This is a genomic window from Dactylosporangium sp. NPDC051484 (assembly GCF_040689395.1).
GTDB lineage: Bacteria > Actinomycetota > Actinomycetes > Mycobacteriales > Micromonosporaceae > Dactylosporangium.
This window is the reverse complement of record NZ_JBFAZX010000011.1, coordinates 1-57,671: the sequence shown is the minus strand read 5'-3', so window position 1 is coordinate 57,671 and position 57,671 is coordinate 1. Positions and strand designations below refer to the sequence as shown.

Here is a 57,671-nt window from a genome sequence, read left to right as displayed (position 1 = left end):
CAGGCCAGCGACGTGTACGCCTGGGGTCTGCTCGCGTCCTGGGCGGGCACCGGGCGCATGCCGGTCGGCGAGCACGGCGGCGGTGAGCCGGACCTGACCGGCCTCGACGAGTCCCTGGCGGGGGTGGTGCGCCGGGCGCTGCACGGGGATCCGCAGCGCCGGCCGGCCGCGCGGCAGGTGCTGCTGGCCCTGGTCGGCCAGGACGACCCGGCGGCGGCGCGGGTGGCCGCGACCGTCCGTGCCACCACGGCCACGACGCAGCCGCCTTCGCAGGGCGCCGGCGGGCGGAGGTTCACGCCCGGTTCGGCCGCGATTCCGTCGCCGCCGAACCAGCGCTTCGAGGCGCCCGGTCCGGTCTCCGGGACACGGATCGACCCGTCCGGCGACGGCCGGTCGGTGCCGCTGCCCCATCCATCCTCGCTGTCCCCGGCGTCCCCGCAGCCCGCTCCGCCGCCGTGGCGCCGCCCGCGGCGGGTCGGGCGCGGGGTCGCGGCCGGCGTCGCGCCGGTGGCGCTGCTGGCGTGCCTGCTGGGCGGGCTGCTGCTGGCCGAGTACGCGGGCGGGGGGCAGGCCGGGCGCGCAGCAGCAGCAAGCGCCGCCGTCGCGCTCACCGTCGCCGAAGCCGAGCCCGGTTGCCGCCGACGGCAAGCTGCGTTTTCACCCTCGCGAGCTTCTCGTGCGGCACGAAGCAGCTGGGGGAGTGGCCGCTGGTCAGGAAGCCGAAGGGGGAGAACACCGGCGAGAGCACGGGCCGGCTGTGGAGCGGCAACCAGAAGCTGCGCGACTCCGGCGGCACCGAGTACGGGCCGGACGGGTCAAGTCGGGCCTCGTGGGCGGCGACAGCAGCGCGATCAGGCTGCGCTGACGCTGGGTTCTTGGCACCGCGGACATGGAAGGGAGGCGCGCCGGCGCCGACCGTTGTCTGACGGGAGCGACGGTCGTGCGGTGCACGGACCGGAGTCGGAAATGGAAGCCCGGCGGCCGTGAGAGCGCTCTATGGGAGCGCTTCCGAATGATCCTTCGTGAGGACCGCCGGTGCGGCCGCAATCGCATCGACGGTGGCCCCGAGCCAACACCATGGACAGCCGCTTGGCAAGGGTTGCGACAACGTTAAGTTTCGTTACATCCGTGTTATTGACACCACTGTCCGCGATCCGATTTAGTGTGCCGGAACCGGTTGCGGAACCGGTTCCAGAACACGCTCTCTTGCCAGAAAGCGCTCTCACCGGAAGGATCGCGGCGTGCCGATGACCATCGCCGATGTCGCGGCGCGTGCGGGGGTCAGCAAGACCACCGTCTCGCGGGTGCTCAACGGCAAAGGAGAGGTCGACGAGGCGACCGCGGCACGGGTGCGCAGGGTCATCGACGAGCTGGGCTACGTGCCCAGCGCGCGGGCGGTCAACCTGGCCCGGGGTCACACCCGGGTGATCGGGATGCTTGTGCCGTCGCTGACCTGGCCGTGGATGGGGGACATAGTGCAGGGCGCGGTGGACGTCGTGGAGTCGGAGGGATACGGGTTGCTGCTGTTCACGTGCAACCGCGGCGCCGAGTCCATGCGCCAGTTCTCCGCGCAGGTGTCCGGCAAGGCGTTCGACGGCCTGCTGGCCATCGAGCCCGAGGGGACCCTGGACTACCTGGCCGACCTCTACGCCGGCGGCCTGCCGGTGGTGCTCATCGACGACCGCGGCGACAAGCCGCTCATGCCGTCGGTGGCCACCACCAACCGGGCGGGCGGATCGCTCGCCGCCCGGCACCTGCTCGAGATCGGCCGGCGGCGGCCCCTGGTCATCACCGGCTCCGAGAAGTTCGGCTGCACCCAGGACCGGCTCGGCGGCTTCGCGGACGTGTTCGCGGCGGCCGGCGCGCCGATCGATCCCCGGCTCGTCATCGAGGGGGACTTCACCTACGAATGCGGCAGCCTCGCCGTCCGGCGCGCGCTGGATGAGGGCCTGGAGTTCGACGCCGTGTTCGCGCACAACGACCTGTCCGCCGCCGGCGCCCTGCAGGCGCTGCGGATCGCGGGCCGAGGGGTTCCGCAGGACGTCGCCCTGGTGGGTTTCGACGACATCCTGCACGCGGGGCACACCGAACCGCCCCTGACCACCGTCCGCCAGCCCATGCGCCAGATGGGTGAGATGGCGGCCCGCCGGCTCATCGCGCATTTCGACGGCACGCCGTTGACGGTCGAGCCGAACATCCTGTCCACCACGCTCGTCGTGCGCGGTTCCACCGTGGCGGCGTAGCCCGAGCGCACCACCTGAAGTCACGTCACGCCGCACCACTGGGCGGGACCGGCCGCAAGGGTCCCGTCGCCATACCCCGATTTGTCACTGCCCGCCCCACCTGTCAATCCAGGTCAAAAGGAGACACCCCCGTGTTGACCAGACGCTCAGTACTGCTCGGCATGGCCGGGTTGCTGGCCACGACGACCACCCTGGCCGCGTGCGGCGACTCGCCGAACGAGCAGAACAAGAACAATGGTTCCAAGACCACGGTCCTGACCATCGGCATGCCGAACGGTCCGCTGACCGAGAACGAGAACCCGTTCCTCACCACGTCGGCCGGCGCCAAGGACGGCTACCGCTGGGCGCTGTACGAGCCGCTGATGATGTGGAACCCGGTCAAGCCGGCCGACCCGATGAAGCCGTGGCTGGCGACGGCGGCGAAGTGGAACAAGGACTACACCTCGGTCGTCGTGACCGTCCGCGACAACGCCACCTGGTCCGACGGCCAGAAGGTCACCGCCGAGGACGTCGCGTACACCTACAAGCTGATTCGTGACAACGAGGCGCTCAACGAGCAGGGCGTGCCGATCCTCGACGCCACGGTGAGCGGCGCCGACGTGACCATCACGTTCAAGACCTCGCAGTTCGTCAGCCAGCAGAAGGCGGTCGCGAAGATCCCGATCGTGCCCAAGCACATCTGGGAGAAGATCTCCGACCCGAAGACCGAGGCCAACAAGAACCCGATCGGTTCCGGGCCGTACACGCTGAAGTCCTTCACCCCGCAGACCACGACCCTGGTGGCCCGCGAGAGTGGCTACTGGCAGACGGCGCCGGCGGTCAAGGAGCTGCGCTACACCTCCTACAACGACAACGGCGCGCAGACCACGGCGCTGGCCAACGGCGAGTGCGAGTGGAGCTTCGTCTTCATCCCCAACGTGAAGACGGTCTTCATCGACAAGGACGCGGCCAACCACAAGATCTGGGCGCCGCCGGTGCTGGGCATCCACGGCCTGTACATCAACACCACCAAGGCCCCGTTCAACGACCCGAAGCTGCGCGTCGCGATGGGCATGGTCATCAACCGCGACGACATCTTCACCACCGCCGAGGCCGGCTACTTCCACCCGCTGGTCAAGAGCGTGACGGGCCTGCCCTCGCCCGCCGGTGACGCGTACATCTCCGACGAGTACAAGGGCAAGGACTACAAGATCGACGTCGAGGGTGCCAAGACGCTGCTCGCCAGCGCCGGGTACAAGCTCGAGGGCACCACGCTGAAGGACCCGTCCGGCAAGCCGGTCACCATCACGCTCACCGACCCGGCCGGTTGGTCGGACTACCAGACGTCGCTGGAGATCGTGAAGGCCAACCTGGCCCAGATCGGCATCGCGGCCACGGTCGACAAGGCCAACCAGGACGCGTGGTTCAAGAACGTCGAGGCCGGCCAGTTCGACGCGGCGTTCCGCTGGACCGACGGCGGCTCGACCCCGTACGACATCTACCGCACGGTGATGGACGGCGACCAGCTCAAGCCGATCGGCACCGCGTCGCCGGCCGGTAACTTCGGCCGCTTCGACAGCAAGGAGGCCACGGCCGCGCTGCGTGCCTACGCCAGCGCGACCGACGACGCCGCCCGCAAGACCGCGCTCGCGACCCTGCAGAAGATCTTCGTCGAGGAGGCCCCGATGCTCCCGGTCGGTGCCGACAACATCGGTGGCGCCTACAGCACGAAGAACTGGACGGGCTGGCCGGACGACGCCAACCCGTACACCGCCGGGCAGCCGACCCAGCCCAACTCGCTGGAAGTCATCCTGCACCTCAAGCCGGCCGGCGCCTGACGACCGGATCGCACCGACACCGCTCCCCGGGCGACGCTCGCGCCGCCCGGGGAGCGGTACCCCGTCACGACGCCATTCCCAAGACAGGATCATCGGCATGACGTTGAGCGAGAGCCCGGCGGCGCCGGTCGGCGAGGTGGTGCTGGAGGCCGACGGCCTGACCAAGCACTTCCCCGTCCGGCGGAAGCTGAGCGACATCTTCACCCGCAAACGGGCCGTTGTTCACGCCGTGGACGACGTGTCCTTCACCCTGCGCCGCGGCAGGGTCACCGCCCTGGTCGGCGAGTCCGGCTCCGGCAAATCCACGGTCGCCCGCCTGCTGACGCAGCTGTACCCGCGAACCAGCGGTGACATCCGGCTGCACGGCGAGACCACCCGGGTGCGGGGCGGGCGACGGTTCCGCGAGTACGTCAGCCGGGTGCAGCTCATCTTCCAGGACCCGTTCGGCTCGCTCAACCCCGTGCACACGGTCCGCTACCACCTGACCCGCGCGTTGAAGATCCACGGCAACGCCGGCACGAACGACGAGGAGCTCGAGGTCGCCCTGGCCGGGCTGCTCACCCGGGTGGCGCTCACCCCGCCCGAGCGCTACATCGACAAGTTCCCCCACGAACTGTCCGGCGGCCAGCGCCAGCGCGTCGCGATCGCGCGCGCCCTCGGCGCGGACCCGGAAGCGCTCCTGGCCGACGAGCCGGTGTCGATGCTCGACGTGTCGATCCGCCTCGGCATCCTCAACCTGCTGCGCGACCTCAAGGAGCGGCTCAACCTCGCCATCCTGTACATCACGCACGACATCGCCTCGGCGCGGTACTTCGCCGACGAGACGCTGGTGATGTACGCCGGGCGCATGGTCGAGGGCGGCGACTCCGAGTCGGTCACGCAGAACCCGGCGCACCCGTACACCCGCCTGCTCATCGACTCGGCCCCCGACCCGGACCGCATCGCGGGCATCGCCGAGGCGTCCACGAAGGACCGCGGCAACGGCGAGCCGCCGAGCCTGATCCGGCCCCCGTCCGGCTGCCGGTTCCACCCCCGCTGCCCGCACGCCATGCCGCGCTGCAGCGTCGACCTGCCGCCCCGCCTCGACGTCGGCGGCGAGCCCGGGCACTGGGCGGCCTGCTGGCTCTACGATGCGCAGACCGTCGCCAAGGAGGGCGTCGGCTCCGCCGCCGATCCGTCGATCCCCACGCCGCCGGCCCTGCACGCGCCGGAGGAGGCACGATGAGATTCCTGCTGCAACGCCTGGCGTTCTACCTGTTCACGGCGTGGGCCGCGATCACGATCAACTTCTTCGTCCCACGGATGATCCCCGGCGACCCGATCAGCGCCTTCCTCGCCCGCAACCAGGGCCAGGTGTCCTCCGATTCGATCCAGTCGCTGAAGGTGCTGTTTGGCCTCGACGAGGACCGGAGCCTGTGGGATCAGTACGTCACGTACTGGAAGCAGCTCTTCCACGGCGACCTCGGCCTGTCCTTCACGTTCTTCCCGTCGACGGTCTCCGAGGTGATCGGGCAGAGCCTGCCGTGGACCATCGGGCTGGTCGGCATCACCACCGTGCTGAGCTTCCTGATCGGCACGACGCTCGGCATCGGCGCCGGCTGGCGGCGCGGGACCTGGATCGACGGCCTGCTGCCGGCCACCACGTTCCTGTCCTCAGTGCCGTACTTCTGGCTCGGCCTCGTCGCCATCGCCGTGTTCACCGGCCCGGGCAGCTACTTCCCGTCGTCCGGCGGCTTCACGCCGGGCCTGGTGCCGGCCTGGGACCACTACTTCATCGGCTCGGCGATCAACCACAGCGTGCTGCCCGCGGCCACGATCCTCATCTCGTCGATGAGCGGCTGGATCCTCGGCATGCGCAACATGATGGTCACCGTCTCGGCGGAGGACTACATCACCGTCGCTCACGCCAAGGGCCTGTCGGAGCGGCGGGTCGCGTTCAGCTACGCCGCCCGCAACGCGCTGCTGCCCAACGTGGCGGCGTTCGCCCTGTCGCTGGGCTTCATCGTCGGCGGCACCCTGCTGGTTGAGATCGTGTTCTCGTACCCCGGCGTCGGCTTCCAGCTCTTCCAGGCCGTCGGCGCGCACGACTACCCGCTGATGCAGGGCATCTTCCTGGTCATCACCATCTCGGTGCTGGTGGCCAACCTGCTGGCCGACGTCGCATACCTGCTGCTCGACCCGCGCACCCGAAAGGCTGGTTGAGATGACCGTCACTCCCTCCAGCGTCGAGCAGAGCATCCCCGGACAGGGCTCGACGGCGCAGCCGGAGTCCGCGCCGGGCAAGAAGGCCAAGCGCAAGCGGTTCCAGTTCATCGCCAACGGCAAGGCCGCCACCGGCCTGGTGATCCTCGGCATCTACGTGCTGTTCGCGATCATCGGGCCATGGGTCGCGCCGTACGACCCCGACAAGATCACTCCGGACGCGCTGCAGGCGCCGTCGGCGCAGCATTGGCTCGGCACCTCGCACCTCGGCCAGGACATCTTCAGTCAGATCCTGGCTGGCACCCGCAGCGTGGTGATGGTCGGCGCGGTCGCCGGCATCGTGGCCACGATCCTGTCGGTGCTCGTCGGTGTCAGCGCCGGATACCTCGGCGGCATCGCGGACGAGATCCTGTCGGTGCTGTCCAACGTGTTCCTGGTCATTCCGGGCCTGCTGCTGATCATCATCATCTGCACCTCGCTGCCGCGCGTGAACGACCTCACCGTGGCCCTGGTGATCGGATTGACCAGCTGGTCGTGGGGGTCGCGGGTGCTGCGGGCGCAGACGCTGTCGCTGCGCGGCCGCGACTACGTCGAGGCCGCCCGGGCCACCGGCGAGAAGACCTGGCGGGTCATCTTCTTCGAGATCCTGCCGAACCTGACCGCGATCATCGCGTCCGGCTTCGTCGGTACCGTCATCTTCGCCGTGCTGTCGGAGATCACGCTGGCGTTCATCGGCATCTCGTCGGTGTCGTCGTGGAACTGGGGCACGATCCTGTTCTGGGCGCAGGGCCAGCAGGCCCTCGCACAGGGCGCCTGGTGGTGGTTCGTCCCGGCGGGCCTGGCCATCGCCATCCTGGGCACGGCCCTGAGCCTGGTGAACTTCGGCATCGACGAGTTCGTCAGCCCGCGGCTGCGCACCTCCGGCACCGGCCGGGCCCGCACCGCCAACGGCGACAAGGTCCGGATGAAGGTCGGCTTCACCCCCGTCGTGCGCCCCGCCGAGCCGCCGGCGAAGATCGAGATCAGGGACGGTGCCAACCAATGACGCAGGTCCTCACCCGGCCGCTGCTGGAGATCAAGAACCTCAACGTCGACTACGGCCTCGGCGAGGCGTCCGTGCGGGCGGTCCGTGACGTCAACCTCACCATCCACCGCGGAGAGGTCGTGGGCCTGGCGGGGGAGAGCGGCAGCGGCAAGTCGACGCTGGCCTACGGCATCACCCGGCTGCTGCCGCCGCCCGGCGTCGTCACCGGCGGCACGGTCACCTACCACCCGCCGACCGGCGACCCGTACGACGTGCTCAGCCTCTCCGACGCCGAGCTGCGCAAGTTCCGCTGGGCGGAGACGTCGATCGTGTTCCAGGGCGCGATGAACTCGCTCAACCCGGTGCACAAGATCGACGTGCAGATGATGGACGCGATCCAGGCGCACGAGCCCGGCCTGAGCCGCACCGCCCGCGTGGACCGGGCCAAGGAGCTGCTGCGCCTGGTCGGCATCGCCGAGGACCGTCTCGACGCCTACCCGCACCAGCTCTCCGGCGGCATGCGCCAGCGCGTCATGATCGGCATGGCGCTGGCGCTGGAGCCGCAGCTGGTCATCATGGACGAGCCGACGACCGCGCTGGACGTGGTCATGCAGCGGCAGATCCTCGGCCAGCTCGTCGAGCTGCGCGAGCGGCTGGGCTTCTCGGTGCTGTTCATCACCCACGACCTGTCGCTGCTGGTGGAGTTCAGCGACCGGATCGCGATCATGTACGGCGGGCGCATCGTCGAGGAGGCGCCGTCCGCCGACATCTACCGCGAGCCGCTGCACCCCTACAGTAACGGCCTGCTCCGCTCGTTCCCGGCGCTGCGCGGCGCCCGGCGGGAGCTGGCCGGCATCCCCGGCTCCCCGCCGGACCTGCGCGGCATGCCCAGCGGGTGCGCGTTCCACCCGCGCTGCCCGAAGCGGTTCGAGCCGTGCGACAAGGAGATCCCGGTCCTGGGCAAGCCCGACGACCATGTCGGGCCGGCCCGCTCGGTGGCCTGCTGGCTGCATCCGGTGACCGCCGGATAGCCCGCACCGCCGCACCATCCGACCCAGCCGGTACACGATCCGGCTGACACCACCCAGGAGAACCATGGACACGACCGCGACGCCCCTCGATCGAGCCACTGATCGAGCGAACCCGATCGCCACGCTTCCACCCTCGTTCCGCTGGGGTGTGGCGACCTCGGCCTACCAGATCGAGGGCGCGGTCGACGAGGGCGGGCGGACGCGGTCCATCTGGGACACCTTCTGCGAGGTTCCCGACGCGATCGACAAGGGCGACACCGGCGAGATCGCGTGCGACCACTACCACCGCATGCCGCAGGACGTGGCCCTCATCCGCGACCTGGGTGTCGACCTGTACCGCTTCTCGGTGGCCTGGCCGCGCGTGCAACCGCGCGGCCAGGGCCCGGTCAACCCGGAGGGCATCGGCTTCTACGACCGGCTCACCGACGAACTGCTGGCGGGCGGCGTGGAGCCGTGGGTGACGTTGTACCACTGGGACCTGCCCCAGGAGCTCGAGGACGCCGGCGGCTGGCCCAACCGCGACACTGCCTACCGCTTCGCGGACTACAGCATGCTGGTCTTCGACGCGCTGCAGGACCGGATCAAGACCTGGACCACGCTCAACGAGCCGTGGTGCTCGGCCATGCTCGGCTACGCCTACGGCGCGCACGCCCCGGGCCGGCGCGACTTCGCGGCCAGCATGCGCGCCGTGCACCACCTGCTGCTCGGCCACGGCCTGGCCACCGAGCGGATGCGCGCGGCCAGCCAGGACACCGAAGGGCGAGCCAGGCACGAGTTCGGCATCACCTTGAACATGGGCGTGTCGACGCCGCAGACCGACTCCGCGGCCGACCGTGACGCGGCCCGCCGCGCCGACGCCCTCAGCACCCGCATCTACCTCGACCCGCTGGTGCACGGCCGCTACCCGGCCGACCTCGTCGACGACCTGGCCCGGCAGGGCATCACGCTGCCGGTCGAGGACGGCGACCTCGAGGTCATCAGCACCCCGCTGGAGGTGCTCGGCGTGAACTACTACTTCTCCGAGACCGTCTCCGGCGTCGACGAGGACGGCAACGACACCGACCCCGACGGCCTGCCGGTCACCCGGCCCATCCCGACCGGGCGGCCGATCACCGCGATGGGCTGGGAGATCGTCCCCGAGGGCTTCACCCAGCTGCTGGTGCGCCTGTACAACGACTACGGCCTGCCGATCTACGTCACCGAGAACGGGTCGGCCTTCGACGACGTGCCCGACGAGACCGGCTACGTCGACGACGAGGACCGGGTGGCGTACTTCGACTCGCACATCGGCGCCGTCGCCCTCGCACGCCAGCAGGGCGCCGACATCCGCGGCTACTTCGCCTGGTCGCTGATGGACAACTTCGAGTGGGCGTTCGGCTACGACAAGCGCTTCGGCATCGTCCGCGTCGACTACGACACGCAGGAGCGCACCCCGAAGCGGTCGGCGCACTGGTACCGCGACACGATTCGTTCCCTGCGCGGGTAACTTCATGCGAACATGTGTTCGTGTCGGGTGGCGCGAACATCCTGCACGCTGATCTCGACGCGTTCTACGCCTCGGTCGAGCAGCGTGACGACCCCCGCCTGCGTGGCCGCCCGGTCATCGTGGGCGGGGGCGTCGTGCTGGCCTGCAGCTACGAGGCGAAGCGCCGCGGCGTGCGCACCGCCATGGGCGGCCGGCAGGCCCGTGCTCTGTGCCCGGAGGCGGTCGTGGTGCCGCCGCGCATGTCGGCGTATGCGGCCGCCTCGAAGGCCGTCTTCGAGATCTTCCGCGACACCACCCCCATGGTCGAGGGCCTGTCGATCGACGAGGCTTTCCTGGACGTCGCCGGCCTGTACCGCATCGCCGGCGCCCCGCTGGGCATCGCCGAACGGCTGCGCGATCGGGTCCGCCGGGACGTCGGCCTGGCCATCACCGTGGGCGTGGCCCGCACCAAGTTCCTGGCCAAGGTGGCCAGCGGCGTGGCCAAGCCCGACGGCCTGCTGCTCGTGCCGCCCGCGGACGAGCTGGACTTCCTGCACCGCCTTCCCGTCGAGCGCCTGTGGGGCGTCGGCACCGTGACCGCGGCCAAGCTGCACGCCCACCGGGTGAGCACGGTCGGGCAGGTCGCCCGCCTCGGCGAGGCGGCACTGATCTCGATGCTGGGCGAGGGCCAGGGCCGCCACCTGCACGCGCTGGCACACAACCGGGACCCGCGCCCGGTCGTCGTGGGCCGCCGGCGGCGCTCGATCGGCGCGCAGCGCGCCCTGGGCCGGGGCCCGCACCCGCGGCCGTTGCAGGAGGCGGTCCTCGCCGAGCTCGTCGACCGGGTCTCGCGGCGGATGCGCGCGGCCGGCCGCACGGGCCGCACCGTCGTGCTACGGCTGCGCTTCGCCGACTTCAGCCGGGCGACGCGCTCGCACACCCTGGCGCGGCCGACGTCGCACACGCAGACCCTCCTGGACGCGGTGCGCCGCCTGCACGCCGCCGCAGCCTCGGACATCGCCAACCGGGGTCTGACCCTGGTCGGCGTCGCCGTGGCCAACCTGGAAGACGACGACTCGCCGCAGCTGGAGCTGCCGTTCGACGTGACGTCAGGCGCGGAGCTGGACACCGCGCTGGACCGGGTCCGGGACCGGTTCGGCTCGTCGGCGCTGACCCGGGCGTCCTTGCTGGGCCGCCGCCAGGGCCCGACGGTCCCGCTGCTGCCCGACTGATCGTTCCCGTTGTGTGTCAGGGCCGCCGTGCGGACCGGAGAATGGCCGGATGGACTTTCTGGAGCTTCAGCAGCGCCTCCGGGACCACGGGTTCGACCCCTTCCAGGCGTACGCGGGGCGCTATGGCGCGCTCCGCTCCAGCCGGAGGCCGGACCACGCAACCTCCATCTCCCACGGGGCGTGGAACCTCCTCTTCGCAGGCGATGGCACATACGTGGTCACCGTCCGCGAACTGCATCGACGCCTCTAATGCCTGCTTGGCGACCTGGGGCTGTCGCCCGAGGCATCGCGGGTTAGCCGGCATACCGGTTGCGTCGAAGCCGTCCGACTGATAGCTTCGCGCCGCGATCCGCGCATCAGGCGCGCGATCCCCGAGTGTTCGAAAGAGTGAAGCCTGTGCCCCCCGCGGTCCTTAGCGGCTCCTGCCGCTGACGTCTGCCCTCGCTTCGCCCTCTCTTGCGAGCCCTCGAAAGGGTCTTCTCACCATGGATCTGCGCATTCAGCGCGCCGTTTACGCCAACCTGTGCACCCGTCCGAACGCCGTCGAGTCCGGCCCGTTCGTGCTCGGGTTAGACCACGGGACCGACAGTCCGCACATCAACTACGCGACGCCGGCTCCCGGCGCCGAGATCACCGCGGCCGACGTCGCCGACCTGGTCACGGCCTTCGCCGGTCGGCCGCCGCGGCTGGAGTACGTCACCAGTTGCGCCCCGGGGCTCGAGAAGCTGCTGTTCGACGCCGGATTCGCCGTGGAGGCCCGCAACGAGTACCTCACCTGCACGCCGGCATCGCTCGTCGCGCAGCCTGTTCCGGTGGGCTTCGAGCTGTTCGTCCCGGAGACCGACGGTGAGATCGCCGGCGTGATCGGCGTCCAGAACGAGGCGTTCGGCTCGCCCGGTGACGCAGGCCCCGCGGACATCGACCGGCAGCGCCACGTCAGCCAGCGCGGCGGGGTGTTCGTGGCCGCCCGCACGACCGACGGCCGGTACGCCGGAGGTGGCGGCACGGTCGTGCCCAGCGACGGGATCTGCGAGATTGGCGGCATCGCGGTCGGCGTGGCCCACCGCGGCCGGGGCCTGGCCGGGGCGATCACCGCAGGGATCGCCGGGCGGCTGTTCGAAGCCGGTATCGAGGTGGCCTGGCTGGAGGCCGGTGGCGACGACTCGTGGCGGGTCTACGAGCGGGTCGGCTTCCGGCCGGCCGGGCAGCGCCTCTACATCGCCAAATACTGAGCAGCGGTCGTCCCTGCCGATGTCCCGGTGTCGGCGGGGACGACCGCTGCTCTATGACGAATGAGCGTCACGCCGGCGGTCGGATGAGTTTGGCGGCCACGGCGTCGAGGACCCAGTCCAGACCGGTCGCGAAGGATGCCTCGGCGTCCACGTCCGTTGCGTCGTGCACGGCCTTGGTCAGCGCCGGGAAGCGGCCCGTGGCCAATATTCTCGTCACGTGCGGGCCGGAGGCGCGCTGCCAGTCGCGCTTGGACAGGCCCGTGGCGCGCTCGGCCCGCAGATTTGCGATCTCGCGCCTGATCGCGCCGGTGACATAGGCGCCTACGGTCTCCACGGCGCGCATGACGGTGTCGATGTCGGCGAGGCCGTCGAGGGCGGCCAGCTTGGCCTCGGCCACGGCGAGGCCGTTCGGGCCGAGGGTCGGGCGGCCGCCGAGCAGGTCGGCCAGCCATTCGTGACGGAGAGCGGCCTGCCTGGTGCGGTGGGAGAGGACGCGCAGCGCCTCCCGCCAGTCACCAGGCTGCTTCTCGGGGAAGACCTCGGCGTGGACCTCGTCCACCATGAGGTCGAGCAGGTCGTCCTTGGTGGAGATGTATCCGTACAGCCGCATCGGGCCGGCGTCCAGCCGGGCGGCGACCTTGCGCAACGACACCGCCTCCAGCCCGCCCTCATCGGCCAGCGCGATGGCGGCGGCGATGATCCGCTCCCGGTCGAGCGGCGCCGGGGGTTTCGGCGGCTCCGGCCGGTCCCACACGGTCATGGTCACTCCCTGCTGTTGCAATGCATTGTAAGTGAGAAATACAGTGTCTTGCTATGAGACACCGTATCGCCGTGATCGGGGGCGGCCCTGCGGGCCTTACCTTCGCCCGTGTCCTGCACCGCCACGGCTACCCCGTTGCCGTCCTTGAACGCGATGCCGCGCCCGACGCCCGTCCCCCGGGCGGCACGCTGGACCTGCACGAGGGGCTGGGCCAGCGGGCACTGGACAAGGCGGGGCTGCTGGCGGAGTTCCAGGCGCTGTCTCGTCCCGAGGGGCAGGCCATGCGCATCCTGGACGCTGCCGGGACCGTTCTGCGGGACTGGAGACCCCGTCCGGATGAGCGGGCCAATCCGGAGATCGATCGCGGGCAACTGCGTGACCTGCTGCTCGGCGCTCTCCACGTGCAGTGGGGGCGGGAGGTGACGCAGGTGGTGCCGAGAACCGGGGATGGCGTACTGGTGCATTTCGCGGACGGGCGACAGGAGACGTTCGATCTGGTGGTGGGCGCGGACGGGGCCTGGTCCCGGGTCCGCCCGGCAGTCTCGCCGGTGACGCCGCAGTACACCGGCATCACTTCGGTCGAGACCTCCCTGGATGACGTCGACACCAGCCACCCTGACCTCGCCCGGTTGATCGGCGACGGTTCGGTGGCCGTGTACGGCGTGAACCGATCTCTGGTCGCCCAGCGCAACAGCGGCGGTCACGTCAAGGTGTACGCCAAGTTCCGCGCGCCGCTGGACTGGCACGCGGAGCTGGACCTGGCCGACGTCGAAGCCGCGCGATCGGGTCTTCTGGCTCTGTTCGACGGCTGGGCCGCTCCCGTCCTCGACCTGCTCGGCCACGGCACAGCTTTCGTCCACCGCCCCTTCTACGTCCTGCCCGCATCCCACACCTGGACCCACGTCCGCGGGGTGACGCTCCTGGGCGACGCCGCCCACCTGATGCCACCGCTGGGGGCGGGCGCGAACCTCGCGATGCTGGACGGTGCCGAGCTCGCGGAGTCCATCGCTGCCAACCCGGAAGATCTGGACAACGCCATCCGCACCTTCGAGGAGCGGATGTGGGCACGGGCCGGCAGGTGGGCGAAGATAACGACGGCTGGTCTGGAACGCCTCGTGAGCCCGGACCCCGCCGAAGCCCTCGCCCTCTTCGACCAAGTCCAGCCATCCTGAGCGCCGACGGTCCCGGCGAGCGGCTGACACGCTTGCCGGGATCCGGCCTGGCCCCCGATCGACCTTCAGTCACACGGCCCCCACATGGCGGGACCGCGACCCGACTGACCAGGCTAATCGTTCGCTGGAAACTACAGGGCGACCGTCTTGTCCTAGCATCCTAGGATGCCTTACAGGGTGTGCCTGACGGCACACTTCCTGAACAGAGTTCGGCGCTTCGCGCCGAACTGCACCTACAAGAGCAGCGCCGTCAGGGCGTTTCGTGGAGGGGGAGCAGCACGACGAAACGGGTGTCGCCGGGCTCGGACGTGACGCGGATGTCGCCGTGGTGCTTCTTCACGACGATGCGGTAGCTGATGTCCAGGCCGAGGCCGGTGCCCTCGCCGACGGGCTTGGTGGTGAAGAACGGCTCGAAGATGCGGGGCCGCACGTCGGGCGGGATGCCGGGGCCGGTGTCCGCGATCTCGACGGCGAGGCACCCGCCGGTCGGGTCGAGCGAGGTGGTGATGGTGAGGGTGCCGTTGCCGTGCATGGCGGACACGGCGTTGTCGATGAGGTTGGTCCAGACCTGGTTGAGTTCGGCGGCGTACGCCGGGATGTTCGGCAGGTCGCGGTCGTACTTGGTGATGACGCGGACGCCGCCCGGGATCTTGGCGTTGAGCATGATGAGGGTGGCGTCGAGCAGTTCGTGGACGTCGACGACCTGGAACGGGCCGCGGTCGAGTTGTGAGTACTGCTTGGCGGCGCCGACGAGGCCGGAGATGCGGGCGACGGCGTCGTCGATCTCGCCCATGAGCAGTTCGGTCTCGATGGTGTAGGAGAGCCAGCGGACGGCGGGTTCGAGGTCGAGGTCGCCGATGCAGTCGGCGATGTCCTGCAGCCAGGGGACGTCGACGCCGCCGGCGACGAGGGTGGGTGCGAGGTCCCAGGCTCCGGTGACGTTGTGTTCGTCGAGCCAGTCGCCGATGGCGTCCTCGGCGTCGCTGGTTTCCAGGGCGGAGCGTTTGGGGGCGTTGGTGGCCTTTTTGACGGCGGCTTCCTGGAGTTCGACGAGGCCGTGGAGTTTCTCGCCGTCGAGGCGGCCGTCGGCGATCATGGCGAGCTTGTGGCGCATGCCGGCGACCTTGTCGCGCAGGACGGCGGTGGCGCGTACGGCTGCGGCGGCGGGGTTGTTGAGCTCGTGGGTGAGGCCTGCGGACAGGGAGCCGAGGGCGAGGAGGCGTTCGCGTTCGGCGGTGGCGTTGTTGAAGCTGCGCATGCCGAAGAAGAGGCCTTCGAGCAGGTGTATGGCCATGGGGAACCATTGGCGGATGGTGGGGCCGAACTCGGCGGCGGGCAGTTCGTAGACCTCGGCGTCGGTGATGGCGTGCATGGTGTTGTTGTAGAGCTGGGGTACCTGGTCGCCGAGGTATGCCTGGGTGGCGCCGCCGTAGACGCCGATCTGGTCGGTGCGGGAGACCTCGACGTCGTCGCCGTGGATGTTGCGGCTGAGTGAGACGGTGCCGGAGAGCAGGACGACGAAGCAGGTGGCGGGTTCGCCTTCGACGTAGACGGGTTCGCCGGCGGGGTGGGTGACGGCCCAGCCGCGGGCGGCGAGCCAGCCGAGTTGGTCGTCGTCGAGTTGTTCGAAGAGGAAGAGGTTGCGTAGTTCGTCGGGGGCGAGGCGGCGTCCGGGGGTGGTCATTGTCCCTCCAGGAGGTACCGGTGGACGAGTGAGACGGCCATGGCGCCCTCGCCGACGGCGGAGGCGACGCGTTTGACGGAGTCGGCGCGTACGTCGCCGGCGGCGAAGACGCCGGGGACGCTGGATTCGAGGTGGTAGGGGTCGCGGTTGAGTAGCCAGCCGGGTGGTGGGTTGTCGCCGGTGAGGAGGTCGGGGCCGGTGAGGACGAAGCCTCGGGAGTCGCGTTGGACGGTGCCGTCGAGCCAGTCGGTGCGGGGTTCGGCGCCGATGAAGATGAAGAGCCATGAGGCGTCGACGGTGCGGGTGGGGCCGCCGTCGACGGGGCGTAGTTCGAGTTGTTCGAGGTGTTCGTCGCCGTGGGCGGCGGCGATTTCGGTGCAGGGGTGGATGGTGATGGCGGGGACGGTGGCGATCTGGTCGATGAGGTATTGGGACATGGAGGCGTTGAGGTTGGGGGCGCGGATGATGAGGTGGATGTTGCGGGCGTAGCGGGAGAAGAACATGGCGGCCTGGCCGGCGGAGTTGGCGCCGCCGACGATGTAGACGTCTTGGTCGGCGCAGCTGGGGGCTTCGGTGGCGGCGGAGCCGTAGTAGACGCCGCGGCCGTGGAGGTCGGCGAGGCCGGGTGCGGTGAGGCGGCGGTAGGAGACGCCGGTGGCGAGGATGACGGCGTGGGAGGCGATGGTGGTGCCGTCTTCGAAGTGCAGGATTCGGGTGTTGCCTTGGGCTTCGAGGCGGGTGGCGCGGCAGGCGGTGAGCAGTTCGGCGCCGAATTTGACGGCTTGGCGGCGGGCGCGGTCGGTGAGTTGGGCGCCGGAGACGCCGTCGGGGAAGCCGAGGTAGTTTTCGATGCGGCTGGATTGGCCGGCTTGGCCGCCGGTGGCGCGTTGTTCGAGCAGGACGGTGCGGAGGCCTTCGGAGGCGCCGTAGACGGCGGCGCCGAGGCCGGCGGGGCCGCCGCCGACGACGACGAGGTCGTAGAAGTCGGTGGTGGGGGTGGTGGTGAGGCCGACGTGGGTGGCGAGTTCGGTTTCGGTGGGGTTGACGAGGGTTTTGCCTTCGGTGGTGATGACGAGGGGTAGTTCGTTGGGGGTGAGGCTGGCGGCGGTGAGGAGGCGTTGGCCTTCGGCGTCGTCGGTGGTGTACCAGCGGTAGGAGACCATGTTGCGGGCGAGGAAGTCGCGGACTGCGAATGATGGTGCGGACCAGCGGTGTCCGACGATCTTGACGTCGGCGGTAGGGCGGTCGGGGGCGGCTTTCCAGGCCTCGAGCATGGCGTCGATGACGGGGTAGAGCTTCTCCTCTGGTGGGTGCCAGGGTTTGAGGAGGTAGTGGTCGAGGTCGACGATGTTGATGGCCTGGATGGCGGCGTCGGTGTCGGCGTATGCGGTGAGCAGGACGCGGCGGGCGCGGGGGAAGAGGTCCATGGCGGCCTCGAGGAATTGCAGGCCGTTGACGCCGGGCATGCGGTAGTCGGCGAGGAGGACGGCGACCTGTTCACCGCGGAGTTTGAGTTCCTTGAGGGTGTCGAGGGCTTCTTGGCCGGAGTCGGCGCGGATGATGCGGTAGTCCTCGCCGTATTGTCTGCGCAGGTCGCGGGAGACGGCGCGGGAGACGGCGGGGTCGTCGTCGACGGTCAAGATCGCTGGCTTGGCCATGCGGTCAATCCAACCACGGGTTTTGCCGTGCGACGAACGTCTTGTGTGGTCTGGGAGGCGGGCCGCGGGAGGGGCTGGTGCGGGCTACGGTGGTGGCGTGAGCAATGGTTGTGACCATCTGGAAATGATCAATGAGGTTGCGCCGTCGGCGGATGGTTGTGAGGACTGTCTGGCGGTGGGTGGCCGGTGGGTGCATCTGCGGTTGTGTCTGACGTGTGGGCATGTGGGGTGTTGCGACTCGTCGCCAGCGAAGCATGCGACGGCGCATTTCCATGGTGCGGGGCATCCGTTGGTGCAGTCGTTCGAGCCGGGTGAGGACTGGGTGTGGTGTTACGCCGATGAGGCGTTGCTGCGGGTGTCTGGTCTGCCGGAGCGCGCCCACGGTTAGTGGTGTGTCAGGTGAGTGGCAGTTCGACTTCGAGGCTGCCGTTGACCTGGAGTTTTCTGCGGGCTCGTTCGTAGAAGGTGGTGTAGCCGAGGCGCACCACCTTTGCGGCGGCGGGGGCGGCGGAGACGGTGAGGGTGTCGCCGGGGTTGAGTTCGCCGAGGACTTGGCCGTCGACTTCGACGACGAGGCGGCCGCTGGAGGGCAGCAGTTCGAGGTCGAGGTCGTCGTTGGGTGACAGGACGAGGGCGCGGTTGAAGGCGGAGTGGGCGGCGGCGGGGACGACGAGGATGCCTTCGACGGTGGGGGAGACGATGGGGCCGCCGGCGGAGAAGCTGTAGGCGGTGGAGCCGGTGGACGTGGCGACGATGAGGGCGTCGGCTGCGTACCGGACGAATGGGTAGCCCTGCATGGAGATGGCGACGGCGGCGAGGCCGTGGCCGGGGGTGCGGACGAGGGCGATGTCGTTGAAGGCGGTGACGCTGGTGCCGTCGGGCAGTTGGGTGCGCACGGCCATGCGGGGTTCGACGGTGTAGCGGTTGGCGTCGATGGCGGTGAGGGCTTGGGGGAGTTCTTCGACGCTGATTTCGGCGAGGAATCCGAGGCGGCCGAGGTTGACGCCGAGGACGGGGGTGGGTTTGCCGGACAGCAGGCGCATGCTGCGCAGCATGGTGCCGTCGCCGCCGAGGCTGACGACGAGGGAGGCGCGGCCGACGAGCTCGTCGGCGTTGACGGCGACGGCGCTGCAGTCGATGCGGTCGACCTCGTCGGGCAGGCCGAGGACGGTGGCTTCGTGTGTCCTGGCCCAGTCGATGATGGCGTCGATGGCCGGTTTGGAGTCGCGGCGCGGGTGCAGGACCAGCCCGACGGTGTGCACCATCCCCATTGGCGCAAGTCTACGGGGTGTATGCGGCCTGGCGTTGGGGGGCGGGTGCCGGTGGGTGTGGGGGTCGTGGGGCTGCGGCGTGCAGGACGCAGGCGGCGGCGATGAGGGCGACGGCTGGTAGCGCGCCGAGCCATGGCGCGGTGTCGAGCAGGAGGGCAGCGCTGGCGGCGCCGATCGGCATCGCGATGAGCGGGGGTCCGTCGGTGGCGAGGCGGGCGCGGCCTTTGGCGACGCGGCTGAGGGTGCCGGTGAGGTGGGTGGTGTCGGCGTCGCGTTGGGCGGCGGCCTGCAGGCCGGTGGCGAGGGTGGCGAGGGCGAGGAGCGGGAGTTGGGCGAGGCCGTGGGGGTCGTGGTGGGCGAAGGCCCAGCCGCCGCAGAGGGTGCACATGGCGGCGAGCGCGGCGACGAGGCAGCGGGCGGGTGGCATGCGGCGGGCGAGGGTGACGGTGGTGGTGTAGACGGCGACGGCGAGGGCGGCGTGGGTGGTGGGTCCGGTGATGTCGGTGATGTGGTGGGGGTCGGTGGTGGCGGCGACACCGATGAGGACGAGGTTGCCGGTGACGACGCTGGCGAAGATGCCGCCGAGGTACAGCAGGGCGAGGCCGTCGACGTAGCCCGCGGCGAGGGCGAGGATCCATCCGGTGCGGCGCACGCTGGTCCTTTCCCCGTGGGTGGCGGCTCATCCTCACCTACCCCGGATGAGGATGGCGGTCTGCGGGCAGGTTCGGTGCGAGCTTGCCGTTGCGTTCTGGTCCAGGCTCAGGCGCTGCGGCTGGCCGGTTTGCTGACGTCACCGATCCGCCCGAGCGCGTCGACGGCGAGTGTGGCTACCGCACCCAGCACCGCGACCAGCACCGCGGCGCGTGGTGAGCCGTGCTCGACGACGGCTCCGGCGGCGGCGGTGCCCAGTGCGGTGCCGGCCATCGTCGCCGTGCTCGTCCACATCCGGGCCTCGGTCGCGGTCCCGGCGGGCGCGGCGCGCTCCGTCACCTCGTACGCGACCGCGTTCAGCGGGGCCAGCGGTGCACCCGCCGCCGCGAACAACACGGCCAGCCACCACAATCCGACCGGCAGTAACAGCGGTGCCAGCGCGACGCACATGACCGTCGCGAGCACCGTCGGTCGCAGCCTCAGCGCCCCGCTGCCGATCAGGCTTCCGATGGCGAACCCGCCGAGCAGCACCCCGGCGAACCCGGCCCGCCCCTGCCCAGCGGCGAACCCGGCCGCCGCGACCTGTACGGCCCCGATCGTCACCCCGAGCGCGGTGCGCGACACGACCAGCGTCCGGATGGCGCCGGAGCGCAGCGCCCCGAGCACATCCCGCGACCCGGCCGCCCGTGCCTGCGCCGCTGCCCGTGTCCCCGCCCGTGCCGTGCCTCGCGGCGCGGTGTCCGATGCGGTTCCCGGCAGCGCTGTCACCGGCGACGCCGCTGCCGGTGGCGCCGCTGCTGGCTGGGGCGTCGCGGTTGGTGACGGCGGCGCGGCCGGGCGGTGTTGCGCGGCGGTGCGGGCGGGCGGTAGCAGCGCGAACACGGTCGTGGCCGCCCCGGCGATGAGGGCGGTGAGCACCAGGCCGAGTGCTGGTCGGCCGAGGGCCGCGACGAGACCGGCGATCAGGGGTCCGGCGATGAAGCCGATTTCCAGCAGTGCGCTTTCGAAGCGGTACGACGCGCGACGGTCCCGTTCGTCGTCCAGGATCGCGACCCAGATCCCGCGCATCCAGGCGGCTACCGGTGGCCGGGCCGCGCCGGCCAGCACCGCGACGGCGGTGACCATGCCGAGCGGGGCGTGCGGCAGGCCGGCGATCGCCAGCAGTGCTCCGGCGTGGATGGTGGCCGTGCCGAGCAGTACCCGGGTGGCGCCGAGCCGGTCGACGAGCCGCCCGGTGAGGGGTGCGCCGCATGCGGTACCGACGGCGAAGCACCCCGCGACGAGGCCCGCCGCCGCGAACGAGCCCCGGGTCGCCTCGGCGAACAACACCAGGGCGAGGGCCACGGCCCCACCGGCGAGGCGGACGAGCAGGTTCGTCGCCGCCAGGCCGGCCGCGTACGGCTTGCGCAGGATGTTGAACACCCGGGAGTTGTACGCCCAGCCGCCGGGCGCCCACCACCGCTTTTCGCCACTCGGCGGTCCCGGGCCTGGGCGCCGGCATTTCGATGCCATCTGCCGGGTGGCAACGCCACCCCGGCCGGCGGGACGATGGTTGCCGGTGTTTTTCTGGGTGGGCGGCGCCAGCGGTCTCCGGACCCGACGGGCTGGCAGTGGGTCCTTTGCAGCGCTGGTGTCTTCCGGTGCCGGCCGGCACCGGAAGGCCGTGGCTGGCCGTTGGCTGGCGGCCCGGATCCGCTTCGGTCTCGTTCACGCTCCGCGACAGCCGGGATCCGTTCGGTCAAAGTCCAGGCGGGTCGCGTGAACCCCCGGGCCGGCCGCGTTTCGCGTGGTGATCGCGGCTCACGCCATTACTGGCCGAATTACGGAATTATGGTTAACGGGATTGTGGCTGTTTGATAATCCGCATCCAGGCGTTGATCGCCTTGGGTGTGCGGCTCACGTACAACTGTTCCATACGCACCTCGGCGCCGCCGGGGTGGTCGAACAGGCGGGTGCCGTCGCCGAGCAGGACCGGGGCGATCATGGCCAGGACCTCGTCGAGTTCGCCGGCATCGAGGCATTGGCGGGCGATGTCGGCGCCGAGGACGTTGACGTAGCGGTCGCCGGCGGCGGCCCTCGCCTCGCGCAGGGCTGTCGGGACGTCGGGCACGAACGTGATGCCGTTCGCGTTGGGGCGGGGACGGTGCGTGACGATTAACCGGCCAGGACGCGGCGCGTTCTCGGCTGCGTGGCCGGCGCGTCACTCGTCGGTCAAGGCGGCTTCCCCGACGAGACGGCGTAGCCGGTCGTTGGCCTGTTCAAGTGCGTTGATCGTGATCTCGCGTTGCTGCGCGGTCATGTCGCCCATTGCCTGTTCGGCGAGTTCTGCCCACGCGCGTTCGATGCTGGGGACCAGCTTGTGGCCGGTGTCTGTGACCACGATGCGTACCTGGCGGCGATCCGTGGCGACCGGTTCGCGTCGGAACCACCCGCCACTCTCCAGCCGGGCCAGGCTGCGAGTCGCGGTCGGTGGCTCGACTCCCAGCCGTTCCGCCAATGCCGAGACCGTCATACCCTCGCGTTCTTGGGCGAGGTGCCACAGCAGGACGTCCTGCCCAGGGTGCAGCCCGAGTGCTGCGAGCTTGCGCGACTTCGCGGCACGGTAGAGCATGCTCATCTTGTTCAGCGCACGGTTGACGCGCAGCACCTCGCTCGCTTCCACGCACCGCATCCTATCTTCTGTATAGTCGGCTAATAGCTAGCCGGCTAATCATGGGGGAGCATGATGGACCTTGGACTTGACGGTCGAGTGGTGCTGGTCACCGGCGCATCCGGTGACATCGGTGGCGCCATCACCAGGGCATTCGCTCAGGAAGGTGCGCTGGTTGCGGCGGGCTGGCACCGCGACGAGGGGCGGGCACACGCCGTGATCGACTCGATAACCCAACAAGGCGGGAAGGGGATGACGGTCCGGATCGACCAGCGCGACCGCGAGTCGCCAACGGCGGCGATCCGCCAGGTCGAACGCGAACTCGGCAACGTCGCGGTCCTGGTCGCGAATGCTGTTGCCTGGCCGAGCAGGACGTCCGAGACATGGGACACGCTGGCCGACGCCCTCGCGGCGAACACAATCGGGACGCTGGCTGTGATCGACGCGGTCCTTCCCGGCATGAGGAACGCCGGCTGGGGACGGCTGGTGCTGATCTCGTCAGACGTCGTCGATCAGCCGATACCCGCAGCCGTCGCCTACCCCGCTGCCAAGGGCGCGCTCGAGACGGCCGCGAAGGTGCTGGCCGCCCGGGAAGCTCAGCACGGCATTCTCACCAACGTCGTGAGGCCCGGCTTCACCCTGACGGAGCGGGCGCTGACCACGCCCGGGTTGGGACAAAAGGTCGTCGATGCCGAGGCCGCGAAGACGCCGACGCGTTGCATATGCACGCCGCAGGACGTTGCTTCCGCAGTGGCCTATCTCGGCTCGGCCGCGAACGGGCACGTCAACGGCGAAGTCCTCTCCGTGGCGGGCGGACGGCACCTGACACGTTAGACAACGTAATCCCTGACCAGCAGTCATGACGCGCGATGCCGAAGGCGCGGCGATCGAGGCCTTCGGCGTCGGGACGCGGTGGCGACGCCGCACATGAGCACGCCCCCGGGCCGCGGCCCGGGGGCGTGATTACGTGGTGGCGGTCAGTAGCGGTAGTGCTCCGGCTTGTACGGGCCGGCGACGTCGACGCCGATGTACTCGGCCTGCTCCTTCGTCAGCTCCGTCAGGCGTACACCCAATGCCTCGAGATGCAGGGTGGCGACCTTCTCGTCGAGGTGCTTCGGCAGCCGGTACACCTGCCTGGTGTACGACTCGGGCTTCGTGAACAGCTCGATCTGGGCGATCGTCTGGTTGGTGAAGGAGTTGGACATGACGAAGCTCGGGTGGCCGGTGGCGTTGCCGAGGTTGAGCAGACGGCCCTCGGACAGGACGATGATCGACCGACCGTCGGGGAACGTCCATTCGTGGACCTGCGGCTTGACCTCGGACTTCGTCACGCCGGGCAGTTTGGCCAGGCCGGCCATGTCGATCTCGTTGTCGAAGTGGCCGACATTGCCGACGATCGCGTTGTGCTTCATCTGGGCCAGCTGAGCGGCGCTGATGATGTCCTTGTTGCCAGTCGTGGTGATGAAGACGTCACCGGTGGTGATGACGTCGTCGAGGCGTACGACGGGCAGGCCGTGCATCGCGGCCTGCAGCGCGCAGATCGGGTCGATCTCGGTGACGACGACGCGGGCGCCCATGCCGCGCAGCGCCTCCGCGGCGCCCTTGCCGACGTCGCCGTAGCCGCACACGACGGCGAGCTTCCCGGCGAGCATGACGTCGGTGGCCCGGTTCAGGCCGTCGAGCAGCGAGTGCCGGATGCCGTACGTGTTGTCGAACTTCGACTTCGTCACGGAGTCGTTGACGTTGATCGCCGGGAACAGCAGTTCGCCGGCGTCGGCGAGCTTGTAGAGCCGCTTCACGCCGTTGGTGGTCTCCTCGGTGACGCCCTGCACGCCGGCGGCGATGCGGGTGAAGCGCTGCGGGTCCCGGGCCAGGCTCGCGGCGAGGGTCTCCAGGATGATGCGGTACTCCGTGTCGTCGTCCGCGCCGGCCTGCGGCACCGTGCCGCGGGCCTCGAACTCGACGCCCTTGTGCACGAGGAGGGTCGCGTCGCCGCCGTCGTCGACGATCATGTTCGGGCCGAGGATCTCGCCGTTGTCGCCGGGGAACTGGAACAGCTGGTCGGTGCACCACCAGTACTCCTGCAGCGTCTCACCCTTCCAGGCGAACACCGGGGTGCCGGCGGGCTGTTCGACGGTGCCGTGCGGGCCGACGACGACCGCGGCCGCGGCCTCGTCCTGTGTGGAGAAGATGTTGCACGACACCCATCGCACCTGGGCGCCGAGCGCGACGAGGGTCTCGATGAGCACGGCGGTCTGCACCGTCATGTGCAGGCTCCCGGCGATACGGGCGCCGCGCAGCGGCTGGGTTGCGGCGTACTCACGGCGGGTGGCCATCAAGCCCGGCATCTCGTGCTCGGCGAGGCGGATCTGGGTGCGGCCGGCCGCGGCGAGGGACAGGTCTGCGACGGCGAACTCAACGCCGCCCAGTCGCTGCAGATACGGGTGGCCGTCCACGATGTGCGCTGGAGCAGTCGTGGTGGGGTCGTTGGACCGGTTTTCGGACATACCTGAGGTCACCTCCCGGTGACAGGAGGCGCCCTTGCGTCAAGGGAGTCAGCAGTGGCCGAGCGTGGCGGATCCCGGATGGCGATGGTGGTGCGTGGCGATTGCCCGGATCCGTCGCAGCGCCTCTCGGCCCTGACCGCGGCGCCGTCGCGCCGCTGGTTGTGAAACTACCGGCCGGCGCGGCGCTCTGGCAACCCGTGATCGCTGTCCGTGAATGTGTGGTATGCGCCACGGAGCAGGTCGGTGACGTCGAAACGGCCGGCGGTGAGCGGGAGCGGATCGAGCTGCTCGAGGATCGCGTCGCCGCGGTGGACGGACCCGGGGACGGCGGGGTCGGGGGCGCCCAGCCGGGGGCCGGACTGCCAGAAGCTGCCGAATCCGCTGGTTCCGGGCTTGGCTGAGCGCGGTGCCGGGTGCGCCGGGCCGGCGACGTGCCCCAGGGCGGACACGCGGTGGGCGCGCAGCGACTCCAGCAGCTCGTCGCGGCCGCGGCCACGCCAGGCGAGGATGCCGAACGGGTCGGCGTCGAACTCCTCGGCCAGGGCGTAGCAGGCCGCGGTCAGGTGCCGGCACGGCTTCTGCCAGCCGGGACAGGAGCAGTCCAGGACGATCTCGGACAGGCTCTGCGGGAACAGCGACAGTCCGAACCCGGCCAGGATCGTGTCGAGGTCGTCGGGCAGGTGCCCGGCCAGGAGCTTCGCGGCGTGGATCGCCTCACCGGCCAGGGCGCGCTCGACACGGGCCCAGTCGGCGGCGGTGAACGCCTTGACGCCGATTCGCGCACGGTACGTCTCGCCGTCGTCGTCCACGACGAGCGCCGTCACGATACTGGTCGAGATCGTCACGGAGCGTACCTGCCCGGAGCGGGCGTAGCGGCGGCCCTGAGAAAATGTCGTACCCATCCGCAACGATTCCAGCATGACGATGAACTGGTGGGACCAGCTGCGCTCAGCCATCCTCGACCGCCTCCGGGGACAGCGTCACAAGGTCGAGCAGGTCGTCGGTCGACAGGCCGGTGAGCCAGCCCTCCCCGCTGCCGACCGCGACCCCGGCGAGGTCGCGCTTGCCCGCCATGATGTGCTCGACCCGCTCCTCGATCGTGCCGATACACACGAACGTGTGGACCTGCACGTCACGGCGCTGGCCGATGCGGAAAGCCCGGTCGGTGGCCTGCGCCTCCGCGGCGGGGTTCCACCACCGGTCCACGTGCACGACATGGTTCGCGGCGGTGAGGTTCAGGCCGGTGCCGCCCGCCTTCAGCGACACCAGCAGCACCCCCGGGCCGTCGCCACCCTGGAACCGTTCGACCATCCGGTCGCGGGCTCCTTTCGCGGTGCCGCCGTGCAGAAACTCCACACCCGTGCCGAGCCGGTCGGCCAGGTGCGGCACGAGCATGTGGCCGAACCGGGCGAACTGCGTGAACACCAGCGCCCGGTCGCCGGCCGCCAGCGCCGCGGCCAGGATCTCCTCCAGCCGGGCGAGCTTGCCGGAGCGGCCCGGCAGCGGGGTGCCGTCGCCCATCAGGTGCGCCGGATGGTTGCACACCTGCTTGAGCTTCGTCATCGCCGACAGCACCAGACCCTTGCGCTGCGGCCCGGCCCGGCCCTCCCGCAGCTTCACGAACAGTTCGTCGACCACGGCCCGGTAGAGCGTCGCCTGCTCCAGCGTCAGGTTGCACCACTGCCGCCGCTCGAGCTTCTCCGGCAGGTCGGTGATCACCGCCCGATCCGTCTTCACCCGCCGCAGCAGGAACGGGCGCGTCACCCGGCGCAGCCGCCGCGCCGCGTCGGCGTCGCCCCACCGCTCGATCGGCACCGAGTAGCGGGCCCGGAAGATGCTCGCCTCGCCCAGCAGGCCCGGGTTGAGGAAGTCCGCGATCGACCACAGCTCGGTGAGCCGGTTCTCCACCGGGGTGCCGGTCAGCGCGACCCGGTGCCGGGCGGGCAGCCGCCGCATCGCCCGCGCGGTGACCCCGGTCGCGTTCTTCACCTGCTGCGCCTCGTCGAGCACCACCCGGTCCCAGGCGATCGCGGCCAGGACGTCCACGTCGCGGGTCGCCACCTGATAGGTGGTGAGGACCAGGTCGGCGCCGGCCAGCTCGGTCAGACCGGCCTCGGATGGACTGGACGGGTCGGACGAGCCGGTCCGGCCCGGGCGGGCGCTGCCGTGATGGACGCGCACCGTCAGGCCCGGCGTGAACCGCTCGATCTCCCGGCGCCAGTTGCCCAGCACCGACAGCGGGCACACGATCAGCGTCGGCGGCCGCGGCCCCTGCCCACGCAGATGCGCCTCCAATGCCAGCACCTGCACCGTCTTGCCCAGCCCCATGTCGTCGGCGAGCAGCGCACCGACGCCGAGGGAGTCCAGGAACGCCAGCCACGACAGGCCGCGCCGCTGGTAGGGGCGCAGCCGCGCGGCCAGCGCCGGCGGCTCGTCGAGCAACTCCAGGCGCTCCACGGCGCGGCCGGTCAGCAGGTCGGCGAGCCAACCCGCACCGTCCACGCCGGTCACCGGCAACGGCAGGTCCCCGTCCGGGACCAGCCGGGTCAGGCGCATCGCCTCGCCCGCGGTCATCTCACCGCGACCGCCGCGGCGCAGGAACGCCAGCCCCGCCCGCAGCCGCTCCCGGTCCAGATGCACCCAGCGGCCCCGCAGCCGCACCAGTGGCACCTTCGCCCGGGACAGCTCGGCCAGGTCGGCCTCGCTGAGGAACTCGTCGCCGATCGCCAGCCCCCACCGGTAGGCGACGATCGCGTCCCGGTTCGCGGTCGTGTCACGCAGCACAGGCGCAGCCGGCTGCCGGCTACGGACCGTCAGCGTCAGGCCCAGCTCCTGGCGGCGCTGCCACTGGGCCGGCAGCAGCACCCCGAAGCCGGCGTCGTGCAGCAGCGTCGCGTAGGTCAGGAAACGGTATGCGCCGGTGGTGTCCAGCCGCAGCGACACCGGCCGCGGCACCCGCAACGCGTCGTCGAGGTCCGGCCACAGGCGGCTCGCCCGGCCGAGGTCCGCCAGCAGCACGTCCTGCGGGTAGTCCACCCACCGAAACAGCGGCGACGCCGCGTCGTGCCACACGTCTTCGGCCGGCACGAGCAACCCCGGCTCATCGGCGGGCTGCAGCAGGAACTCCACCAGCCACACACCGTCGTCCTGCGCCGCCCCGTCAGCCGCCCCGTCGTCGGGGTCATCGACGTAGGTGAGGCGGAAACAGGTACGCACGGGCGCGGGCCGCCCGCTGCCCGACCACCGCTCGACGACCTCGCGCAGGCGCGCCACCTCGGGCCCTTCGAGGATCGCCACCGAGGACCCGCCGCCAGCGGCTTCCGCGCCGGCCCACGTTCCCGCCGCACCGAAAGCCTCCGCCACACCGAGGGCTTCAGCTGCCGCGAGGGATTGCGGCACAGCGGACACTGCGGCCGCAGCGGAGGCGGCTGCGGCCGGACTCGCCGCCGGGGGTGACGTCACGCTGCTGCCGGCCGGCTCCTGCGGCGCGCGATGGGAAGCGGCGCCCGGTCCGGGGGCACCGGAAGGGGCCTCGTCGGCGCGATCCCCGATCCGGCCCGGGCCGGCCCGCTCCGGGGCAGGGCGGGCTCCGGGAGCGGTCGTCGCCGCAGCCGTGCGGAGGCGGGCGTCGGGGGCGGTGAGGGCCGCGAGCCAGGCGCGTACGACCGTGTCGTGGCGGACCTGGCCGTCCGTGAGCAGGGGGCGGTTACGCAGGCGGGCCCGGGCCAGGGCGTCGACCGTCACGTCGAGGGCGGTCCGGGTCGCTGCGTCGGCCGGCCACGCAGCCGCCGCGCGGGCCACGCCGGGCATGGCGCGGCAGAGGGCCTCGAACGTCGCGGCGTCGGCCCCCCACAGCGCCGGCCGCCAACGGGCCGCCGGGCCGGCGACGGGCCGTGAGTGCTCGGCGCCGGGGGCGGACAGGTCCGCAGCGCCGCGGACTGTGGACCCATCGCCGGCCGGAGCATCGCTCTCCGCCGCTGTCGGCGTGAACTCGGTGGTGAGCGTGGGCAGGACGCGGCCGCGGTCGACCAGGCTCGCGGCGAAGGAAGCCACGTCGGCCAGGTATCCGATCGACGAGCCGGGGCGCAGGTCCGGGGTGCTCGTCAGGAGAGCCTCCGGGTCGGTTCCGGGGGGCAGTACGACGATCGGGACCGTCCAGGTCGTCTGGCGACGGGTGGCCGGCTGTGCCCGCGAGCGGGTCGTCGGCAGGTGCTCGGTGAGCTCCGGGGACGCGACCGGGCGGGTGGGCGTCGACGGTAGGAGCAGGTCGGCGGTCGTGACGGTGCCGGGCAACGGAGGAAGTACGGCGAACGGGTGCGGGGCGGGGACGTCCCGGTGGGAACGGCGCGGTGCGGGGAGCGCTTCACCGTCGACGATCTGCGCGGCCGGCTCGTCGGCGTTGTCCGCGGTAGGAGTCACAGACGCCGCAGGTGCGGCCGGAGTGGGCGACGTGACAGGAGTGGTGGAAGCGGGGACGCGCTGGAGGATCGGGGCATCGGTGGTCTCGGCCCAGCAGGCCAGCCTTCCGTCCGGGGCCACCAGGCCGTGCACGACGATCACCGGTCCGACCCTACTGTGCCGGAGGCGCCAGCCACGCATGCCGGCCCGGGCCGGCCGTACCCGAACGGAGAACAGCCGACCGGAGAACAGCGGGCACCTGAACGGGGAAACACAGAGCCCGGCCGGGAGGGAGCAGGGGTCAGCGCCACACGGGCGGGGTGCCGGTGTCGAGCAGCTTCCAGTCGCCGTTGTCGTACAGGACGTTGTCGTAGTAGTAGACCGTCGCCGGTAGGAGGTCGGGCGTGGTGAAGGCGGCCCTCGCGGCCTCGTGCAGCACCCGGTTCGGCACGCCCCAGGCGTCGTGGGCCAAGGTCGCGAGGTAGGACAGGGCGTGGTGGCCCATGAAGCTGTCGTACGTCAGGCTGAACACCTCGTCGGCGGCCAGTGCGACGTCGCGGGGGATGACGTTCGCCGGGGGCAGGCCGCCCGGCAGGGACGCGGCCGCGCGCAGCGAGCTGTCGACATAGATCGCGCAGTCCCGGTACAACACCGTTGTCTGGTTTGCCGCCAGGTCGAAGGCGAACAGGGTGTTCTGGCCGTGCGTCTCCAGGGGGCAGCCCGTCGCGCGGGCGGTCTCGCACCACAGGCGGACCATCGGCACGATGACGCGGCTGGCCACGAACTCGACCGGGTCCTCGCCGAACGCCGCGACCAGCTGCTCCAGCAGTGTCGGGTCGTCGGGGGCGTGCAGGTCCCGGCCGTAGAGGGCGAACAGCGGCACCGTCACCGACGGGGCCGGGCGCAGCGGGCGCGCCGAACGGATCAGGAACCCCCACGCGTCCTCGCCCAGGCCGGGGTCGAACCAGCCGCCGCCGACCTCCGGCAGGACCGGCAGGCCGGCCCGGACCAGGTCGTCGGACACCCACAGCTGCAGCTCGATCACCGGGCGGCGCAGCCGGCGGGTGAACCGCGACAGGCGCCGCGGGTAGTGCAGCTTCACGAAGTGCGGCTCGACCGGGCGGCCGGCCACGGCGGTGACGAAGACCGTGCGGGCGTTCGCCGACGGCACCACCGTCAGCGACGGGCCGGGGGCGCACCGCGACAGCTCGCCGGCGCCGAGGAGGTCGGGGCTGTCCAGGGTGTTCGGGTGTACGGGCAGCAGAATGCCGTCGTCGCCGGTGTACAGCTCGTGCAGGCCGGACGGGATCGCGGCGCGGCGGTAGGCGCCGAGCCCGGCCGGGACGCGGAACGTCGGGAGCTCGAACGTCGCCGTTCCCCGCTGCGGGTGGTACTCCTCGGCAATGTCCAGGTCCGCGGCGTAGGGGCTGTACGTGCGGGTCCCGACCCCGAGATACCGTTCCGCGTACTGCCACAACGCGATCGGGTCGCGGGCGTCGATGAGGCGCATCGCGGGAAGCCTACTGCGCGTACCGGCCCGACCTGAACGGAGAGCCGTGTCACCTGTCCCACGTGTCGTGCGCGCGGCGTTGCGCGGGCCGCGGCCCGCCTACATCTACGACCTGCCGACGGTGCGGGCCCGCATCGCGCAGCTGCGCGCGGCACTGCCGGAGGGCGCCCTGGTCGCGTACGCGATGAAGGCCAACGGGCACCCGGCGGTGGTCCGGGCCGCGCTGGAGGCAGGTGACGGCCTCGAGGTCGCCTCCGGCGGGGAGCTCGCCGCGGCGGTGGCGGCCGGGTCGGGGTTCACGCTGTTCAGCGGGCCCGCCAAGACCGACGACGACCTGCGCGCCGCTGTCGCGGCCGGGGCCGTGATCAACGTGGAGAGCCCGCACGAGCTGCGCCGGCTCGCCGCCGTGGCCGGACCGGCCCGGATCTGCCTGCGGGTCAACCGGGCCCACGCGGCACTGCCGGGTTCGCACCGCATGTCGGGGGCGCCGACCCAGTTCGGGATGGCCGAGGAGCACCTCGCGGCGGCCGCCGCGCTGGCCCGCCGCGACGGGCACGAGCTGCTCGGCTTCCACCTGCACGCGGTGTCGAACAACCTCGACGCCGCCGCGCACGCCGCGTTCATCCGCGACTGCGTCACGTGGTCCCGGCAGGCGGCGCGGGACCTCGGCGTCGACGGGCCGCTGATCAACGCCGGGGGAGGGTTCGGCGTCGACGTCACCGGCGCCGCCGCGTTCGACCTCGACGCGCTCGCCGCCGGGCTGCGCGACCTCACGCTCGATCGTGGGGCGCGGCTGGTCGTCGAGCCCGGGCGGTACGTCGCGGCGCCGGCCGGCTGGTACGCCGCCGAGGTCGTCGACGTCAAACGCAGCCACGGGCGGTGGTTCGCCGTGGTCCGCGGCGGCACCCACCACTTCCGGCTGCCGGCGTCGTGGGGCTACAGCCACCCGTTCACGGTCCTGCCCGTCGAGGACTGGCCGTACGCGTTCGAACGGCCCGGCGTGACCGGCGCGCCGGTCACGGTCGCGGGGGAGCAGTGCAACCCCCGCGACGTGCTGGCCGCCGGCGTGCCGGTCGAGCGGATCCGGGCCGGGGACGTGGTGCTGCTGGCGGGCACCGGCGCGTACGGCTGGGAGGTCGCCCACCACGACTTCCTGCGCCTGGCCCACCCGGCCTTCACGATCCTGGACGAGTCCCCGGAGCAGCTGCCGGCCTGAACGCCGAGCGCACCGCCCGCAGCGCCTGGCGGCGGGCGTCGCCGATGAGCGTGTCGATGTACAGCACGCCGTCGAGGTGGTCGGTCTCGTGCTGCAGCGCCCGGGCGAGCAGGCCCGTGCCGGTCACCGTGACCGGCTCGCCGTGCTCGTCGAAGCCCTCGGCGGTGACCCGCATCGCCCGCGGCGTCGGGAACGCCAGGCCCGGGATCGACAGGCAGCCCTCGTCGCCGTCCTGCTGCCCGGACCGGGCGGTGATCCGCGGGTTGACCAGGTAGCCGAGCGCCTTGTTCGCACCGTAGGAGAACACCCGGGCGCCGATGCCGATCTGCGGCGCGGCGACCCCGGCCCGGCCCGGCTCGCCGGTCAGCGTGTCGAGCAGGTCACGGACCAGCGCCCGCAGCTCGGCATCGAATGAGGTCACCGTCTCGGCGGGGGTCCGCAGCACCGGGTCGCCGAGCACGCGGATGGGTCGAATCGTCACGGTCCGACAGTACGCGGGCGCTCAGCGCTGGATCGGGTTCGGCACCCGGCACCAGCGGTCCGCGAGCGGGTCGGCGGCCAGCCGCATCGCCGCCGTCGCCTTCAACGGCCACTCGGGCCCGAACAGCGCCGCCGCGTCGGCCGGGCCGACCGAGGCGCGGGCGGCGGCGGCGACCAGGTCCCACAGCCGCTCGTCGCCCAGCGCGGCGACCAGGCTGTACAGCACGGTCGTGAACGCCGCCGCGAACAACTTGGTGCGCAGCGCCTCCTCGTCGCCGGTCGGCAGGGCCCCGATCAGCGGCGGCATCTGGAACCCGGCCCGGCGCAGCCGGCCCTCGTGCACGTGGATGCCGCCCAGGTCGCGGTAGTGCAGCCGCACCGGGCGGCCCTCGGCGATCTCGACGAGGGTGTTCTGCCCGTGCGCCTCCAGCGCCACCCCGAGCGCGAGCAGCCGCAGCAGCGGCGGCACCATCAGGTCGACCAGCTGCGCGAAGAACCCGGGCGTGAGCAGGTCCGGCCGCTGCGGCAGCAGGGCGAGGGGCACCACGGTCGCGCCGGCCGGGGGCGCCTGCCGCCAGAGCGCGCCGAGCGCCCGCTGCGGCTCGCCGGCCGCGTCCAGCACCGTGGCGGCGGACAGTTCCCGCAGCACGTGGATTCCGGGTGTACGCCGGGAAAGCTCCGCCACCAGCTGTGAGGCCAGCGGCCCGTTGTGCACCGCCGGGGCGGACAGGGTCCGCACCGCGCTGGTCATCTGCACCTCGACGGCCGTCTTGAGGTGCAGACCCGCCCAGTGCGTGCCGATCGGCGCCACGGTGCGCAGCGACATCAGCGGCCGGGCCGGCACGTCCACGCCGGTGTCGCGGACCAGGCCCGAGGCGAGGGCCCGGGGCAGCTGCCACGGGTGCACCGGCAGCCGCGGCGGCACCGGCCGGCCCGACGTGCGCCACCGGGCCGGGTCCACGTCGACGAGGCGCAGCGCCACGGTCGGGTGGTGCTCCGGCGCGTACGCCAGCACGTCGAGGGTGCTCATCCCGATCCTGGTACGGCAGCACGGGTGCAGCGGATGGCCGTCCACGATGGACTGTTCGGCGTCGGCGAGCGTGCTACCGGGGCCGGGCTGGGCGGTCATCGCCAGGGCCAGGTTCGCCACCGAGTTGTCCAGCTCCCGGACCAGCTGCGGGCCCAGGCCGAGCGCGGCGGCGAGGGCGCCGGGGTCGTCGTGCGTGACGCCGTCGGCGACGACCCGGGTGACGGGCGGGCCGAACAGCGGCGGCGGCGCGCCGCCCAGCCGGCCGGCGGCGACGACGTCCTCGCGCCACAGGGCGCCCCACAGGCGGGTCAGGACGGCCGTTCTGGCCCGCGGTAGCGCTGCGGAGAAATCGGCGACGAGGTCGCGGCGGTGCGCCCGCAGCGCGCGCAGGGTCTCGTCCACGTCGGGTGCGTCCACCCGCCGAGTCTAGGTGCGCCGCGGCGCGGCCGGTCGAGGGGCCGCGGCCACCACGTGCTGACGTGCCGGTGAGTGGGGAGCGTCGGCACGCCGACGACCGGCGCGCCCCACTCCACCAGTCTGCGCCCGGGCGGGGCCGGCCACGGTCCCGTTTTCGGGTGGGAACATCGTCCGGCAGGACGTTTTCCGGGACGGGTGCGTCACCCGCGCCGCACGTCCTGCTACCGGCCCGCGATACAGGCCACGGCCTCGATCTCCACCAGCTGCCCCGGGTAGCCAAGCACGGCCACGCCGAGCAGCGTGGCGGGCGGGCGGTGCGCGCCGAGCCGGTCCCGGTAGAGGTCCCAGGCCACGCCGAGGTCGCCGCGGTCGCTGCTGGCGACGTAGATGGTGGTCTTCACGACGTCGCCGAGGGCCGCGCCGGCCCCGCTGAGCGCCGCCTCGAGGTTGTCCAAGGTGCGTACCGTCTGCGCGGCCAGGTCGCCGGGGGCGACGACGGCGCCGTGCTCGTCGAGGGGGCAGGCGCCGGCGGTCCACACGTGCCCGGCGGCGGTGGCGGTGTAGTCGTACTCCACGGTGTCGGTGAGCATGCGGGCAGCCTAGTCAGGCTTGGCGCTGCTCCCGGTAGGTTTTCCAGCGGCCCAGCATGGCCGGCATCTCCGCCATGAAGAAGTCGAAGAACTCCGCGGTCTCCGCCACCCGCCGCCCGGCCGGGGTGTCCTGGCCGAGGGCCTGCGCCCCGGTCCAGAACAGCGCGGACCAGCGCTGCAGCAGCTGCTCCCGGGAGAACATCGCCTCATACCAGACGTTGTCGTGAACGGTGTACACGTCGCGGCGGGTGCCGGGTTCGCGCTCCCGGGCGACGAGACCGACCTGCTGCAGGTACCGCACCGCGCCGGAGATGGCGGCGGGGGAGGCCTGCGCCGTCTCGGCGAGCTCGGCGGCGGTGCAGCGGCCACTGTCGGCGGTGAGCAGGGCGGCGAACGTCCGCGCCGCCATCCGGGGCACGCCGGCTTCGGTGAACGCCGAGGCGAAACGCTCGATGAAGGTGTTCACGCCGGCGGGGTCTCGCTGTGTCATGGATCTTACTTTAGCGACTTTTGAACTTTCACAACTTTCTGAAATCAGCGTATGTTGTGAAGCATGACTCCTGCCATCGAGGTGTCCGGCCTGATCAAACGGTTCGGCCGCACCACCGCCCTCGACGGGCTCAACCTCAACGTCGCCGCAGGCGAGGTGCACGGCTTTCTCGGCCCGAACGGCGCCGGCAAATCCACCACCATCCGGACCCTCCTCGGACTGCTGCGCCCCGACGGCGGCACCGCCCGCCTCCTGGGCGGCGACCCCTGGCGCGACGCCGCCACCCTCCACCGCCGCCTCGCCTACGTCCCCGGCGACGTCACCCTCTGGCCCGGCCTGACCGGGGGAGAGGTCATCGACCTGCTCGCCCGCCTCCGCGGCGGCATCGACCCCAAACGCCGCGCCGACCTGCTCGAACGCTTCGACCTCGACCCGCGCAAGAAGGCCCGCACCTACTCCAAGGGCAACCGGCAGAAGGTCGCCCTCATCGCCGCGCTCGCCTCCGTCGTCGAACTGCTCATCCTCGACGAACCCACGTCCGGCCTCGACCCCCTCATGGAAGAGGTCTTCCGCGACTGCATCGCCGAGGAGCGCCGCAACGGCCGCACCGTGCTGCTGTCCAGCCACATCCTGTCCGAGGTCGAAGTCCTCTGCGACCGCGTGTCCATCATCCGCAACGGCACCACCGTCGAGACCGGCACCCTCGAGTCACTGCGCCACCTCACCCGCACCGCCATCACCGCCGTCGTCCACCAGCCACCCGCGCTCGACGGCCTGGCCGGCATCCACGACCTCGTCATCGACGGCGACCGCGTCACCGCCCAGGTCGACAACGCCGCCCTCGGCCAGATGATGTCCGCCCTGTCCGCCGCCGGCATCCGAGCACTGCAGTCCCAGCCCCCGACCCTCGAAGAACTCTTCCTGAGGCACTACGCATGAACGGCACACTCGCCCTGCTCAGACTCGCCCTGCGCCTCGACCGGGTCCGCCTGCCCATCTGGCTGGCCGCCCTCACCCTCTGCGCGGCCGGGTCCGCGTCCTCCTTCGCCTCCGCCTATCCCACCGCCGCCGACCGCGCCGGCCTGCTCAGCGCCGCCAACGCCAACCCCACCTTCGCCGCCCTCTACGGCCACGCCCACAGCGCCGACATCGGCGCCCTCACCGCCTGGCGGCTCACCACCTTCTACGGCGTCATCGCCGGACTCATGACCGTCTTCCTCGTCATCCGCCACACCCGCACCGACGAGGAGGCCGGCCGCCTCGAAATGCTGCGCGCCACCGTCGTGGGCCGCCACGCCGCCCTCGCCGCCGCCCTGCTCGAGGCCCTGATCGCCAACACCGCCCTCGCCGTACTCGTCGGCCTCACCATGCCCGCACCGCACCCCGGCGGCCTCGCCCTCGGCGCCGCCTTCGCCGGCACCGGCCTCACCGCCGGCGCCGTCGCCGCCCTCGCCGCCCAGCTCACCGAGTCCCCACGCACCGCCACCGGCATCGCCGGCGCCTACCTCGGCGCCGCGTACGGCACCCGCGCCGTCGCCGACGCCGCCGGCATCGACTGGCTGCGCTGGGTCTCGCCGATCGGCTGGGCACAGCAGGTCCGCCCATACGCGGGGGACCGGTGGTGGATCCTCGCCCTCTTCGCCGCGCTCGTCGCCGTCCTGGCCGCGGCCACGTGGGCCCTCGCCGCCCGCCGCGACGTCGGCGCCGGCCTGCTCGCCGCCCGCCCCGGCCGCGCCGAGGGCCGCCTCACCGGCCCCTTCGCCCTGGCCTGGCGACTGCAGCGCGGCACCCTCATCGCCTGGCTCATCGGCTTCGCCACCGCCGGCCTCGGCATCGGCGTCGCCGCCAGCAGCGTCGCCGACTTCGTCGACGGCCCCGACAGCACCGCCGGCCAGCTCGTGGCCCGCCTCGGCGGCACCGGCGGCCTCGTCGACGCCTACCTCGCCACCAGCCTCAGCCTGTGCGCCATGGTCGCCGGCCTCTACACCGTCACCGCCGTCCTGCGGCTGCGCGGCGAGGAGACCGCCCTGCACGCCGAGCCCGTCCTGGCCACCGGCGTCACCCGCCGCGCCTGGATGGCCGCCCACCTCGCCATCGCGTTCGCCGGCACCGCCGCGCTGCTGCTCGTCCTCGGCGCCGGCGCCGGCCTCGCGCACGGCGGGCTGCCACGCGTCCTCGCCGCGACCGCCGCGCTCATCCCGGCCGCCTGGGTCGTCGGCGGCATCGCCGCGGCGCTGTTCGGGCTACTGCCACGCGCCGCCACGGCGGCGTCGGCGGCCGTGGGCGCGTTCCTGCTCATCGCGTTCCTCGGCCCGATCCTCAAGGCGCCCGGATGGGTGCAGGACCTGTCGCCGTACACGCACACGCCACACCTGCCGGGCCCCGCACCGGCCGGTGGCCTCGTCACCCCGCTGACCTGGCTGACCGTCACCGCCGCGGCCCTCACCACCGCCGGCCTGATCGGCTTCCGCCGCCGCGACATCGGCTGACCCCGGACCTGCACTAGTTGACATAATGTGCATTATCGAACAACTGCCGGGAGCCGCCCTTCTGAGCGGCTCCCGGCAGTCTGTCCCCCTGCCAATGAACCCGATGAACTGAGTAGCAGCTCTCTGTACGCACGGGGAGTATTGCGCGCATGACACAGAACGCGACGTCGATGGCGCGGGGATGCATCTTCTGCGCCATCGTGGCCCGGCAGGCCGAGGCCAGTGTGGTGTACGAGGACGAGACCGTCGTGGCCTTCATGGACCTGAACCCCGTCACACCCGGCCATCTTCTCGTCGTGTCACGCGAGCACGCGGTGGGCCTCGAAGACCTCGATGGAGCCACTAGCGCTCACATTTGGTCGGTCGGTCATGACATGGCACGAGCCTTGCGACGCTCAAGCATGCGCTGCGAGGGAATCAACGTCCTCCTTTGCGACGGGGAAGTCGCCTTCCAGACGGTCTTCCACTTCCACCTTCACGTCATCCCTCGCTACGCAGGAGACGGCTGGACCCTCAAGGCCGAGTCGCCGGAACGCGAGAGGTCGCTCCTCGACAGCGACGCGCAAGCGATCAAAGACGCTATCGCGCCGAGATGAGGTCGCCTCGCGGCTTTATACGGAACCACGGTTCAACTGGGATCCACACACACGTCCTCTCCGGGCATTCCACGGCGCCAAACCTTACGGGCCAGTGCCCTGCGTGACGAGAGAACCGGGACCGGCGACCGCGCCGGGCGGGTGAAGATGATCCCTTGCGTTGCGACTTGCCTCGGGTTGATTGGCAACGGACACCGGCAGGCCGGCGTCTCTGCTTGCCAATGCGCAACCCCAGCCACAGCCGATCGGCTCCACGGTGCCCGATGCGCGTTTCTCCGCGACGGTACTGCCGGTGCTCGACGCCTGTTACGGGACCGGGCAGCATCTGGCGGTGCACTGCCGGTTCGGGATCGGCCGCTCGGCTACGGTCGCCGCGGCGGTGCGCGGGGTGCCGGTCCCGGACATCGACGCGCAGCGGCGCTGGGTGGAGCAACTCGTCACGTAGAGTCCCAAATCGGGCCTGTTCGGGCCCTATGCATGCAGGTCGGCGCGAATGTTCACCTGGCTGAGTGATGCGAGGCTATGTGATGCGGCGTATGCGGCCGCTAACCTGTGCGTATGCGTGAGGCGCGCAAGGAACGGGTCACGGTGACGATGCCCGCCGATGACGCCGCGGCGGTGCGGCGGTTCGTGGACGCGGGTGGTGCGGAGTCGGTGTCGGCCTATGTCGCCGAGGCGGTGCGCGGCCGGCTGGCCCGGGACCGGGCGCTGCTGACGCTGAACGAGCTGTATACGCAGCGCGGGGTACAGCTGGATCCGGAGCACCACGCGTGGGCGCGCGAGGTGCTGGGGGTGGCGCCCGCGAGCGGGCCGGTGTCGTGAGCGCGGTCGGGGGACGGATCCTGGACAGCTCGGCCATTCTCGGGTTCGTGGCCGGCAAGCCGTACAGTTCGGCGATCGTGTGGCACGCGGTGGACCGAGGGGTGGTCCTTGCCGTACCGGCGGCGGCCCTGGCCGAGGCGTGGGCGCAGACGTCGCCGAAGGACTACGACGTGCTGAAGGTGCTGCTGAGTCTGCCGGTGGTGGTCGTGGACGACCTGACGGCGGCGGACGCGGTGGACAGCGGGGCGCTGTTTGCCGGTGGGGGCGGTCCGTCGCTGGTCGCGGCGGCGCACGTGGTACGCCGGGCGCAGGCGCGGCCGGGCTGGGCGATCGTCACGGACCGGGCGGATATGCTGCGAATCCTCGACCCGCAGGCAGAGATCGACGAACTACCCTGACCCACGTACGGTGTGTCGCACTCGGAAAATGTCATAGGCGGCTGGTATGACTGTTCCGACACATGTTCGAATGATGGGTGGGAGGGTGCGATGGTTGCCGCGCAGACCGCGGCCGAGGGCTTGTCGACGGTGGATCTGGAGCAGATCCGGGACACCCTCGCGGCCGGCCGGAAACCGAAGGTCGTGTTCACCGAGCAGGCCGGGCAGATCGCCGGGCAGCTGGGCCAGGTCGTCGCACTGACCGACCCGGAGCTGTCCGACGAGTGGGTCGTGGTCCGGTTCGGCCGCGACGAGCTGCCCTTCTCCCCCGCCGACCTGGCGATCGCGCCGAAGGCTCCACCGGCCAAGCGCGCCCCCGCCGTTCCCGCACCTCGTGAGGAGAGCCCCGTGCCAGCCCCTTCCGTGACCGCCGACACCGCGACCAGCGACTCCCCTGCCAAGCCCGACTCCCCCACCGCCGCCGCGGCGCCCAGCGCACCGCCGGCGGCCGCCGAGCCGGCCGCGAAGCCCGCGCCCGCGGCGCCCAAGGACGCGCCCGCCGCCGACACGGAGGCGAGGACGTCGGGTGGCAAGCCGGCGGCGAAGAAGGCCGCCCCGAAGGCGAAGGTCCCGGTGGGCCTGACGGTCACCCTGGCCTACGCCGACGGCGAATGGACGGTGGCGGCCAACCAGGGCGCGAAGGCCCTCGCCAAGCCGTATGTCATCAAGGCCGGCGAGGCCCTGAAGATGGTCGCGATGCTCGACGTGCCGGGCGTGCACGAGGCGGTCGAGGAGATCGTCGCCGCGGCCCGCGCCGAGGCCGAGACCCAGGCGGAGCGCCTTCGCGCCGAACTGGCCGAGATCGAGGCGAGGCTGGCGGAGCTACGCGAGGCCGAGTAGCGAGGCCGGCCGGCGGGACCGCGGAGCCGCGGAGCCGATCAGGTCGCCGGCCGCCCCGAGGTCACACCAGGGCGGCCGGCGACGAGCAACGGCGATGTGCCGCAGGTGAACACCAGCCGTCGGGACGGTTGCGCCGTGGGGCGGCGGCGTTACCGTTCCAAGGTCGGCTTTCCCTGAGCCGTCCGGATCGGCACACCCGGTGTGCCGGCCGAAACGACATGGCGCTGCACGGCGGGCACCAGGGATTCGTCAGCCCGGCGGCGCCACCCGAGGTGCAGAAACGGACAGGCGGCACGTGAGCGACGGGGAGCCAGGCATCGGGCGGCAGGCCGACGATACGACGACCACCGAGGCCGGATCTCCGGTGCCGCCCCGGCCGCGGGCGCCCCTCGACGCCGACCCGGCTTCCATCGTGCCCTCGGGTGCTGGCTCCTTCTCCCCCGGCGCGCCGCCGAGAACGCCGTCCAGCGCGACGCCAGGAGAGCCGTCCGGTGCGACGCCCGGAGTGCCAGCCGGTCCAGCGCTGGCAGAGCCGTCCAGCGCGGCGCCGGGAGGGTCGCCCCGGGCGGGGTCGGCCGAGTCCGCTGGTACAGGACTGCGGCAGTCCCCCGCCGCGGATGCCGCCGAGTCCGACGGGGCCGCAACGGCAGTGTCAGCCGGCGCAGACGCGGCGGTGGTGGCATGGCGAGTGCCGCGCACGTGGCGGGTGCTGCTCTGGCTCGCGCGGGTCGTCATCATGCCCGTCGCCCGGCTGCGGGTCACCGGGGACGTGCCGGAGGAGCTTCGCGGCGGGCCGGTCATCCTCGCCGTCAACCACATCGGGCCGTTCGATCCGGTCGCGATGACGGCGGCGTGCCGGGTGGCCCGGCTCGCGCCGCGGTTGATGGCGACCGGTGGGCTGTTCCGGGCGCCGGTGGTCGGGCCGGTGATGCGGGCGGCTGGGCACATCCGGGTCAACCGGCGGCAGGCCGACGTGGCCGCGGCCGTCGACGACGTGGCGGCGGCGCTGTCGGGCGGGGCGCATGTGCTCGGCTATCCGGAGGGGCGCATCACGCTCGACCCGGGGATGTGGCCGGAGCGGGGCAAGACGGGGCTGGCCCGGGTGGCGCTCGCGACCGGGGCTCCGGTCGTCGCGGTCGCGCAATGGGGTGCGCATGAGGTCGCGGCGTGGGGCGGGTTCGGGCCGACGGTGCGCACGCTGTGCCGGGCGCTGGTGCGCCGGCCCGTGGTGCGGGTGCACTTCGGGGCGCCGGTCGACCTGTCCGGGATCGACCCGGCGGCGGCTGGGGCGGCGCAGCGGGCCACGGACCGGATCATCGACGCGATCACGGCCGAGTTGCGGGCGTTGCGGGCCGATGAGCCTCGGCTGCCGCGGTACATCGACCCGGTCCGGCCGCTGAGCGTGCAGCGCCGCCACCGTCCCGCCGCCTGAGCGACGTCAGGAACGCGGGTCAAGGCTCCCGCGGCGCGTCGGGCTTTGGTCTGAGCCGGTGAACCGGATCATGAGGCGTCGACGGTGCGGGTGGGGCCGCCGTTGACGGGGCGCAACCGGGGGCCGCTGAGCGTGCGGCGCCGCCACCGTCGGCGCGGGAGCGCGGATCAGGCGCCGTCGCGGCGCATGCGCAGGTAGGCCAGGACCGCCTCGCGGGTGGTGCGCACGCCCAGGACCTCGCGGGCCTCGGCGATGCGGCGGTTCGCGGTGCGCAGCGACAGGAACTCCGCCGCCGCGGCGGCGGCGATGGTCTCGCCGCCGGCGAGGCGTTCGAGCAGGGCGCGCTGCTCCGGGGCCAAGACCGGGCCGCCGGCGTCCTCGGCGGGGTCGGTGTCGAGGTCGGCGTCGGGGTCGGTGGTGACGGGGCCGATGCGGCCCAGGTCGGCCAGCAGGGCGCGGCCGATGTCGCCGGCGGCGTCGCTGATGGCGACGATGCCGGCGCCGCGGGCGGCGGCCAGCAGGGCCAGTTCGGCGGTGTCGGCGTCGGTGACCCGGCCGAACAGGGCGAGTCTGGCCTCCGAGACGTCCCAGGCCTGGTCGGTGAGGGCGAAGCCTTCCCGGGTCGTCCAGCCGGCCCGGGCGAGCCTGCGCAGCACCGCGGTGGCATCCGCGCCGGTCGCCACGACGTACCGCGGTGCGAGTGCCGGATCTCCCGCCATCAGCGGCCCATCGGTAAAGACATGCGCCCACCATGCGATGAAGGTGCCGTCCGGCACAAGAGTACGCGACTACTCATCCAAGCTCCTCGATGGCTAACGCGGCGGCCTCGGTGCGGGTCCGGGCGCCGAGCTTGCGCATGCCGGAGCGGATGTGCGTCTCCACCGTCTCCCGGGAGATGCCCAGCTGGCCGGCGATGCGCCGGGTCGGCTCGCCGTTGGCGACCAGCCGCAGCACGTCGCGTTCGCGGTCGGTGAGCTCGTCGCCGGCGCGCCGGCCGCGGGTGTCGCGGCGGATCGAGTGCCGGCGCAGCGCCCGGCGGGCCCGGCCGAGCAGCACGATCAGGCCGGCCTCCTCGGCGAGCTGCTCGGCCTGCAGCAACGGCGGCACCGCCAGCTGCGCGCCGTCCTCGAGCAGGCCCTGGGCGAGCAGGCAGCGGACCTCCTCACGGCGGGCGAGCTCGCGCCAGGCGGCGGCGGCCTCGGCGAAGCGGTCGGGGGCCTTCCACGCCTCGAGGGTGGCCCGGACCGGCGCGAGGGGCATACCGGCGAGACCCTCGGCGCCGGCGGAGGCCCCGGTCTCGACGGAGCCGGCGGAGTCCTCGAGCCCGGAGGCGGCGACCCCGGCGTCGTAGGCGGCCCAGCGGGCGGTGATGCGGCGCAGCCCGTCGACGAGTGGCGAGGAGGCCGCGGTGTCGAGGTCGAGGTCGCGGGCCGGGTCGTACGCCTGGTCGGGGCGCCCGTCGAGCCAGGCCGCCTCGCGGGTCACCCAGTCCAGGACCGGGCCGGCGGACGCGGGCCGGTTCTGCAGTGCCTCCAGGCGGGCGCGGGCCGGGGCGAGCAGCCCGCCGTCGGCCTCGGCGAGGCTGGCGGCGGCCACGGCGTAGCCGCGGGCCAGGGCGGGCAGGGTCCGGTCGGCGAGGTCGCCGGCCCGACGCACGACCTCGTCGATTTCCTCGCCGCGCAGCGCGTCACACCACAGCTGGGCGGCCAGGAACCGGGTCTGCCAGCTGTAGGCGAGGTCGCCGGCGCAGGCGGCGGCGGCCGCGGCGGCGGCCTGGGCGGCCTCGGCGAGGCGGGCGTCGGCGGTGAGGGTCTCCACGAGCAGCCACGCCGACCAGCGGGCGGCGAGCGCGTCGCCGGCCTGGCCGGCGGCGGAGGCGGCGGAGGCCAGGCCGTACTCCCAGTTGGGCTGGCGGGTGCCGGCCCGCACGGCGGCGATCGCGGCGCGCAGCCCGGGGTGGGCGGGCGCGTCGCCGTGGACGTTGAGCAGGTCCTCGGCGCGGGCCAGCGCCCCGCCGGGGTCGGTGGTGAGCATGGACAGCAGCCGGATACGGTCCCGGCCGCCGACGATCTCGGCCGGGGCGCCGTCGGGCACGGCGGCGACCGCGGCCGCGGCGGCGACCGGGCTGCCCTGTTGCAGCAGGGCCTCGCCGCGCAGCACGGCGCCGACCGGGTCGGTGGTGGCCGGGTCGATGACGCGCAGGCAGGAGCCGGGCCGGCCGGCGGCCAGGGCGGCGCGGGCGGCGGCGACGCGGACCTCGGGCTCGGCCTCGACGCCGGGCAGGTCGCAGGCCAGCAGCAGCAGCTCGGCGCGGTCGCCGGAGGACTCGGCGGCCGCGGCGGCGCTCACCGCGACCCGGTAGGCCTCCGCCGCGGCGCCGGCCGCGGCGAGGTGCCGGGCGGCCTCGCGGGGCGGCACAAGGGTGGCGAGGCGGCGGTGCAGGGCGGCGCGCTCGGCGGCGTCGAGCAGGCCGGCGGCGACCTCGGCGGTATACGGGGACACGGGCGCGGCGATGCCCTCGGCGAGCTCGACGAGGCCGGTCTCGACCAGCTCGGTGAGGCCCTCGCCGAGCACGGTCGCGGTGACCGGCCGGCCGAGCAGGCCCAGTGCGGCCATGGCGGTGCGGGCCGGGCGGGTCAGGTCGGCCAGGGCGCCGGCGACGGTGTAGGCCAGGCCCTTGTCGAGGCCGTCTCCGCCGTCGCGGGGCGTGCCGCCCTGGGCGACGTGCTTGGCCAGGGCGGTCACCGCGAGGGGCACCCCACCGGCGCGTCGGACCAGGTCGGCCACGACGGCGGTGGAGGCCGACGGGGCCAGCTGCCGCACCAGCGCGGCGGCGGCGTCGGGAGGCATCGGCGGCATCGACAGCCATGCGCCAGACGTGGCGGCCGCGGCGCGCAGCGCGCGTTCGGCGTCGCCCGGAAGGCGGTGCGGTGTCCGCAATGTGACAACTATCCGACAGTGCTCGGCGATCGCCGGGAGGGCGGCCATCGTGAGCGGGTCCGCCCACTGGAGGTCATCGACGAGCAGCAGCCCGTGACGGACACGGGAGCGGACGGCCTCGGCGAGCAGCGGCGCCTCGTGTGACGGCAGTCGCACCCGCACCGCGCGCGACAGCGGCAGGGCCGGCACACCGCGCAGCATCGCCAGGGCGCCGCCGCTGAACACCGGGCCCCGGAAGGACTCCCCGAGGCGCTTGAGCACGCTCGTGCGGCCCGTCCCCGGCGCGCCGGCGATGACTACCAGACCGGGGTTACGCAGGGCGTCCACCGCCATGGCGACCAGTTCGGCGGGCGGCCACGTCGCGGCAGGAACGCTCGCCCGGCCGACCACCGCCGACCCGGCCGCCGAGGCGGCGGGTTCATCAGTCGGTGCCTCAGGCACGGGGCGCCTCCATTCCTGGCACGAACATGGGATCCTGCGCGCGCAGGATATTCGTAATGTGTGTGCCGTACGTGCGGGACATGACGGTACTGATCGCACCCAGGAGCGAATAATGAGCGTGGTCCACCCCTTGGACACCCGAGGGTACGTCGGCATTGTGGCTGAACACACCGGCCTCGCGCAGTCGGTGATCAGTCTGTGCGCGACGTCGAAGCGGAGCTGACCCCGTGGCTCCAGGACCGCTGAGCTCCCGTGTGGCCGACCTGTGCGCCGAGGTCGGCAACCGGCTCGGAGGCGCCGCCCAGGCCCAGGTCGTCGACGTGCGGCGGCGGCTCGGCGAGCCGCTGCGGGTCGCGATCGCCGGGCGGCTCAAGTCCGGCAAGTCGACCCTCGTCAACGCGCTCATCGGGCGGCGGGTCGCGCCGACCGAGGTCGGCGAGTGCACGCGCATCGTCACCCAGTTCCGCTACGGCACGTCCGACCGCGTCGACGTGGTCAAGCGCAACGGCGCCCGGGTCAGCCTCCCGCTGGACGAGGCCGGCATGATCCCGCAGCGGCTCGGCGTCGCCCGCCACGAGGTCGCCTACGTCGACGTGACGCTCACCAGTGACCACCTGCGCGACCTGACCGTCGTGGACACCCCCGGCCTGTCCAGCGCCAACACGTCCGTGTCCGACCAGGCGCGGCGGTTCCTGTTCTCCGAGGCGCCGATTGACGACGACCTCGACTCCGACTCCGCCGGGGCGCTGTCCGGCGCCGAGGCCATCATCTACGTGTTCACCCAGTCGGTGCGCGAGGACGACGTGCAGGCCCTGGAGGCGTTCCGGTCGATCTCGGCCCGGCTGTCCAGCAACCCGATCAACTCCCTCGGCCTGTTCAACAAGGTGGACAAGCTCGCCGGCGGCGGGCAGGACCCGTGGCCGATCGTCGCGCCGCTGGCCACCGACCAGTCCAAGGTGCTGCGCCGGGTCGTCTCCGACGTCGTGCCGGTCGTCGGGCTGCTGGCCGAGACCACCGAGGCCGGGCGGCTCACCGCCGCCGACTGCGAGGCGCTGCGCCAGCTCGCCGCCCTGCCGCAGGGTGAGCGGACCGTGCTGCTGGCCTCCGTCGACCTGTTCACCAGCCGCGAGTGCACGGTGACCCGCGAGTCGCGGGAGCGGCTGCTGCGGCTGCTGGACCTCTACGGGATCAGCTTCGCCATCGCCCAGCTGGTCGCCAAGCCGACCCTGGCCACCGGCGAGCTGGTCCGGACGCTGTTCCAGGCCTCCGGGTTCCCGCGGCTGCGCCAGACCCTCGACCACGCGTTCCGGTGGCGCACCGACGCCATCAAGGCCGGGTGGGCGCTGTCGAGCCTGGAGAAGATCGCCAGCCACGCCGAGCGGCCCCACGACCGGGAGCTGCTGCGCGACGCGATCGAACGGGTGCTGCAGCAGCCCGAGTCGCACCGGCTGCGGCTGCTGGAGGTCGCGCAGCTGGTCACCACCGGCGCGGTCGACCTGCCCGACCAGATGGAGGGCGAGCTGACCCGCCTGGCGCTGTCCAACGACCCCGGCTGGATCCTCAACCTGCCGGCCTCCGACCGAGACCAGATGGTCCGCGCCGCGCTGGACGCCGCGACCCGCTGGCGGGCCTACGCCGTGGCCGGCGCCAGCCCCTCGCAGTCGCGGGTCGCCCTCGTCGCCCACCGTGGTTTCTACCTGCTGTCCCAGCGCATCCGCGGCGGGGGGCAGAGCCATGCCCGTTAGCAAGCCCGTCAACAGCCCAGCCAGTAGCCGAGGCCCCCACCCCCAGGAGCCGAAGATGTCCTCCAACAGCCTGCGCCTCGTCGCGGTCGCCGTCGCGCTGATCATCGCGGTGATCACCGGCGCGGCGACCGGCCTGATCGGCGGCGATCCGGACTGCCCGGGTGCGACGGTCACCGCGCCGCCCGCGACGAACGCGGCCACCGGCCCGGCCAAGAGCGGCGGCACGCCCGACCAGCCGGACAACCCGAACACCCAGGCCCAGACGGTCGAGACGCAGCCGTGCCTGGCCCGCGAGTCGTTCGGGATCAAGCCGGCGCTCGTCGGGTTCGTCGGCACCCTGCTCGCCGGCGCGGCCCTGCTGCTGCTGTTGCTGCTGGCCTCCCGCGGCTCCGGCGCCGCCACCGCCCCGGTGTCCGCGCCGCCCGGCCGTGGCGGCCAGGCCGACGCCGACCGCCGGGCGCTGGTCCAGGCCTCCATCTACGTGCGGGACCGGGTCACCAGCAAGGCCCTCGGCGACCGGCTCGGCGCCGCGCTGCAGGAGGCCGGCGTCACCATCCTCGAACCGACCGGGGTGCGCTTCGACCCGGCACACCACGAGGCCGGCGGCACCACCCCGACCAACGACCCGAGCCTCAGCGGGCAGATCTCCGGCGTGGAGGTCCCCGGCTACGTCGACCGCGACGGGCGGGTCCTGCGGGCCCCGATCGTGACCGTGTTCCAGGCTGCCCGCAACGCCGGCGGGGCCACCGGCGCCCACCCGATCGTCCACACAACCCAGCAGCCGCGCAGAGAGCAGCCACGATGACCTCGACCTCCAACGCACCCGCCGGGCCGCAGGCGCAGAAGCCCGCCGACCCTACGGCCGCCCTGGGCAAGCTACTCAAGGCCGGCGTCGAGGGCAGCCTCGCCTACCTGCGCAAGATCGACCCGGACGCGGCCGCCGACATCGACACCGAGCGGCGCCGCGAGGTCCAGCGGCCCCGCATCGTCGTGGTCGGCGAGACCAAGCGCGGCAAGAGCTCGCTGACCAACATGCTCATGGGCGTGCCCAACCTGTCCCCGGTCGACGCGGCCGTGGCCACCGCCTCCTACCTGGAGTTCCAGCACAACCCGCAGCACGGCGCCCGCGCCTACATCCCCGGCCGCGAGGACCCCGTCCCGCTCGGCCTGGGCGACCTGCGCGACTGGGGCACCGTGCTGGGCCGGCTGCCCGACGGGATGCGGCCGCCGCGGCGCATCGAGGTGCAGCACTCCGCGCCGCTGCTGCAGTACCTCACGCTCATCGACACGCCCGGCACCGGCGGGCTGGACTCGATGCACGCCGAGGTCGCCATGGACGCGGTGGAGAAGGCGACCGCGCTGCTGTTCGTCGTCGACTCGTCCTCGCCGTTCGCCAAGCCGGAGATGAACTTCCTCATCGAGGCCAGCAAGAGGGTCAACTTCGTGCTGTTCGCGCTGACGAAGGTCGACGCGTACCCCGGCTGGCGCACCATCCTCGCCGACAACAAGGGCCAGCTGCAGACCCACGCGCCCCGGTTCGCCTCGGCGCCGTGGTTCCCGGTCTCAGCCCGGCTGGCGGAGCTGGCGATGCAGATGCCCAAGGAGGCCTCCGGCGAACTGATCCGCGAGTCGCGCATCGCCGAGCTGCAGCACGCGCTCATCAACCTGGCCAGCAAGGGCCACCTGCTGGCGCAGGCCAACGTGCTGCGTTCGGTGCGCTCCGAGTACATCCGCGTCGACCAGGAGCTCGGCGACCGGATGAAGGCCACCGACCCCGACCCGGCCGACGCGGAGCGGGCCAAGGAGGAACGCGCCCAGGTCGCCACCCGCAAGCGCACCGAGTCGCGGCAGTGGTCCCTGGCGCTGTCCACCGAGACCCAGCGGGCCCGGGTCGAGGCCACCACGCGGCTGCGTAACTACATCACGCAGCTGCAGGAACAGTTCATGGAGAAGATCGACAAGGGCGGCCGCGGCGACATCCAGGAGCTGCCCGCCGAGCTGGACAAGGCGCTGTACGCGCTGAGTGTCCGGCTGTCGCACGACCTCGAGTTCCGCTTCCGCAAGGTGGGCGAGCGGGTCCTGGCCCAGGTGTTCCACCCCAACGAGCTGCAGCACGTGCTGCGCGGGCTCAACGCCAGACTGCGCCACGCCCTGGGCACCAAGCCGCGCCGCGAGCAGTCCGGTGAAGGCGCCATGGTCGTCATGTCCTCGGCCGGTATGGCGATGATGGCCGCCCGCGTGCCCGGCATGCTCGGCGGCGCCAGCGCGCTCGGCGCGGTCGGCCTGGCCGGCGCGGGGCTCGTCCTGCCCGTCGTCGGTGTCGGCCTCGGCCTCGCCGCCGGCGCCTACATGATCTTCAAGCGGAAGAGCATGGCGGACAAGGCCCAGGCCCGCGCCTGGCTGCGGGAGGTCCTCGGCGAGGCCCGCGCCGCGCTGTCCGACGAGATCATGCACCGGTTCACCGACCTGCAGTACGCGCTGACGCTCGCCCTCGACGAGGCGATCGAGCGGCGCCTCAAGCAGCTCGACGCGCACATCGCGAACATCGACAAGTCGTTGGCCGAGGACAAGGCCGAACGCGCCAAGCGCAAGGCCGCGTTGAACACCGAACGAGAGGGCCTGCGCGCCCGCATCAAACAGGTCGACGAGGTGCTCGTGCGCATCCGCGCGCTCACCCCGAACGCGCCTGCCGATGCGGCTGAAGCGCTGGCCGAGGCGTAGGGGGTTGACGTTCCATGGACGGGCACTGGGAATGGTCTGACGGCGGCGACACCGCCGACACCGCGGACCTGTCCGGCGACACCGGACACGACCTGCACGGCGGCTTCGGCGAGGACTACGGCGCCGACTTCGCAGACGGGCATCCGCACACCGGATTCGGCGCCGAGGAGCACGACCTCGGCGGCGGGCACCTCGACCCTCAGCACGGGGGCGACGACCTCGAGGAGCCGCTCGGCACCGAGCACGCCGCCGCGGAGTACGACCAGGCCCTGCACGACACCACGGACCCGCATGACGCCGGCTACGACGAGGGCGACCACCCCGGCGACCAGCAGCACCACGAGGACCCGCAGGCCCACGACGTCCCCGGCCCTGATCACACAGACCACACGGACGACCCGCACGAGGCCGCGTTCGGCACCGACCCCGACGTCCAGGCCGGCGCCGACGACCCTGCCTGGCACGAGGCGCAGTTCCCCGAGCAGCTGCACCTGCAGGACCCGCCGGAGCCCGTCGACGGGTTCCCGTGGAGCGACGCCGAGGTCCTCGGCGGCCCCGGCCACAGCCTGTCGGCCGCCTTCGACCCGGCCGTAACCGGCCACGAGCCCGCCGGACCGGGCGGCCTGGCCGACTACGCCGGCGTTGACGTCCCGCCCGGCGCCGACCCGTGGAGCCTGCTGCTGGGCTCCGACGACCCGGCCGCCAGCAGCCTCGCCACCTTCTGGGCGCCTCAGTAACGAGCGGAACACCGAAGCGGCGGCGGTACCTCCCCGGGTACCGCCGCCGCTTCGGTGTTCGCTGTCAGGTTCAGAGGACCTGCGCCAGCAGGATCACGAACAGCACCACCACAACCACCAGGACCACGATGATCACGGCCATCCAGTTGCGCTCCCCCGCCTCGCCCGGCTTCGGCGGGGCCTGCCGGGCCGCCTGCGGCGGGAACGGGCCGGGCCTTCCCGGCTGCACGACCGGCGGCGGGGCCACCGGCTGCTGCGGCGGCTGGGGCCGGAACACCGGCTGCTGCACCGGCGGCGGGGCGACCGGCGGGCGCTGCACGACGGGCTGCGGCACCACCGCGGGCCGCTGCGGGGTCACCGGCGGGCGCTGCACCGCCGGTGACATCGGCACGCCCGACATCGGCGCCGCCGACACCGGCGCGTGCGTCGCCGCCGGAACCGGCCGCTGCTGCGGTGGCGGGGTCACCTGCCGCGGCGTGCCCGACGCGCGGGCCGGGTTGGGCGCCACGCCGATGCACAGCGCCCCCTCGACCACGACCGTCTCCGGCTGCTCCAGGGTCGTGGGCGCCACGCCCAGCTCGGTGTGGATCAGGTGCGCCGCGAGCGGGATCCGCGACGACCCGCCGACCAGAAAGATCCCGACGAGATCCTTGGGCTGCAGCCGCGCCGACTCGATCGCCCGGCGCAGGCACGCCACCGTCCGCTCCAGCTGGGGCCGGACGAGCGTCTCCAGCTCCTCACGGGTCATGTGCGCGTCGATCTCCATCGACGGCAGGTGGATGTCCGTCGACGCCGTGCGCGACAGCATCTCCTTGGCCCCGCGCACGTCCTCATACAGCATCCGGCGCAACCGCCGGTCCGAGGCGTCGGTCGGGTTGGCCAGCGACGCCCACTTCTCCGGGTGGCTCTGCGAATACGTCTTGCCCAGGTGCTCCACGATCGCGTGGTCGAAGTCCAGGCCGCCGATGTCGGCCAGGCCGTCCTCGGCGAGCACCTCGAACCCGGACTGGGTGCGGCGCACCACGGTCGCGTCGAACGTGCCGCCGCCCAGGTCGTAGATCGCCAGGCTGCGGCCCACCGGCACCGCCGAGCCCAGCACCGCGGTGAAATACGACGCCGCCCCGACCGGCTCGGCGATCAGCCGCGGCGTGCCCAGCCCCGAGATGCGGGTCGCCTCGACGAGCAGCGACCGGCGCCGCTCGCCCCACCGCGCCGGGTGGGTCAGGCGCACCTCGTCCGGCGCCGCGCCCAGCTGCCGCCGCGCCTCCGTGCTCACCTGTGACAGCACGTGCGCGAACAGGCGCGGCACGGGCATCGGATGGTCGCCGATGAACACCTCGCCGTCGTCGATGCGCCGCTTCGGGTTGGGCTCGAAACGGGCCGGGTCCAGCCGCGCGTTGCGTTCGGCGTCCCGGCCGACGAGGACTTTTCCGTCGGTGTTGAAGTACAGGGCTGAGGGCAGCAAGGGGGAACCGTCGAACAGCAGCGGTCGCATCCGCTTGTCCGGCGTGCGGACCATCGCGACCGTGTTCGACGTGCCGAAGTCGATGCCGAGCACGCGCATGTGCGTCACCCTACCTTTGCCGTTCCACGCTCTGCGCCGGCCGTCAAGCCTGCCGTAACCCGCCGTTGCGCGAAGTTGACCGAAGATCGCTGCATACTGGCCGCGTGAGACAGCAGGTGCCCTACCTCGACACGCCAGGACCGCTGGGCTTCGCCCACCGCGGCGGGGCGGCGGCCGGTGACGAGAACACGACAGCGGCGTTCGCCCGTGCGGCCAGGCTCGGGTACAAGTACATCGAGACCGACACGCACGCCACCGCCGACGGGGTCGCGGTCGTGTTCCACGATGACACGCTGGAGCGGCTCCTGGGGCGCCCGGGTCGGATGATCGACTTACGGTGGGCGGATCTGCGGACCGAGCGCGTCGGCGGTGCCGCCGCGGTGCCCCGCCTCGACGAGGTCCTCGCCGCCTACCCGGACATCCGGTTCAACATCGATGCGAAGACCGACCATGCGGTACAACCGACGCTGGAGGTCGTGGAGCGGCTCAAGGCGCACGAGCGGGTCCTGCTCGCCTCGTTCTCCTCCGCCCGGCTGCGCCGCATGCGCCGCCACGCCGGCCCTGCCGTGGCCACCTCGATGGGCATGCGGGAGGTCGCCGCGCTGTGGGCGGCGTTCCAGGTGGGCCGCCGCTACACCCCCGCCGAGACCGTCGTGGCGGTCCAGATCCCGCCGCGGTACGGCCGGATCCCCCTGGCCACCGAGCGGTTCGTCGACTACTGCCACCGGGCCGGGCTGCACGTGCACCTGTGGACCATCGACGACCCGCACGAGATCGCCCACTTCCTCGACATCGGCGTTGATGGCATCATGACCGATCACATCGAGGTGCTGCGCGAGGTGTACCGTGCGCGCGGCATCTGGCACTGACGCACCCGAGGAAGGGTCCCCCGTGTCCACCGTGGATGACAGTGTGCAGCAAACGCGCCTGAGCACCCGCCGGGAGCGCACCGGCTGGTATTTCTACGACTGGGCCAACTCCGCGTTCTCCACCACCGTCATCACCGTCTTCCTCGGCCCCTACCTGACCTCCATCGCCCAGAAGGCCGCCGGCTGCGGCGACGACGGGTGCGGCGACGCCGTCATCCGCCCGCTCGGCATCGCCATCGCCCCGGGCGCCCTGTTCCCCTACACGGTGTCGCTGTCGGTGTTCCTCACCGTGTTCGTCCTGCCGGTCGTCGGCGCCATCGCCGACCGCTCGCCGCGCAAGAAGCAGCTGCTGGCGCTGTTCGCCTACATCGGCGCCGGCGCCACCACCGCCATGCTGTTGCTCACCGGCGAGCGCTACCTGCTCGGCGCCGGGCTGTTCCTGCTGGCCAACATCGCCTTCGGCGCGTCGGTCGTGGTGTACAACTCGTTCCTGCCGCAGATCGCCGACGAAGAGGACCGCGACCGGGTCTCCAGCTTCGGCTGGGCCTGGGGCTACCTCGGCGGCGGCCTGCTGCTGTTGTTCAACGTCGCGGCCGTGCTCATGAAGGACCGTCTCGGCCTGTCCACCGGCGAGGTCGCCCGCTACAGTCTCGTCTCCGCCGGCCTGTGGTGGGCCGGGTTCACCACCATCCCGCTGCTGACGCTGCGCAACCGGCCCCCCGCCGCCGAGGCCCTCGGCACCTCCGGCAACGTCCTCACCGACGGGTTCCGGCAGCTGTGGCACACCCTGAAAAGCCTCAAGGCGTACCCGCTGACCCTGTTCTTCCTCGTCGCGTACCTCATCTACAACGACGGCATCCAGACCGTCATCTCGCTGGCCAGCCAGTACGGCACCGAGGAACTGCAGCTGAGCGACACCGTGCTGGTGCCCACCATCCTCATGGTGCAGTTCCTCGCCTTCGCCGGCGCGCTGGCCCTGGGCCGCCTCGCCCGCGCCATCGGCGCCTGGAAGACCGTCCTGGTCAGCCTCGTGCTGTGGACGCTGGTCGTCCTCGTGGCGTTCTTCCTGCCCGCCAAGCACGCCGTGCTGTTCGTCCTGCTCGGCGGCGCCATCGGCCTCGTCCTCGGCGGCAGCCAGGCACTGTCCCGGTCGCTGTTCTCCCAGCTGATCCCGAAGGGCAAGGAAGGCGAGTACTTCGGCATCTACGAGATCTCCGACAAGGGCACTAGCTGGCTCGGGCCGCTGCTGTTCGGCCTCGCCTACGACCTGACCCGCAGCTACCGCATCGCGATCGTGTCCCTGCTGGTCTTCTTCGTCGTCGGGTTCGTGGCCCTCGCCGCCGTGCCGATGCGCCGAGCCATCGAACAGGCAGGTAACACCCCGCCGGCCCGCCTGTGACCGGCGGGTGTCGCTAACATGACACCCTGCGTTACTGTTCGCTTCGTGCGATACCGGCTGCTCGGTCCGCTGGAGGTCGACGTCGCCGGTCGGCGGCTGGAGATCTCCGCGACCCGCGACCGGATCCTGCTGGCCATGCTGCTGCTGCACCCCAACCGGGTCGTCACGCTGCCCCGGCTCGTCGACGCCGTCTGGGGTGACGCCGCCCCCGTCACCGCCCGTGCCCAGCTGCACACCTGCGTGTCGCGGCTGCGCCGGCAGCTGCCCGACACCATCCACACCGACACCGCCGGCTACCGCGCCGTCGTCGCCGACGACGACCTCGACACCCTCGTCTTCGCCCAGCTCGTCACCGACGGGCGGGCCGCGCTGAACGCCGGGGAGCTCAACACCGCCCGCAAGCACCTGCGCGACGCCCTCGAGCTGTGGCGCGGTCCGGCGCTGGCCGGCGTCGACAGCCCCAGCGTCCAGGCCGCCGCCGTGGCGCTGCAGGAGCGGCACAACGCCGCCGTCGAGGACTGCATCGACGTCGAGCTGCAGCTGGGCCTGCAGGCGGAGCTCATCAGCCAGCTCACCGGCCTGACCGAGCAGCACCCGCTGCGGGAGCGGCTGCACGGGCAGCTGATGACGGCCCTGGCCCGGGTCGGGCGCACCGCCGACGCCATCTCCGTCTACCTGCGCCTGGCCGAGGCCCTCGACGAAGAGCTCGGCCTCGCCCCCGGCGCGGCGCTGCAGGAGCTGTACCGAGGGCTGCTGCAGCCCCAGCCCGTGGCGTCCCCGGCCGAGCGGTCCGCCCGGGTCGTGCCGGTGCCGACGCCGTGGACGCTGCCCCGCGACATCGCCGACTTCTCCGGCCGCGACGCCCTCGTCGAGCGGCTCGTCGCCGCCGCCCGCGCCGTCCGCGACGACCTGCCGGTCGTGCTCACCATCGACGGCATGGCCGGCGTCGGCAAGACCAGCCTCGCCGTGCACGTCGCGCACCTCGTCGCCGACCGCTACCCCGATGGGCGGCTCTTCGTCGACCTGCGCGCCCACGGCGAACGCCCGCCCCACGCCCCGCACGATGCCGTCGGGATGCTGCTGCGCCACCTCGGCATCGACCCCGAACGCATCCCCACCGACCCCGACGAGCGCGTCGCCCGCTGGCGCAGCGAGCTCGCCCACCGCCGGATGCTCGTCGTGCTCGACAACGCCGCCGACCCCGCCCAGGTCACCCCGCTGCTGCCCGGCGCCTCCGCCAGCCTGGTCGTCGTCACCAGCCGGCGGCGCCTCGGCGGCCTCGACGGCGCGCACCCCGTCTCCCTCGACGTGCTCGACGACACCGACGCCGCCCGGTTCGTGGCCACCGTCGTCGGCGCCCGAGCCGCCGCCGACCCGCACGCCACCGCCGAGGTCGTCCGGCTGTGCGGAGGGCTGCCGCTGGCGCTGCGGCTGGCCGCCGCCCGGCTCGCGCACCGGCCGTCGTGGAGCGTCGCCGACCTCGCCGAACGGCTGCGCCAGGCCAACCCCGCCCCGATCGACCTCACCGTCGACGGCCGCTCCCCGCACGCCGCGTTCGAGCTGTCCTACCGGCAGCTGGACGAGCCGGCCCGGCGCATGTTCCGGCTCGCCGGCCTGCACCCGTCCGGGGAGTTCGCGGTCCGCGTCGCAGCCGCCCTCGCCGACCTGCCCGTCCGTGACACCGACGAGCTACTCGGCCGGCTCGTTGACGCGCACCTGCTCATCGAGCCCGTCGCCGGGCGGTTCCGGCTGCACGACCTGCTGCGCGAATACGCCGCCGGGCTCGCCGGCGAGGATTCCGAACGCGACGCGGCCACCGAGCGGATGCTCGACTTCTACCTGCAGTCCACGGCCGCCGCCACCCGCCAGTGGGAGCAGCACCGCCACCGCGGCGCGATCGACATCGGCGAGGTGCTGCCGTCGGTGCCGCGCTTCACCGACATGGCCGGCACCCTGCGGTGGCTCGACCTGGAGATCGGCAACCTCATCGGGGTCACCCTGCTCGCCGACCGGCTCGGCCGGCACCGGCACACCTGCCTGCTCACCCGGGCGCTGTGGAGCTACCTGTTCCGCAACTCGATGAACGACGTGTCCCTCGACCTGCACCGCCGGGCCCTGGCCGCCGCGGAGGCCACCGGCGACGACAACCTCGTCGCGATGACCCACAACTATCTCGCCTCCGCCTACGCCCGCGCCGGACATCAGGACGACGCCGCCCGGCACCTCAACCGCATCGTCGAGCACCCGGTGTGGGGGCCGCGGGCCCAGAGCAACCTCGCCGCGGTGTACCAGTTCTCCGGCCGGCTCACCGAGGCCCTGGAGCTGCTGGAACGCTCGATGGCGGCGATCTACGCCGACGAGGCGGTGATATTCGGCGTGCAGTGGACCTGCCTGTCGACGGTCCTGTGGCAGCTCGGCCGCACCGAGGAGGCCATCGCCGCGGCCCGGCGCACCCACGCCGTCGGCCGGGCCAGCGGGTCCGCTCGGCTGGCCGTCAACGGCGCCATCGAGCTCGGCATCATCCGGCAGCGGCTCGGCCAGCACCGGCAGGCGGTACTGCTGCTGCGCTGGATCCTCGGCCACTCCGGCCCCGACGTCGGGCCGTCCGTGGAGTGCGAGGCCCGCAGCATCCTCGGGCTGAGCCTGACCGCGCTCGGCCGCACCGCGGAGGGCCTCGAACTGCTGCACGCCGCCCAGCGCGACGCCGAGCACCTCGACCCGCACACCGCGTGCCTGACCGGCAACAACCTCGGCGCCGGCCTGTTCACCGCCGGCCGGGCGGAGGAGGCCAAGCTCGTCCACGCCCGGGCGCTGGAGCGGGCGATGCGCATCGGCTACCGCTACGAGCAGGCCCGCGCCTACTACGGCCTCGGCCTGTGCAGCACCGACCCGCGGCTGTCGCGGCAGCGGCTGCAGGCCGCCCTCGACCTCTACGACGCGATGGGCGTCACGGAACGCGACGTGGTCGCGGCGCGCCTGCGGGCCGTCGACGAGCCCGCCGGCAAGTAGTCTCTCAGGCCGTGACCCCAACCGACGACCTCGACGCCTGCGTGGCCGCCGGCGACAGCCGCCTGCGCCGCGGCGGCCGGCTGAAGTTCTTCTACGGCCCGATGGACTGCGGCAAATCCACCCTCGCGCTGCAGATGGACTACAACCACGCCCGCCAGGGCCGCCACGGCCTGGTCCTGACCACCATCGACCGGGCCGGCCCGGGCCGGCTCAGTACCCGCATCGGCCTGGGCAAGGACGCCGTCGACGTGGCCGGGCTCGACCTGCGCGACCTGGTGCGCGACCGGTGGGCGCGCGGCATCCGGGTGGACTACCTCATCTGCGACGAGGCGAGCTTCTACGCTGTCGAGCAGATCGAGCAGCTGGCCGACCTGGTCGACAACTGCGACGTCGACGTCTACGCGTTCGGGCTGGCCACCGACTTCCGCACCGCCCTGTTCCCGGCCGCGCAGCGGCTCTTCGAGCTCGCCGACGAGGTCACCCGGGTCCAGGTCGAGGTGCTGTGCTGGTGCGGCCGGTCGGGCCTGCTCAACGCCCGGGTTGTCGACGGCGTCATCGCCCGCGAGGGCGACCAGGTCGTCATCGGCGACACCACGGCCGACTCCGGCCCCGACGCCGGGGCCGGAGCGCCCCCGGCCGATGTGCACTACCAGGTGCTGTGCCGCCGTCACCACCGCGCCGGCAACCTGGGCCCCGCCGCCCGCGCCGGCGGGCAGCTGCGCCTGGTCTGAGTCCTCGGCATCAGCCGGCGGCCCCGTGCTTCGTCTTGGTCTGTTCGCCGGGCATAGGGTGGGCGGCATGGCGCTGCGGCTTGTGCAGGCGAACCTCAAGGCTCGGGACGACTCGGTGCTCGGCCGGTTCTGGGCGGAGGCGCTCGGCTGGGTTTCCCGTTCGGGTCAC

Annotated in this window: 50 protein-coding genes (1 of these 50 running past the window's edge); 31 read left to right on the top strand and 19 right to left on the bottom strand. The window is 72.3% G+C overall.

The annotated features are described in order from the left end of the window. The 11 genes from AB0367_RS19890 to AB0367_RS19840 all read left to right on the top strand — a co-directional run. On the top strand, positions 1-86 hold the final stretch of the coding sequence (locus AB0367_RS19890; protein WP_366227824.1) for a hypothetical protein. It extends 190 nt beyond the left edge of the window; 86 of the gene's 276 nt are visible here — the last part of the coding sequence; its start codon lies off the left edge, out of view; its stop codon occupies positions 84-86. 1,155 nt (positions 87-1,241) lie between these two features. Beyond that, positions 1,242-2,243, top strand: a complete 1,002-nt coding sequence (locus AB0367_RS19885) for a LacI family DNA-binding transcriptional regulator (RefSeq protein ID WP_366227823.1) — start codon at positions 1,242-1,244, stop codon at positions 2,241-2,243. Between the two features lie 161 nt (positions 2,244-2,404). Then, positions 2,405-4,060 (top strand): ABC transporter substrate-binding protein, encoded by a 1,656-nt coding sequence (locus tag AB0367_RS19880; RefSeq protein WP_366227974.1) that lies wholly within the window; start codon positions 2,405-2,407, stop codon positions 4,058-4,060. Between the two features lie 97 nt (positions 4,061-4,157). Then, complete coding sequence (locus tag AB0367_RS19875; protein ID WP_366227822.1) at positions 4,158-5,285, top strand: ABC transporter ATP-binding protein; 1,128 nt, start codon at positions 4,158-4,160, stop codon at positions 5,283-5,285. Beyond that, positions 5,282-6,262, top strand: a complete 981-nt coding sequence (locus AB0367_RS19870; RefSeq protein ID WP_366227821.1) for an ABC transporter permease — start codon at positions 5,282-5,284, stop codon at positions 6,260-6,262. The genes AB0367_RS19875 and AB0367_RS19870 overlap by 4 nt, the downstream gene beginning before the upstream one ends. A gap of 1 nt (position 6,263) precedes the next feature. Next, positions 6,264-7,307, top strand: a complete 1,044-nt coding sequence (locus tag AB0367_RS19865) for an ABC transporter permease (protein WP_366227820.1) — start codon at positions 6,264-6,266, stop codon at positions 7,305-7,307. Beyond that, entirely contained in the window at positions 7,304-8,317 is a 1,014-nt protein-coding gene (locus AB0367_RS19860) for an ABC transporter ATP-binding protein (RefSeq protein WP_366227819.1), read from the top strand. Before AB0367_RS19865 ends, AB0367_RS19860 begins: the two co-directional genes overlap by 4 nt. Before the next feature lie 64 nt (positions 8,318-8,381). Beyond that, positions 8,382-9,803 carry a GH1 family beta-glucosidase gene (locus AB0367_RS19855; RefSeq protein WP_366227817.1) on the top strand — a complete coding sequence of 474 codons (1,422 nt, stop codon included), beginning with the start codon at positions 8,382-8,384 and terminating at the stop codon, positions 9,801-9,803. 20 nt (positions 9,804-9,823) lie between these two features. After that, the gene (dinB, locus tag AB0367_RS19850) at positions 9,824-11,014 is read left to right on the top strand and encodes a DNA polymerase IV (RefSeq protein ID WP_366227816.1); all 1,191 of its coding nucleotides are present in this window, start codon (positions 9,824-9,826) and stop codon (positions 11,012-11,014) included. Between the two features lie 49 nt (positions 11,015-11,063). Further along, on the top strand, positions 11,064-11,264 hold the full coding sequence (locus tag AB0367_RS19845) for a hypothetical protein (protein ID WP_366227815.1): 201 nt from the start codon (positions 11,064-11,066) through the stop codon (positions 11,262-11,264). A gap of 235 nt (positions 11,265-11,499) precedes the next feature. Next, the gene (locus AB0367_RS19840; RefSeq protein ID WP_366227814.1) at positions 11,500-12,246 is read left to right on the top strand and encodes a GNAT family N-acetyltransferase; all 747 of its coding nucleotides are present in this window, start codon (positions 11,500-11,502) and stop codon (positions 12,244-12,246) included. 67 nt (positions 12,247-12,313) lie between these two features. Here AB0367_RS19840 and AB0367_RS19835 read toward each other — a convergent pair whose 3' ends face one another. Further along, positions 12,314-13,006: a TetR/AcrR family transcriptional regulator C-terminal domain-containing protein gene (locus AB0367_RS19835; protein ID WP_366227813.1), complete on the bottom strand. Its 693-nt coding sequence runs from the start codon at positions 13,004-13,006 to the stop codon at positions 12,314-12,316. A 71-nt stretch (positions 13,007-13,077) separates the two neighbouring features. On the opposite strand from AB0367_RS19835, the gene AB0367_RS19830 reads away from it, so the two are divergent. Then, entirely contained in the window at positions 13,078-14,178 is a 1,101-nt protein-coding gene (locus tag AB0367_RS19830; protein WP_366227812.1) for an NAD(P)/FAD-dependent oxidoreductase, read from the top strand. 250 nt (positions 14,179-14,428) lie between these two features. Here the strand turns inward: AB0367_RS19830 and AB0367_RS19825 are convergent, their stop codons facing one another. After that, on the bottom strand, positions 14,429-15,862 hold the full coding sequence (locus AB0367_RS19825; protein WP_366227811.1) for an ATP-binding protein: 1,434 nt from the start codon (positions 15,860-15,862) through the stop codon (positions 14,429-14,431). After that, on the bottom strand, positions 15,859-17,520 hold the full coding sequence (locus tag AB0367_RS19820; protein ID WP_366227810.1) for an FAD-dependent oxidoreductase: 1,662 nt from the start codon (positions 17,518-17,520) through the stop codon (positions 15,859-15,861). Before AB0367_RS19820 ends, AB0367_RS19825 begins: the two co-directional genes overlap by 4 nt. Between AB0367_RS19820 and AB0367_RS19815 the strand changes: the two genes are divergently transcribed. After that, positions 17,519-17,908, top strand: coding sequence for a UBP-type zinc finger domain-containing protein (locus tag AB0367_RS19815; RefSeq protein WP_366227973.1), 390 nt, complete (start codon positions 17,519-17,521; stop codon positions 17,906-17,908). The genes AB0367_RS19820 and AB0367_RS19815 overlap by 2 nt on opposite strands. Before the next feature lie 7 nt (positions 17,909-17,915). On the opposite strand, the gene AB0367_RS19810 is transcribed toward AB0367_RS19815, so the two are convergent. The 5 genes from AB0367_RS19810 to AB0367_RS19790 all read right to left on the bottom strand — a co-directional run bounded on the left by AB0367_RS19810 (position 17,916) and on the right by AB0367_RS19790 (position 22,104). Further along, positions 17,916-18,791 (bottom strand): NAD(+)/NADH kinase, encoded by an 876-nt coding sequence (locus tag AB0367_RS19810; protein WP_366227809.1) that lies wholly within the window; start codon positions 18,789-18,791, stop codon positions 17,916-17,918. A 10-nt stretch (positions 18,792-18,801) separates the two neighbouring features. Further along, positions 18,802-19,443, bottom strand: a complete 642-nt coding sequence (locus AB0367_RS19805; RefSeq protein ID WP_366227808.1) for a DUF1275 family protein — start codon at positions 19,441-19,443, stop codon at positions 18,802-18,804. 107 nt (positions 19,444-19,550) lie between these two features. After that, complete coding sequence (locus tag AB0367_RS19800) at positions 19,551-20,864, bottom strand: MFS transporter (RefSeq protein ID WP_366227807.1); 1,314 nt, start codon at positions 20,862-20,864, stop codon at positions 19,551-19,553. 412 nt (positions 20,865-21,276) lie between these two features. Continuing rightward, a complete protein-coding gene (locus AB0367_RS19795; RefSeq protein WP_366227806.1) occupies positions 21,277-21,552 on the bottom strand; it encodes a dihydrofolate reductase family protein in 276 nt (91 codons plus the stop codon). A gap of 90 nt (positions 21,553-21,642) precedes the next feature. Further along, the gene (locus AB0367_RS19790) at positions 21,643-22,104 is read right to left on the bottom strand and encodes a MarR family transcriptional regulator (RefSeq protein WP_366227805.1); all 462 of its coding nucleotides are present in this window, start codon (positions 22,102-22,104) and stop codon (positions 21,643-21,645) included. A 90-nt stretch (positions 22,105-22,194) separates the two neighbouring features. On the opposite strand from AB0367_RS19790, the gene AB0367_RS19785 reads away from it, so the two are divergent. Continuing rightward, entirely contained in the window at positions 22,195-22,926 is a 732-nt protein-coding gene (locus tag AB0367_RS19785; RefSeq protein ID WP_366227804.1) for an SDR family oxidoreductase, read from the top strand. 143 nt (positions 22,927-23,069) lie between these two features. On the opposite strand, the gene ahcY is transcribed toward AB0367_RS19785, so the two are convergent. The 4 genes from ahcY to AB0367_RS19765 form a co-directional block, all read right to left on the bottom strand. Further along, entirely contained in the window at positions 23,070-24,599 is a 1,530-nt protein-coding gene (ahcY, locus tag AB0367_RS19780) for an adenosylhomocysteinase (protein ID WP_366227803.1), read from the bottom strand. A gap of 167 nt (positions 24,600-24,766) precedes the next feature. Further along, complete coding sequence (locus AB0367_RS19775; protein ID WP_366227802.1) at positions 24,767-25,555, bottom strand: SWIM zinc finger family protein; 789 nt, start codon at positions 25,553-25,555, stop codon at positions 24,767-24,769. Further along, entirely contained in the window at positions 25,548-29,159 is a 3,612-nt protein-coding gene (locus AB0367_RS19770) for an SNF2-related protein (RefSeq protein WP_366227801.1), read from the bottom strand. The genes AB0367_RS19775 and AB0367_RS19770 overlap by 8 nt, the downstream gene beginning before the upstream one ends. Before the next feature lie 139 nt (positions 29,160-29,298). Beyond that, positions 29,299-30,507: a hypothetical protein gene (locus AB0367_RS19765; protein ID WP_366227800.1), complete on the bottom strand. Its 1,209-nt coding sequence runs from the start codon at positions 30,505-30,507 to the stop codon at positions 29,299-29,301. 46 nt (positions 30,508-30,553) lie between these two features. On the opposite strand from AB0367_RS19765, the gene AB0367_RS19760 reads away from it, so the two are divergent. Further along, entirely contained in the window at positions 30,554-31,723 is a 1,170-nt protein-coding gene (locus AB0367_RS19760; protein ID WP_366227799.1) for an alanine racemase, read from the top strand. Here the strand turns inward: AB0367_RS19760 and def are convergent. From def to AB0367_RS19740, 4 genes are all read right to left on the bottom strand, one after another. Beyond that, a complete protein-coding gene (gene def / locus AB0367_RS19755; RefSeq protein WP_366227797.1) occupies positions 31,683-32,204 on the bottom strand; it encodes a peptide deformylase in 522 nt (173 codons plus the stop codon). The genes AB0367_RS19760 and def overlap by 41 nt on opposite strands. 21 nt (positions 32,205-32,225) lie before the next feature. After that, the gene (locus AB0367_RS19750) at positions 32,226-33,650 is read right to left on the bottom strand and encodes an IucA/IucC family protein (RefSeq protein ID WP_366227796.1); all 1,425 of its coding nucleotides are present in this window, start codon (positions 33,648-33,650) and stop codon (positions 32,226-32,228) included. A gap of 221 nt (positions 33,651-33,871) precedes the next feature. Beyond that, complete coding sequence (locus AB0367_RS19745; RefSeq protein WP_366227795.1) at positions 33,872-34,240, bottom strand: RidA family protein; 369 nt, start codon at positions 34,238-34,240, stop codon at positions 33,872-33,874. Positions 34,241-34,253: 13 nt separating this feature from the next. Then, positions 34,254-34,730 (bottom strand): MarR family transcriptional regulator, encoded by a 477-nt coding sequence (locus AB0367_RS19740; protein ID WP_366227794.1) that lies wholly within the window; start codon positions 34,728-34,730, stop codon positions 34,254-34,256. Positions 34,731-34,793: 63 nt separating this feature from the next. Here AB0367_RS19740 and AB0367_RS19735 point away from each other — a divergent pair, with 63 nt between their 5' ends. The 8 genes from AB0367_RS19735 to AB0367_RS19700 all read left to right on the top strand — a co-directional run bounded on the left by AB0367_RS19735 (position 34,794) and on the right by AB0367_RS19700 (position 41,346). Next, positions 34,794-35,669 carry an ABC transporter ATP-binding protein gene (locus tag AB0367_RS19735; protein ID WP_366227793.1) on the top strand — a complete coding sequence of 292 codons (876 nt, stop codon included), beginning with the start codon at positions 34,794-34,796 and terminating at the stop codon, positions 35,667-35,669. Further along, positions 35,666-37,219: an ABC transporter permease gene (locus AB0367_RS19730; protein WP_366227792.1), complete on the top strand. Its 1,554-nt coding sequence runs from the start codon at positions 35,666-35,668 to the stop codon at positions 37,217-37,219. Before AB0367_RS19735 ends, AB0367_RS19730 begins: the two co-directional genes overlap by 4 nt. A 149-nt stretch (positions 37,220-37,368) precedes the next feature. Beyond that, positions 37,369-37,815: an HIT family protein gene (locus AB0367_RS19725; protein WP_366227791.1), complete on the top strand. Its 447-nt coding sequence runs from the start codon at positions 37,369-37,371 to the stop codon at positions 37,813-37,815. Positions 37,816-38,071: 256 nt separating this feature from the next. After that, complete coding sequence (locus tag AB0367_RS19720) at positions 38,072-38,260, top strand: hypothetical protein (RefSeq protein WP_366227790.1); 189 nt, start codon at positions 38,072-38,074, stop codon at positions 38,258-38,260. 113 nt (positions 38,261-38,373) lie between these two features. Continuing rightward, positions 38,374-38,637 (top strand): ribbon-helix-helix domain-containing protein, encoded by a 264-nt coding sequence (locus AB0367_RS19715; RefSeq protein ID WP_366227789.1) that lies wholly within the window; start codon positions 38,374-38,376, stop codon positions 38,635-38,637. Next, positions 38,634-39,035 (top strand): hypothetical protein, encoded by a 402-nt coding sequence (locus tag AB0367_RS19710; protein WP_366227788.1) that lies wholly within the window; start codon positions 38,634-38,636, stop codon positions 39,033-39,035. The genes AB0367_RS19715 and AB0367_RS19710 overlap by 4 nt, the downstream gene beginning before the upstream one ends. 90 nt (positions 39,036-39,125) lie before the next feature. Further along, positions 39,126-39,914, top strand: a complete 789-nt coding sequence (locus tag AB0367_RS19705; protein ID WP_366227787.1) for a hypothetical protein — start codon at positions 39,126-39,128, stop codon at positions 39,912-39,914. Positions 39,915-40,587: 673 nt separating this feature from the next. Beyond that, positions 40,588-41,346, top strand: coding sequence for a lysophospholipid acyltransferase family protein (locus AB0367_RS19700; RefSeq protein WP_366227972.1), 759 nt, complete (start codon positions 40,588-40,590; stop codon positions 41,344-41,346). Between the two features lie 167 nt (positions 41,347-41,513). Here the strand turns inward: AB0367_RS19700 and AB0367_RS19695 are convergent, their stop codons facing one another. Both AB0367_RS19695 and AB0367_RS19690 read right to left on the bottom strand, forming a co-directional pair. Continuing rightward, a complete protein-coding gene (locus AB0367_RS19695) occupies positions 41,514-42,065 on the bottom strand; it encodes a LuxR family transcriptional regulator (protein ID WP_366227786.1) in 552 nt (183 codons plus the stop codon). A 73-nt stretch (positions 42,066-42,138) separates the two neighbouring features. Beyond that, on the bottom strand, positions 42,139-44,727 hold the full coding sequence (locus AB0367_RS19690; RefSeq protein WP_366227785.1) for a helix-turn-helix transcriptional regulator: 2,589 nt from the start codon (positions 44,725-44,727) through the stop codon (positions 42,139-42,141). 227 nt (positions 44,728-44,954) lie between these two features. On the opposite strand from AB0367_RS19690, the gene AB0367_RS19685 reads away from it, so the two are divergent. Genes AB0367_RS19685 through AB0367_RS19670 form a run of 4 tightly spaced genes read left to right on the top strand, consistent with a single transcriptional unit; the run spans position 44,955 to position 49,930 of the window. Continuing rightward, the gene (locus tag AB0367_RS19685) at positions 44,955-46,472 is read left to right on the top strand and encodes a dynamin family protein (RefSeq protein ID WP_366227783.1); all 1,518 of its coding nucleotides are present in this window, start codon (positions 44,955-44,957) and stop codon (positions 46,470-46,472) included. Positions 46,473-46,527: 55 nt separating this feature from the next. Continuing rightward, a complete protein-coding gene (gene grpE, locus AB0367_RS19680; RefSeq protein WP_366227782.1) occupies positions 46,528-47,277 on the top strand; it encodes a nucleotide exchange factor GrpE in 750 nt (249 codons plus the stop codon). Next, positions 47,274-49,193, top strand: a complete 1,920-nt coding sequence (locus AB0367_RS19675) for a dynamin family protein (RefSeq protein ID WP_366227780.1) — start codon at positions 47,274-47,276, stop codon at positions 49,191-49,193. Before grpE ends, AB0367_RS19675 begins: the two co-directional genes overlap by 4 nt. Positions 49,194-49,207: 14 nt before the next feature. Then, positions 49,208-49,930 carry a hypothetical protein gene (locus AB0367_RS19670; RefSeq protein WP_366227778.1) on the top strand — a complete coding sequence of 241 codons (723 nt, stop codon included), beginning with the start codon at positions 49,208-49,210 and terminating at the stop codon, positions 49,928-49,930. 70 nt (positions 49,931-50,000) lie between these two features. Here AB0367_RS19670 and AB0367_RS19665 read toward each other — a convergent pair whose 3' ends face one another. Next, positions 50,001-51,494: an Hsp70 family protein gene (locus AB0367_RS19665; protein ID WP_366227777.1), complete on the bottom strand. Its 1,494-nt coding sequence runs from the start codon at positions 51,492-51,494 to the stop codon at positions 50,001-50,003. A gap of 104 nt (positions 51,495-51,598) precedes the next feature. On the opposite strand from AB0367_RS19665, the gene AB0367_RS19660 reads away from it, so the two are divergent. The 4 genes from AB0367_RS19660 to AB0367_RS19645 are packed head-to-tail and all read left to right on the top strand — an operon-like array spanning position 51,599 to position 57,502. Next, a complete protein-coding gene (locus AB0367_RS19660) occupies positions 51,599-52,363 on the top strand; it encodes a glycerophosphodiester phosphodiesterase family protein (protein WP_366227775.1) in 765 nt (254 codons plus the stop codon). A gap of 43 nt (positions 52,364-52,406) precedes the next feature. Beyond that, a complete protein-coding gene (locus AB0367_RS19655; RefSeq protein ID WP_366227773.1) occupies positions 52,407-53,762 on the top strand; it encodes an MFS transporter in 1,356 nt (451 codons plus the stop codon). A gap of 45 nt (positions 53,763-53,807) precedes the next feature. After that, a complete protein-coding gene (locus AB0367_RS19650; protein ID WP_366227772.1) occupies positions 53,808-56,771 on the top strand; it encodes a BTAD domain-containing putative transcriptional regulator in 2,964 nt (987 codons plus the stop codon). Between the two features lie 41 nt (positions 56,772-56,812). After that, entirely contained in the window at positions 56,813-57,502 is a 690-nt protein-coding gene (locus tag AB0367_RS19645; protein ID WP_366227971.1) for a thymidine kinase, read from the top strand. Positions 57,503-57,671 lie beyond the last annotated feature (169 nt).

What these genes read in the sequence shown, in the direction of transcription:
- AB0367_RS19840 (WP_366227814.1), top strand. Translation starts at nt 11,500, where the DNA reads ATGGATCTGCGCATTCAGCGCGCCGTTTACGCCAACCTGTGCACCCGT.
- AB0367_RS19870 (WP_366227821.1), top strand. Translation starts at nt 5,282, where the DNA reads ATGAGATTCCTGCTGCAACGCCTGGCGTTCTACCTGTTCACGGCGTGG.
- AB0367_RS19675 (WP_366227780.1), top strand. Translation starts at nt 47,274, where the DNA reads ATGACCTCGACCTCCAACGCACCCGCCGGGCCGCAGGCGCAGAAGCCC.
- AB0367_RS19835 (WP_366227813.1), bottom strand. Translation starts at nt 13,006, where the DNA reads ATGACCGTGTGGGACCGGCCGGAGCCGCCGAAACCCCCGGCGCCGCTC.
- AB0367_RS19725 (WP_366227791.1), top strand. Translation starts at nt 37,369, where the DNA reads ATGACACAGAACGCGACGTCGATGGCGCGGGGATGCATCTTCTGCGCC.
- AB0367_RS19695 (WP_366227786.1), bottom strand. Translation starts at nt 42,065, where the DNA reads ATGGCGGGAGATCCGGCACTCGCACCGCGGTACGTCGTGGCGACCGGC.
- AB0367_RS19735 (WP_366227793.1), top strand. Translation starts at nt 34,794, where the DNA reads ATGACTCCTGCCATCGAGGTGTCCGGCCTGATCAAACGGTTCGGCCGC.
- AB0367_RS19815 (WP_366227973.1), top strand. Translation starts at nt 17,519, where the DNA reads ATGCGGTCAATCCAACCACGGGTTTTGCCGTGCGACGAACGTCTTGTG.
- AB0367_RS19825 (WP_366227811.1), bottom strand. Translation starts at nt 15,862, where the DNA reads ATGACCACCCCCGGACGCCGCCTCGCCCCCGACGAACTACGCAACCTC.
- AB0367_RS19765 (WP_366227800.1), bottom strand. Translation starts at nt 30,507, where the DNA reads ATGCGCCTCATCGACGCCCGCGACCCGATCGCGTTGTGGCAGTACGCG.
- AB0367_RS19845 (WP_366227815.1), top strand. Translation starts at nt 11,064, where the DNA reads ATGGACTTTCTGGAGCTTCAGCAGCGCCTCCGGGACCACGGGTTCGAC.
- AB0367_RS19745 (WP_366227795.1), bottom strand. Translation starts at nt 34,240, where the DNA reads ATGCTCACCGACACCGTGGAGTACGACTACACCGCCACCGCCGCCGGG.
- AB0367_RS19875 (WP_366227822.1), top strand. Translation starts at nt 4,158, where the DNA reads ATGACGTTGAGCGAGAGCCCGGCGGCGCCGGTCGGCGAGGTGGTGCTG.
- AB0367_RS19730 (WP_366227792.1), top strand. Translation starts at nt 35,666, where the DNA reads ATGAACGGCACACTCGCCCTGCTCAGACTCGCCCTGCGCCTCGACCGG.
- ahcY (WP_366227803.1), bottom strand. Translation starts at nt 24,599, where the DNA reads ATGTCCGAAAACCGGTCCAACGACCCCACCACGACTGCTCCAGCGCAC.
- AB0367_RS19665 (WP_366227777.1), bottom strand. Translation starts at nt 51,494, where the DNA reads ATGCGCGTGCTCGGCATCGACTTCGGCACGTCGAACACGGTCGCGATG.
- AB0367_RS19865 (WP_366227820.1), top strand. Translation starts at nt 6,264, where the DNA reads ATGACCGTCACTCCCTCCAGCGTCGAGCAGAGCATCCCCGGACAGGGC.
- AB0367_RS19705 (WP_366227787.1), top strand. Translation starts at nt 39,126, where the DNA reads ATGGTTGCCGCGCAGACCGCGGCCGAGGGCTTGTCGACGGTGGATCTG.
- AB0367_RS19880 (WP_366227974.1), top strand. Translation starts at nt 2,405, where the DNA reads ATGGCCGGGTTGCTGGCCACGACGACCACCCTGGCCGCGTGCGGCGAC.
- AB0367_RS19820 (WP_366227810.1), bottom strand. Translation starts at nt 17,520, where the DNA reads ATGGCCAAGCCAGCGATCTTGACCGTCGACGACGACCCCGCCGTCTCC.
- AB0367_RS19810 (WP_366227809.1), bottom strand. Translation starts at nt 18,791, where the DNA reads ATGGGGATGGTGCACACCGTCGGGCTGGTCCTGCACCCGCGCCGCGAC.
- AB0367_RS19670 (WP_366227778.1), top strand. Translation starts at nt 49,208, where the DNA reads ATGGACGGGCACTGGGAATGGTCTGACGGCGGCGACACCGCCGACACC.
- AB0367_RS19775 (WP_366227802.1), bottom strand. Translation starts at nt 25,555, where the DNA reads ATGGCTGAGCGCAGCTGGTCCCACCAGTTCATCGTCATGCTGGAATCG.
- AB0367_RS19855 (WP_366227817.1), top strand. Translation starts at nt 8,382, where the DNA reads ATGGACACGACCGCGACGCCCCTCGATCGAGCCACTGATCGAGCGAAC.
- AB0367_RS19740 (WP_366227794.1), bottom strand. Translation starts at nt 34,730, where the DNA reads ATGACACAGCGAGACCCCGCCGGCGTGAACACCTTCATCGAGCGTTTC.
- grpE (WP_366227782.1), top strand. Translation starts at nt 46,528, where the DNA reads ATGTCCTCCAACAGCCTGCGCCTCGTCGCGGTCGCCGTCGCGCTGATC.
- AB0367_RS19715 (WP_366227789.1), top strand. Translation starts at nt 38,374, where the DNA reads ATGCGTGAGGCGCGCAAGGAACGGGTCACGGTGACGATGCCCGCCGAT.
- AB0367_RS19860 (WP_366227819.1), top strand. Translation starts at nt 7,304, where the DNA reads ATGACGCAGGTCCTCACCCGGCCGCTGCTGGAGATCAAGAACCTCAAC.